Source organism: Nonomuraea sp. NPDC054003, assembly GCF_055585125.1.
The window spans coordinates 110,877-166,206 of the sequence record NZ_JBVJKR010000008.1; the positions used below are offsets into that span (position 1 = coordinate 110,877).

The 55,330-nt window shown below is 69.6% G+C and carries 53 protein-coding genes and 1 pseudogene (1 of these 54 running past the window's edge); 22 read left to right on the forward strand and 32 right to left on the reverse strand.

Features of this window, described 5'->3' with window-relative positions:
• Together ACZ6YG_RS22005 and ACZ6YG_RS22010 are read right to left on the reverse strand one after the other, a co-directional pair.
• Positions 1-571, reverse strand: the 5' portion of a protein-coding gene (locus tag ACZ6YG_RS22005) for a maleylpyruvate isomerase family mycothiol-dependent enzyme (RefSeq protein ID WP_219545631.1). 134 nt of this gene lie to the left of the window's left edge; only the first 571 of its 705 coding nucleotides appear in the window; the start codon lies at positions 569-571; its stop codon lies off the left edge, out of view.
• 93 nt (positions 572-664) lie between these two features.
• On the reverse strand, positions 665-1,405 hold the full coding sequence (locus tag ACZ6YG_RS22010) for a hypothetical protein (RefSeq protein WP_148033990.1): 741 nt from the start codon (positions 1,403-1,405) through the stop codon (positions 665-667).
• A gap of 185 nt (positions 1,406-1,590) precedes the next feature.
• On the opposite strand from ACZ6YG_RS22010, the gene ACZ6YG_RS22015 reads away from it, so the two are divergent.
• On the forward strand, positions 1,591-2,463 hold the full coding sequence (locus ACZ6YG_RS22015) for a sugar kinase (RefSeq protein WP_466019069.1): 873 nt from the start codon (positions 1,591-1,593) through the stop codon (positions 2,461-2,463).
• Here ACZ6YG_RS22015 and ACZ6YG_RS22020 read toward each other — a convergent pair whose 3' ends face one another.
• Positions 2,464-5,406 carry a discoidin domain-containing protein gene (locus tag ACZ6YG_RS22020; protein ID WP_466019070.1) on the reverse strand — a complete coding sequence of 981 codons (2,943 nt, stop codon included), beginning with the start codon at positions 5,404-5,406 and terminating at the stop codon, positions 2,464-2,466.
• A 157-nt stretch (positions 5,407-5,563) separates the two neighbouring features.
• Between ACZ6YG_RS22020 and ACZ6YG_RS22025 the strand changes: the two genes are divergently transcribed.
• From ACZ6YG_RS22025 to ACZ6YG_RS22050, 6 genes are all read left to right on the forward strand, one after another.
• Positions 5,564-6,553: a LacI family DNA-binding transcriptional regulator gene (locus tag ACZ6YG_RS22025; protein ID WP_219545634.1), complete on the forward strand. Its 990-nt coding sequence runs from the start codon at positions 5,564-5,566 to the stop codon at positions 6,551-6,553.
• Between the two features lie 93 nt (positions 6,554-6,646).
• Positions 6,647-7,987: an ABC transporter substrate-binding protein gene (locus ACZ6YG_RS22030; protein ID WP_466019071.1), complete on the forward strand. Its 1,341-nt coding sequence runs from the start codon at positions 6,647-6,649 to the stop codon at positions 7,985-7,987.
• Between the two features lie 3 nt (positions 7,988-7,990).
• Complete coding sequence (locus ACZ6YG_RS22035; RefSeq protein ID WP_219545636.1) at positions 7,991-8,857, forward strand: carbohydrate ABC transporter permease; 867 nt, start codon at positions 7,991-7,993, stop codon at positions 8,855-8,857.
• On the forward strand, positions 8,854-9,786 hold the full coding sequence (locus ACZ6YG_RS22040) for a carbohydrate ABC transporter permease (protein ID WP_364226224.1): 933 nt from the start codon (positions 8,854-8,856) through the stop codon (positions 9,784-9,786). Before ACZ6YG_RS22035 ends, ACZ6YG_RS22040 begins: the two co-directional genes overlap by 4 nt.
• Positions 9,787-9,788: 2 nt before the next feature.
• The gene (locus ACZ6YG_RS22045; protein WP_466019072.1) at positions 9,789-11,300 is read left to right on the forward strand and encodes a glycoside hydrolase family 13 protein; all 1,512 of its coding nucleotides are present in this window, start codon (positions 9,789-9,791) and stop codon (positions 11,298-11,300) included.
• A gap of 24 nt (positions 11,301-11,324) precedes the next feature.
• Positions 11,325-11,852 (forward strand): carboxymuconolactone decarboxylase family protein, encoded by a 528-nt coding sequence (locus ACZ6YG_RS22050; RefSeq protein WP_466019073.1) that lies wholly within the window; start codon positions 11,325-11,327, stop codon positions 11,850-11,852.
• A 6-nt stretch (positions 11,853-11,858) separates the two neighbouring features.
• On the opposite strand, the gene ACZ6YG_RS22055 is transcribed toward ACZ6YG_RS22050, so the two are convergent.
• From ACZ6YG_RS22055 to ACZ6YG_RS22080, 6 genes are all read right to left on the reverse strand, one after another.
• A complete protein-coding gene (locus ACZ6YG_RS22055) occupies positions 11,859-12,287 on the reverse strand; it encodes a hypothetical protein (RefSeq protein ID WP_466019074.1) in 429 nt (142 codons plus the stop codon).
• Entirely contained in the window at positions 12,277-12,528 is a 252-nt protein-coding gene (locus tag ACZ6YG_RS22060) for a hypothetical protein (RefSeq protein WP_466019075.1), read from the reverse strand. Before ACZ6YG_RS22060 ends, ACZ6YG_RS22055 begins: the two co-directional genes overlap by 11 nt.
• Positions 12,529-13,085: 557 nt before the next feature.
• Positions 13,086-13,649, reverse strand: a complete 564-nt coding sequence (locus ACZ6YG_RS22065) for a PIN domain-containing protein (RefSeq protein WP_466019076.1) — start codon at positions 13,647-13,649, stop codon at positions 13,086-13,088.
• Between the two features lie 18 nt (positions 13,650-13,667).
• On the reverse strand, positions 13,668-13,919 hold the full coding sequence (locus tag ACZ6YG_RS22070) for an excisionase family DNA-binding protein (protein ID WP_466019077.1): 252 nt from the start codon (positions 13,917-13,919) through the stop codon (positions 13,668-13,670).
• Positions 13,920-14,365: 446 nt separating this feature from the next.
• Positions 14,366-14,890 (reverse strand): NUDIX hydrolase, encoded by a 525-nt coding sequence (locus tag ACZ6YG_RS22075; RefSeq protein ID WP_364226239.1) that lies wholly within the window; start codon positions 14,888-14,890, stop codon positions 14,366-14,368.
• 87 nt (positions 14,891-14,977) lie between these two features.
• Positions 14,978-15,781 carry a glycerophosphodiester phosphodiesterase family protein gene (locus tag ACZ6YG_RS22080; RefSeq protein WP_466019078.1) on the reverse strand — a complete coding sequence of 268 codons (804 nt, stop codon included), beginning with the start codon at positions 15,779-15,781 and terminating at the stop codon, positions 14,978-14,980.
• A 292-nt stretch (positions 15,782-16,073) separates the two neighbouring features.
• Between ACZ6YG_RS22080 and ACZ6YG_RS22085 the strand changes: the two genes are divergently transcribed.
• A complete protein-coding gene (locus ACZ6YG_RS22085) occupies positions 16,074-17,204 on the forward strand; it encodes an outer membrane protein assembly factor BamB family protein (protein ID WP_466019079.1) in 1,131 nt (376 codons plus the stop codon).
• 26 nt (positions 17,205-17,230) lie between these two features.
• Here ACZ6YG_RS22085 and ACZ6YG_RS22090 read toward each other — a convergent pair whose 3' ends face one another.
• On the reverse strand, positions 17,231-18,439 hold the full coding sequence (locus tag ACZ6YG_RS22090) for a hypothetical protein (RefSeq protein WP_466019080.1): 1,209 nt from the start codon (positions 18,437-18,439) through the stop codon (positions 17,231-17,233).
• Positions 18,440-18,563: 124 nt separating this feature from the next.
• On the opposite strand from ACZ6YG_RS22090, the gene ACZ6YG_RS22095 reads away from it, so the two are divergent.
• Positions 18,564-19,046, forward strand: a complete 483-nt coding sequence (locus ACZ6YG_RS22095) for an FBP domain-containing protein (protein ID WP_148033979.1) — start codon at positions 18,564-18,566, stop codon at positions 19,044-19,046.
• Here the strand turns inward: ACZ6YG_RS22095 and ACZ6YG_RS22100 are convergent, their stop codons facing one another.
• The 9 genes from ACZ6YG_RS22100 to ACZ6YG_RS22140 all read right to left on the reverse strand — a co-directional run bounded on the left by ACZ6YG_RS22100 (position 19,047) and on the right by ACZ6YG_RS22140 (position 28,826).
• Positions 19,047-20,294, reverse strand: a complete 1,248-nt coding sequence (locus ACZ6YG_RS22100; protein ID WP_466019081.1) for a phospholipase D-like domain-containing protein — start codon at positions 20,292-20,294, stop codon at positions 19,047-19,049.
• Between the two features lie 76 nt (positions 20,295-20,370).
• A complete protein-coding gene (locus ACZ6YG_RS22105; protein ID WP_148033977.1) occupies positions 20,371-21,366 on the reverse strand; it encodes a LacI family DNA-binding transcriptional regulator in 996 nt (331 codons plus the stop codon).
• Between the two features lie 33 nt (positions 21,367-21,399).
• Complete coding sequence (locus tag ACZ6YG_RS22110) at positions 21,400-22,770, reverse strand: GH1 family beta-glucosidase (RefSeq protein ID WP_466019082.1); 1,371 nt, start codon at positions 22,768-22,770, stop codon at positions 21,400-21,402.
• Positions 22,767-23,570: a carbohydrate ABC transporter permease gene (locus tag ACZ6YG_RS22115; RefSeq protein WP_148033975.1), complete on the reverse strand. Its 804-nt coding sequence runs from the start codon at positions 23,568-23,570 to the stop codon at positions 22,767-22,769. The genes ACZ6YG_RS22110 and ACZ6YG_RS22115 overlap by 4 nt, the downstream gene beginning before the upstream one ends.
• Entirely contained in the window at positions 23,567-24,523 is a 957-nt protein-coding gene (locus ACZ6YG_RS22120; protein ID WP_148033974.1) for a carbohydrate ABC transporter permease, read from the reverse strand. Before ACZ6YG_RS22120 ends, ACZ6YG_RS22115 begins: the two co-directional genes overlap by 4 nt.
• Entirely contained in the window at positions 24,520-25,824 is a 1,305-nt protein-coding gene (locus ACZ6YG_RS22125; RefSeq protein ID WP_148033973.1) for an ABC transporter substrate-binding protein, read from the reverse strand. The genes ACZ6YG_RS22120 and ACZ6YG_RS22125 overlap by 4 nt, the downstream gene beginning before the upstream one ends.
• A 126-nt stretch (positions 25,825-25,950) precedes the next feature.
• Positions 25,951-26,112, reverse strand: coding sequence for a hypothetical protein (locus tag ACZ6YG_RS22130; protein WP_466019083.1), 162 nt, complete (start codon positions 26,110-26,112; stop codon positions 25,951-25,953).
• 22 nt (positions 26,113-26,134) lie between these two features.
• On the reverse strand, positions 26,135-27,022 hold the full coding sequence (locus ACZ6YG_RS22135; RefSeq protein WP_148033972.1) for a serine/threonine-protein kinase: 888 nt from the start codon (positions 27,020-27,022) through the stop codon (positions 26,135-26,137).
• Between the two features lie 40 nt (positions 27,023-27,062).
• On the reverse strand, positions 27,063-28,826 hold the full coding sequence (locus ACZ6YG_RS22140) for an HsdM family class I SAM-dependent methyltransferase (protein WP_466019084.1): 1,764 nt from the start codon (positions 28,824-28,826) through the stop codon (positions 27,063-27,065).
• Between the two features lie 75 nt (positions 28,827-28,901).
• Between ACZ6YG_RS22140 and ACZ6YG_RS22145 the strand changes: the two genes are divergently transcribed.
• A complete protein-coding gene (locus ACZ6YG_RS22145; RefSeq protein WP_148033970.1) occupies positions 28,902-29,672 on the forward strand; it encodes a PP2C family protein-serine/threonine phosphatase in 771 nt (256 codons plus the stop codon).
• A 159-nt stretch (positions 29,673-29,831) separates the two neighbouring features.
• Entirely contained in the window at positions 29,832-30,626 is a 795-nt protein-coding gene (locus tag ACZ6YG_RS22150) for a CHAP domain-containing protein (protein ID WP_466019198.1), read from the forward strand.
• A 3-nt stretch (positions 30,627-30,629) separates the two neighbouring features.
• Here the strand turns inward: ACZ6YG_RS22150 and ACZ6YG_RS22155 are convergent, their stop codons facing one another.
• The gene (locus ACZ6YG_RS22155) at positions 30,630-31,673 is read right to left on the reverse strand and encodes a glucose 1-dehydrogenase (protein ID WP_271275471.1); all 1,044 of its coding nucleotides are present in this window, start codon (positions 31,671-31,673) and stop codon (positions 30,630-30,632) included.
• An 87-nt stretch (positions 31,674-31,760) separates the two neighbouring features.
• Here ACZ6YG_RS22155 and icmF point away from each other — a divergent pair, with 87 nt between their 5' ends.
• Positions 31,761-34,958, forward strand: coding sequence for a fused isobutyryl-CoA mutase/GTPase IcmF (gene icmF, locus ACZ6YG_RS22160; RefSeq protein ID WP_466019085.1), 3,198 nt, complete (start codon positions 31,761-31,763; stop codon positions 34,956-34,958).
• On the opposite strand, the gene ACZ6YG_RS22165 is transcribed toward icmF, so the two are convergent.
• Positions 34,955-35,728, reverse strand: coding sequence for an SAM-dependent methyltransferase (locus tag ACZ6YG_RS22165; RefSeq protein WP_466019086.1), 774 nt, complete (start codon positions 35,726-35,728; stop codon positions 34,955-34,957). The two genes, icmF and ACZ6YG_RS22165, sit on opposite strands and share 4 nt — an antisense overlap.
• Before the next feature lie 91 nt (positions 35,729-35,819).
• On the opposite strand from ACZ6YG_RS22165, the gene ACZ6YG_RS22170 reads away from it, so the two are divergent.
• A complete protein-coding gene (locus ACZ6YG_RS22170; protein ID WP_466019087.1) occupies positions 35,820-36,599 on the forward strand; it encodes a helical backbone metal receptor in 780 nt (259 codons plus the stop codon).
• Here ACZ6YG_RS22170 and ACZ6YG_RS22175 read toward each other — a convergent pair.
• The 4 genes from ACZ6YG_RS22175 to ACZ6YG_RS22190 are packed head-to-tail and all read right to left on the reverse strand — an operon-like array spanning position 36,592 to position 40,867.
• Positions 36,592-37,749, reverse strand: a complete 1,158-nt coding sequence (locus tag ACZ6YG_RS22175) for an ROK family transcriptional regulator (protein WP_219545670.1) — start codon at positions 37,747-37,749, stop codon at positions 36,592-36,594. The two genes, ACZ6YG_RS22170 and ACZ6YG_RS22175, sit on opposite strands and share 8 nt — an antisense overlap.
• Positions 37,750-37,753: 4 nt before the next feature.
• Positions 37,754-38,599, reverse strand: a complete 846-nt coding sequence (locus ACZ6YG_RS22180; RefSeq protein ID WP_466019088.1) for a carbohydrate ABC transporter permease — start codon at positions 38,597-38,599, stop codon at positions 37,754-37,756.
• Positions 38,586-39,503: a carbohydrate ABC transporter permease gene (locus ACZ6YG_RS22185; protein WP_219545671.1), complete on the reverse strand. Its 918-nt coding sequence runs from the start codon at positions 39,501-39,503 to the stop codon at positions 38,586-38,588. The genes ACZ6YG_RS22180 and ACZ6YG_RS22185 overlap by 14 nt, the downstream gene beginning before the upstream one ends.
• Positions 39,500-40,867 (reverse strand): ABC transporter substrate-binding protein, encoded by a 1,368-nt coding sequence (locus tag ACZ6YG_RS22190; RefSeq protein WP_466019089.1) that lies wholly within the window; start codon positions 40,865-40,867, stop codon positions 39,500-39,502. The genes ACZ6YG_RS22185 and ACZ6YG_RS22190 overlap by 4 nt, the downstream gene beginning before the upstream one ends.
• A 476-nt stretch (positions 40,868-41,343) precedes the next feature.
• On the opposite strand from ACZ6YG_RS22190, the gene ACZ6YG_RS22195 reads away from it, so the two are divergent.
• The 3 genes and pseudogenes from ACZ6YG_RS22195 to ACZ6YG_RS22205 all read left to right on the forward strand — a co-directional run.
• Positions 41,344-42,378: a zinc-dependent alcohol dehydrogenase gene (locus tag ACZ6YG_RS22195; RefSeq protein ID WP_466019090.1), complete on the forward strand. Its 1,035-nt coding sequence runs from the start codon at positions 41,344-41,346 to the stop codon at positions 42,376-42,378.
• Complete coding sequence (locus ACZ6YG_RS22200; protein ID WP_148033961.1) at positions 42,375-43,160, forward strand: sugar phosphate isomerase/epimerase family protein; 786 nt, start codon at positions 42,375-42,377, stop codon at positions 43,158-43,160. The genes ACZ6YG_RS22195 and ACZ6YG_RS22200 overlap by 4 nt, the downstream gene beginning before the upstream one ends.
• Positions 43,157-44,335 (forward strand): annotated as a pseudogene (locus ACZ6YG_RS22205) (MGH1-like glycoside hydrolase domain-containing protein); the annotation flags it as partial. The gene ACZ6YG_RS22200 and the pseudogene ACZ6YG_RS22205, both read left to right, overlap by 4 nt.
• 9 nt (positions 44,336-44,344) lie before the next feature.
• On the opposite strand, the gene ACZ6YG_RS22210 reads toward ACZ6YG_RS22205, so the two are convergent.
• Together ACZ6YG_RS22210 and ACZ6YG_RS22215 are read right to left on the reverse strand one after the other, a co-directional pair.
• Positions 44,345-45,457, reverse strand: a complete 1,113-nt coding sequence (locus ACZ6YG_RS22210; protein WP_148033960.1) for a zinc-binding dehydrogenase — start codon at positions 45,455-45,457, stop codon at positions 44,345-44,347.
• Positions 45,450-46,400 (reverse strand): Gfo/Idh/MocA family protein, encoded by a 951-nt coding sequence (locus ACZ6YG_RS22215; RefSeq protein ID WP_364226285.1) that lies wholly within the window; start codon positions 46,398-46,400, stop codon positions 45,450-45,452. Before ACZ6YG_RS22215 ends, ACZ6YG_RS22210 begins: the two co-directional genes overlap by 8 nt.
• A 105-nt stretch (positions 46,401-46,505) precedes the next feature.
• Between ACZ6YG_RS22215 and ACZ6YG_RS22220 the strand changes: the two genes are divergently transcribed.
• Together ACZ6YG_RS22220 and ACZ6YG_RS22225 are read left to right on the forward strand one after the other, a co-directional pair.
• Positions 46,506-47,480 carry a glucosyl-3-phosphoglycerate synthase gene (locus ACZ6YG_RS22220; RefSeq protein WP_466019091.1) on the forward strand — a complete coding sequence of 325 codons (975 nt, stop codon included), beginning with the start codon at positions 46,506-46,508 and terminating at the stop codon, positions 47,478-47,480.
• Positions 47,477-48,610, forward strand: coding sequence for a glycosyltransferase (locus tag ACZ6YG_RS22225; protein WP_148033957.1), 1,134 nt, complete (start codon positions 47,477-47,479; stop codon positions 48,608-48,610). Before ACZ6YG_RS22220 ends, ACZ6YG_RS22225 begins: the two co-directional genes overlap by 4 nt.
• On the opposite strand, the gene ACZ6YG_RS22230 is transcribed toward ACZ6YG_RS22225, so the two are convergent.
• A complete protein-coding gene (locus ACZ6YG_RS22230; RefSeq protein ID WP_261808810.1) occupies positions 48,582-49,376 on the reverse strand; it encodes a universal stress protein in 795 nt (264 codons plus the stop codon). The two genes, ACZ6YG_RS22225 and ACZ6YG_RS22230, sit on opposite strands and share 29 nt — an antisense overlap.
• A 119-nt stretch (positions 49,377-49,495) precedes the next feature.
• Here ACZ6YG_RS22230 and ACZ6YG_RS22235 point away from each other — a divergent pair, with 119 nt between their 5' ends.
• The 3 genes from ACZ6YG_RS22235 (at position 49,496) to ACZ6YG_RS22245 (ending at position 51,328) form a co-directional block, all read left to right on the forward strand.
• Positions 49,496-49,762, forward strand: coding sequence for a hypothetical protein (locus tag ACZ6YG_RS22235; protein ID WP_466019092.1), 267 nt, complete (start codon positions 49,496-49,498; stop codon positions 49,760-49,762).
• Positions 49,763-49,827: 65 nt separating this feature from the next.
• Positions 49,828-50,394, forward strand: coding sequence for a phosphatase PAP2 family protein (locus ACZ6YG_RS22240; RefSeq protein ID WP_466019093.1), 567 nt, complete (start codon positions 49,828-49,830; stop codon positions 50,392-50,394).
• Positions 50,395-50,398: 4 nt separating this feature from the next.
• A complete protein-coding gene (locus tag ACZ6YG_RS22245) occupies positions 50,399-51,328 on the forward strand; it encodes a threonine ammonia-lyase (RefSeq protein ID WP_466019094.1) in 930 nt (309 codons plus the stop codon).
• Here ACZ6YG_RS22245 and ACZ6YG_RS22250 read toward each other — a convergent pair.
• The 4 genes from ACZ6YG_RS22250 to ACZ6YG_RS22265 form a co-directional block, all read right to left on the reverse strand.
• Entirely contained in the window at positions 51,307-51,885 is a 579-nt protein-coding gene (locus tag ACZ6YG_RS22250) for a hypothetical protein (RefSeq protein WP_466019095.1), read from the reverse strand. The genes ACZ6YG_RS22245 and ACZ6YG_RS22250 overlap by 22 nt on opposite strands.
• 96 nt (positions 51,886-51,981) lie before the next feature.
• A complete protein-coding gene (mscL, locus tag ACZ6YG_RS22255; protein WP_148033954.1) occupies positions 51,982-52,410 on the reverse strand; it encodes a large conductance mechanosensitive channel protein MscL in 429 nt (142 codons plus the stop codon).
• A 47-nt stretch (positions 52,411-52,457) separates the two neighbouring features.
• Complete coding sequence (locus tag ACZ6YG_RS22260) at positions 52,458-52,655, reverse strand: DUF397 domain-containing protein (RefSeq protein ID WP_271275459.1); 198 nt, start codon at positions 52,653-52,655, stop codon at positions 52,458-52,460.
• A 63-nt stretch (positions 52,656-52,718) separates the two neighbouring features.
• Positions 52,719-52,937, reverse strand: coding sequence for a DUF397 domain-containing protein (locus ACZ6YG_RS22265; RefSeq protein ID WP_466019096.1), 219 nt, complete (start codon positions 52,935-52,937; stop codon positions 52,719-52,721).
• A gap of 629 nt (positions 52,938-53,566) precedes the next feature.
• Between ACZ6YG_RS22265 and ACZ6YG_RS22270 the strand changes: the two genes are divergently transcribed.
• Positions 53,567-54,415, forward strand: coding sequence for a helix-turn-helix domain-containing protein (locus ACZ6YG_RS22270; RefSeq protein WP_466019097.1), 849 nt, complete (start codon positions 53,567-53,569; stop codon positions 54,413-54,415).
• Positions 54,416-55,330 lie beyond the last annotated feature (915 nt).

The window sequence follows — 55,330 nt, forward strand, 5'->3', positions numbered from 1 at the left end:
GCTCGGCCGTCTGCTCCACCTGAACGCTCGGGTCCTGCTCGGCCAGCGCGAACCGGCCGACCGCGACCCGCCAGAACGTGCGGTCGTCCGCCTCGTCCGGGCGGACGGGCGCGCCCACGTCGTCGGCGTGCGTGGCGTACTCGGAGTCGTAGTGGAAGGCCTGCTCGCCCACCGGATAGGGCCCGGCCATGGTCTCCAGGAGGGCGTCGCGGCCGAGCGCGCGCATGCGGCGTCGGGTGTCGCCGTTCTTGTCGCGCCACTCCCGCAGCACCTCTTCGACGGGCAGGTCACGCCGCTGACGGACGCACCACTCGTTGAACTCGTTGTAGCCGCCGATGCCCTCCGCCTCCATCAGCAGCCGCAGCTCGCCGAGGGTGCCGTCGAGGCAGGCCTGGTTGTAGAGCTCCTCGCCGGCCAGGTGGCCGAGCACGTCGCGGACGGTCCATCCGGCGGCGCGGGAAGGGCGCCGCCAGCCCTCCTCGTCCAGGCCGGAGAAGAACCAGTCCAGCCGGGACGCCTCGGCGTCGAAGATGTCGAACGGGTCGTACTCGCGCAGCAGATCCTCTGGCATATCCGGTCGCTACCCGCAGGATCCCGGAACTCACCGGGCCCGGGCACGGCGAAGGCCCGGCCGGAGCCCGGCCGGGCCTTCACTCAGTGGTGCTTACCGGCGCCAGCTGTAGACGCGCACGTAGTCGGTGCGGCTGGTGGCGTCGTCGAGCTTCCTGTCGCCCTTGAAGACGGCCTTGTAGCTGCCGCTACGGTAGGCGCGGTCCTTGGCGTAGAACTTGCCGTGACGGTCGGTGCGGTCGGAGGCGACCCACTTCCAGCCACTGGAGCCGTTGGCCTTGTAGTAGACGTGGACCTTCTCGTAGCCCACGGCGCGCCAGTGGTCACCGCGCTCGGCCAGCAGGCGGCCGGAGAAGTAGACCGACTTGCCCTTGCGGACCTTCGACGGCGAGGCGTCGAAGCTCAGCCGGGTGTCGGCCTTGCTCCAGCCCTTGCGGACGTCGACGTAGAAGAACGACGTGTCGTGGGCGACACGCTTGCCCTCCTTGTCGAAGGCGGTGGCGATGGCCTTCCACTTGCCTTCGGGGTCGTGCGAGGTGAACGGCACCGAGAAGAGCCAGTTCTCCAGGGGCTTGACTTCCTTGCCCCGCAGGGTGCGGAACTTGCTGTCGGCCGGCTCGACGCTGAGCTCGACCTTCTCGACGTCGGAGCTGGCGCCCACCTTGAAGCGGGCGACGGTCTCGCTGCCGTGCTTGACGACGACAGGGTTCGGCGAGACATCGAGGATCTCGACCTTAGGCGCCTTGGTGGTGGTGGCGGCGACGGCGCTGCCACCAGACATCAGCATGGTCCCGCCCGCGAGAGCGGCGACCAGGCCTACGGCGATCTTTCGCATGAGGGTGCTTCTCCCCGTAAATCTTGTGGCACCGGCCCGGGATGACCGGTTCCCTTTACTGCTTAGAGCCACACTAAGGGGGAAAGGTTCGCTAAAGTTACGGAAAAATTTTGATCACGGTGGTCACCTGCACTGATGGAAAAAAATCCGTTTTGAGGTCACCTGACCGACTAGGCTCGGAGCCCATGACCGACGTCTACACCCTCGGAGAGGCGCTCGGGGTGGTCTCCAGCGGCCGCGTCCGCCACGAGACCGAGGCCAGGCTGGACATCTGCGGCCCCGAGTTCACCCTGGCCGTGGCCCTGGCGCGGCTCGGTCACCGGTGCGCCTTCGCCGGCAAGGTCGGCTCCGACGAGCTGGGCGCCCGGGTGCTGACGGTGCTGCGCGGCGAGGGCGTCGACGTCACCGACACGCGCGTCACGGAAGGGGTGCCGACCGGGCTGCTGCTGCGCGACGCGCGGGTGGGCCGCGAGCCGCTCGTCGCCCACTACCGCGCCGGCTCGGCGGGCTCGACGCTGTCACCCGGCAACGTGCCGATCGACCGGGTCGGGGCCGCGCGGATGCTGCACGTCACCGGCGTCACCGCGGCTCTGGGCAGGGATCCGCACGACGCCGTGCTGGCCGCCGTGAGCGCGGCCAAGAGCGCGGAGGTGCCGATCTCGTTCGCCGTCGAGTACCGCCCCGAGCTGTGGGCGTCGGTGCGCGAGGCGGAGGAGGTGCTCACCGAGCTGGCCTGCCAGTCGCACCTGCTCTTCGTCCGCCAGGACGAGCTGGACCTCGTCAAGCCCGCGCTCACCCCCGAACGCGAGGTCGTGGTCGCCCGCGGCGCCAAGGGCGCGAGCGTGCGGGCCGACCGGATGCGCTACGACGCCCCCGGCCCGCAGACGCCGGTGGTCGACTACGGCGGGGCCGGGGACGCGTTCGTGGCCGGTTACCTCAGCGCGGCCCTGGACGGGCTGACCCCGCCGGAGCGCCTGGGGCGCGCGACGCAGCTGAGCGCCGCCGCCGCGTCCACCGCCAGCGACTGGCAGGGCCTGCCGGCCAGGGGCGAGCTGTAGCTACTCGATGTTCAGGGTGAACGTCGAGGTGGTGTTCTTGATGTTCTGCGCGTTGTCGGCGAAGCGCAGGCCGCGGAACGTGGCCGAGCCGACGGCCGGGCCCTGGCCCTGCTCCGGCAGCTCGTTGACCCAGATGCCGAAGCCCGACTTGGCGTCGTAGGCGTCGCCGCTCCTGCGCGCCCCGGTGATCGACACGTCCGTGAAGACGGTGTCGGTGACCGGGTTCACCGGCCGCGCGCCGTCGTACATGGTCTGGAACATGATCCCGCTGTACGTGGGATCGACGATGTCCAGATTGCTGACCCGGATGCCCTGGAACGTCTTCGACGCCGAGAACAGCCACATCGCCGGGAAGGTCTGCGCGCCCCAGAAGTGGCCGCCGGCCCGGACGAGCGAGATGTTCTCGAACCGGGTGGGCGGGTTCGCCCCGAAGCCGTGCATCGGGTAGCCGAAGTCGAGCGAGCTGATCGTGACGCCCGAGTAGACCAGCGTGTCGGCCACGTAGATGTCGCGGAAGGTGTTGCCGTACCCGCCGTAGACGGCCACGCCCGCGGCCCGCCAGGTGAGCAGCGAGGTCAGGTTCTCGTAGACGTTGCCGTGCTGCTCGCCCGCGTTGTTGTCGGTGGCGGAGAACAGGGCGAAGCTGTCGTCGCCGGTGGACCGGGTCTCCACGTGGGTGACGTGGTTGCCGGTGCTGCCGTTGGTCATGTTGAGCCCGTCGGCGAACACATTCCTGATCCGCGAGTTCCTGATCGTCATGTCGTCCGTGTTCGAGCCCCAGTACATGCAGACCTGGTGCTCCACCCACAGGTTCTCGATCGTCATGTCCGCCACGTTCGTGAAGTCGAACACCTTGCCCGGCCCGTCGATGCGCGAGGTGTAGTTGCCGAAGTAGGCGAAGCCCGCGAACGTCGAGCCGTTGGCTGTCGCGTCCGCGCGGAAGCCGACGTCGGTGTTCGACTGCCCGGCCGGCGCGTGGAAGCGGGTGTACCAGGGCCCGGCGCCGACGATCCTGACGGCCTTCCCGTACACCTGGAACTTGCCCGTCGTCTGGTAGCTGCCCGGCGGCAGGTAGACGCCGGTGAGCGCGCTGTCCATGCGGGCCCGGTCGAGCGCGTTCTGCACGTCCTGGTGCCCGAACCCGGTCGGTACGGCGTACTTCGCCGGGTCGGGGTTGCCGATGGGGGAGACCTGCTCGAAGTCGACGAAGTCGATCGTGTAGGTGGAGGTGTTGGCCGCGTCCTTCTGCAGCCTGATCTTGCGGCCCGCCGGGACCGTGGTGTCCAGCATCAGGTTGGCCTCGTCGTAGACGTGCCGCGGCGGGCCGGAGCCGGGGTTGTTGTCCGGGCTCGCCTCGGGGCCGTACAGCCAGGCGAAGCGCGAGGTCAGGTTGATCGCCTTGTGGAAGGCGCCGTCGACGTACACGTTCAGCGTCGCGTCGAGGCCGCCGCCGCCCGGCGCGTCCGGGATCGAGAAGCGGGTGACGAGCGTGTTCGTGGCCGCCCTGGTGGTGAACTCGACGTAGGAGCCGGTGGCGGCGAGCGTCACCGCGCGGCGGCCGGACGCCTCCCCGGCCAGGTCGCCGATCGTCCTGTTCGGGCCGATCCGGGTGGCGCCGCCGCCGACGACCGCCTCCTCGGCCTCGTACGTGTCGTACGGCATGTTCGCGCCCCTGCCGATGGACAGCGGGTGCGTGCTGGTGTTGTTGTCCCGCTTGTCAGGCAGTTCCCTGGGGTCGTCGGCGAGCACCACGCGGACCGTGTGCCGGCCGTCGGCCGCGGTCCAGGTGCCGAGCGGGACCGGGGCGGTGGTGGCTCCCGGCGCGATGACGCCGCTGGCGGAGCCGGTCAGCGTGCGGACGGTCGCGCCCGAGCCGTCGAGCACGGCGAGCGTGATGCCGTGCGAGCCGGTGCTGGAGGCGATGGTGCCCTGGTTCCTGATGGCGACGGTGAAGGTGACGGTGTCGCCGGGGTCCGGGTTGCCCGGGGTCCAGCCGACGTCGGCGACCAGGTCGGCGGTGTCGGGGAGCGGGACGGCCGTGCCGAACACCTGGAACTCGGCCACCTGCCCGCCGGGCGCCCCGGAGTTCGCGGTGATCCGCAGCCGCACGTCGGCGGCTCGCGCGGTGACCGGGATCGTCACGCTGTTGCCGGTGGCGGGGTCGAAGACGTACGCGGCGGGCGCCACGAGGCGGGAGAAGTCGGCGGCGCCCCGCGCGCGGCCGAGCACCTCGACGGTCTGGGTGCGCCTGGCCCAGACGGCGTCCGGGTTCAGCTTGAGCACCACCGAGGTGAGGTCGGCGTCGCCGCCGAGCGCGACGGTCAGTGTGTTGGGGTAGGTCTGGCCCTCCCAGTACGTCCTGACGTCACCGTCGTTGGCGTTGCCGGCCACGTACGTGTGGGTGTGCGAGGAGGCGGCGATCCCCTTGCCGGCGGCCAGGTTCGTGCCCGGCTCCGGGTCGGGGCCGGGGCCGCCGCTCTCCCCGTACACCTCGAACTCGGCGAGCTGGGCGGCGGGCCAGCCGGTGTTCGCGGTGAACAGCAGCCGGACGTACCGGGCGCTGCCGCTCAGCGTGATCGTGGCGGACGGCGCGAAGCCGTACGTGGCCGACGGCTTGAGCGTGGCGAAGCCGGAGCCGTCCGCGCTGCCCTGGACGGTGAGCGTCTGGGTGCGGCTCGGCCAGCCGTCCGGCAGCTTGAGTGTGAGTCCGGTGAGCGTGGCGGCGGCGCCCAGGTCCACCTGGACCCACTGCGGGAACTGGCCGTTGGCCGACTCCCAGTAGGTGGCCTGGTCGCCGTCGGTGACGTTGGCGGCCCGGTAGACGTCGGTGAAGCCGCTCGCGGTGGCGGCCTTCCCGGCGGCCAGATTGGTGGCGGCGGCGGCCGGGGGCGGGGCGATGAGGAGTCCTAGGACGAGGGTCAGGGCGGCTAAGAGTGCGCGCATGGGGGGTGGCCCTTCGCAGGAGTACAGTTGGCCGCACCATAGGCTTTCCAGCAGATGTGAGCAATATCTCGACTGGATTGCGCAAGAAATGAATGCTGCTGTGATGCTCACGTAAGTACTTGCAATGGTTTGCGCTGACAGTCGTATAGTTTGCGTCATGACGCGACGACTCGCAGAGGTGGCCAAGAAGGTCGGGGTGAGCGAGGCGACCGTGAGCCGCGTGCTCAACGGCAAGCCGGGGGTGTCCGACGCCACCCGGGAGGCGGTGCTCACCGCCCTCGACGTGCTCGGCTACGAGCGCCCCACCCAGCTGCGCGGCGACCGTGCCCGGCTGGTCGGCCTGGTCCTCCCCGAGCTGCAGAACCCGATCTTCCCCGCGTTCGCCGAGGTCGTCGGCGGCGCGCTGGCCCAGCAGGGGTTCACCTCCGTGCTCTGCACCCGCACGGTCGGCGGCGTCTCCGAGGCCGACTACGTCGATCTGCTGCTCCAGCAGCAGGTCAGCGGCGTGGTGTTCGCCGGCGGCCTGTACGCGCAGGCCGACGCCGCGCACGGTCACTACGAGCTGCTGCACGAGCGCAAGCTGCCCACGGTCCTGGTCAACGCCGCCGTCGGCCACCTGGACTTCCCGCAGGTGTCGTGCGACGACGTGGTGGCGGCCGAGATCGCGCTGGGCCACCTGCGGGCCCTCGGCCACGAGCGGATCGGCATGGTGCTCGGCCCCAGGGACCACGTGCCGTCGCGGCGCAAGCTGGAGGCGTTCCAGGCCGGGGGCGGCGACGCGGACCTGGTCGAGCACACCATGTTCTCCCTGGAGGGCGGGCACGCGGCGGCCGCCCGGCTGGTCAGGCGCGGGGTCACCGCCGTCGTGTGCGCCAGCGACCTGCTCGCGCTCGGCACGATCAGGGCCGCCCGCCGCGCCGGGCTGAGCGTGCCGCGCGAGGTGTCGGTGGTCGGCTTCGACGACTCGGCGCTGATGAACTGCACCGAGCCGCCGCTCACGACGGTCCGCCAGCCGATCGACGCGATGGGCCGGGCCGTCGTCGACCTGCTGGTGGCGCAGATCGACAAGGCCGTCGTGCCCGCGGACGAGCTGCTGTTCGAGCCTGAGCTGGTGGTGCGCGCCTCCACGGCGCGAGTCCGTACGTGATGTAGTCGTTATCTTGCAATCTTCAGTCTGAATATTGCGGAGATAAGTCGCTGATCCTATGGTGTGGGCAATTCGCATCAGAAGGGTCAGATCATGAAGAGATCCGCTGGGCTCTTAGTCGCATCCGCGCTCGGACTCGCCGCCTGCGGCTCCGGGCAGCAGGCTCCCCCGGCGGGCGGGGCCGGCCAGGTCACCATCACCGTCGCCTGCCAGCCCGCCAAGTCCGCGCCCAAGGAGCGCCAGGCGTGGGACGACGACGTGGCCGCGTTCATGAAGGCGAACCCCGGCGTCACCGTCAAGAGCACCGACCAGCAACCCTGCTTCGACCCCAAGACGTTCGGCCCCAAGCTCGCCGGCGGCCAGATGGAGACCGTCTTCGTGGTCCCCGTCACCAACTACGACGACGTGATCAGGCAGGGCCAGGCCCTCGACATCACCGCGTACACCAGCGAGATCAAGAACTGGGACGACCTGCGCCAGGACGTGCGCGACCTGGTGACCAAGGACGGCAAGGTCTACGGCGTGCCCAACGTGCACTACGGCGTCGGCCTGGTCTACAACCGCAAGCTGTTCGCCGAGGCCGGCCTCGACCCCGACACGCCGCCCACGACCTGGGCCGAGATCCGCGAGGCCGCCAAGAAGATCGCCGCGCTCGGCCCCGGCCACGTCGGCTACGGCGAGTACTCCGGCGGCAACACCGGCGGCTGGCACTTCACCCAGGCCATCTACGGCCGCGGCGGCAGCATCCTGACGGACGACGGCAAGAAGGCCGCCTTCAACTCGCCCGAAGGCAGGGCCGTCCTGCAGACGCTGCACGACATGCGCTGGGTCGACGACAGCATGGGCACCAAGCTCCTGGTCGGCTGGGAGTCGCTCATGGTGGCGATGGGCAGCGGCAAGGTCGGCATGATGCTCGGCGCCCCCGACGTGGTCACCGACGTGGTCGGCAAGTTCAAGGGCAGCGTCGCCGACTACGGCATCACCGGCTTCCCCGAGGCCAAGGCGTCGCTGAGCGGCGGCGAAGCGTTCATGATCAACCCCAAGGCCACGCCCGAGGAGGCGAAGGCGGGCATGCGGTGGCTCGACTTCCGCTTCAACACCGTCGGCAAGGGCCGCTTCGACTTCGCCCGCGGCAAGGCCATCGGCAACCCGGTCGGCGTCCCGGACAACGCGGTCTACGGCGACTCGCCCACCGGCCAGGCCATCCAGGCCGACCGGGTGAAGAACGCCTCCCTGCCGGTCGAGAACTACGACCCGTACGTCAAGGCCTCCGCCGCCATCCCGCCCAAGGCCGAGCCGGTCCACGCCCAGGAGATCTACGCGATCCTCGACGTGGCCATGTCCGGCGTGCTGTCCGACGAGGACGCCGACATCGACAAGCTGCTCGCCGACGCCGAGACCAAGGTGAACGCCGTGCTGGCGGCCAAGGGCTGATCCATGGCTGTTCTGAGGCGCAACCTGACGGCCTACGGGTTCCTGTGCGCGGCGCTGTTCTGCTTCGCGGTGTTCGCCTGGTATCCGATGATCAGAGAGTTCATCCTGAGCTTCCAGGAGACGAACCTGATCGATCCGCCCACCTGGGTCGGGCTGGACAACTTCGAGTACGCCGTGGGATACCCGGGCTTCACCGAGGCCTGGATCGCCACCCTGCAGTTCACGTTCCTCGCGCTGGTGTGCGGCTTCGCCGTGCCGTTCGTCGTCGCGCTCGTGCTCAACGAGCTGCGCCACGCCCGGGCCTATCTCAGGTTCGTGGTCTACCTGCCGGTCATGCTGCCGCCGATCGTCGCGGTGCTGCTGTTCAGGTGGTTCTTCGATCCCGGGCCCGGGCTGTTCAACCAGCTGCTCGGGCTGGTCAACCTGCCCGGCCTGGCCTGGCTCGACTCCCCGGCCACCGCGCTGATCTCCCTGGTCATCGTCTCGACCTGGATGAACATGGGCAGCGCGACCCTGATCTACCTGGCGGCGCTGCAGAACATCCCGCCGGAGCTGTACGAGGCGGCCGAGTTGGACGGGGCCGGGATCCTCAAGCGGATCAGGCACGTCACGATCCCGCAGACCAGGCTGATCCTGCTGCTCATGCTGATGCTGCAGATCGTGGCCACCATGCAGGTCTTCATCGAGCCGTACATGCTCACCGGCGGCGGGCCCGCGGGCTCGACCGTCACCGTCGCCTACATGATGTTCCAGTTCGCCTTCACGAACCAGAACTACGGCGTGGCCGGCGCGCTCGGCATGATGCTCATGATCGTGCTGCTCGTCTTCGCCGCGTTCCAGCTCCGGCTCACCCGGGAGGACAAGGCATGATCTCCGTCGGCGCCCGGGCCGCCGCCGGCCGCAGGCGGGCGGCCCGCCGCCCGAAACCCATCCACACCGGGCAGTTCCGTACGATCATCTCCCCGCTCCAGCTCAACAGCCGATGGGGACGGCGCGTCTACTGGGCCGTGCTCGTCACGGTCGTGGTGACCTTCACGCTGGCCTTCGTCTTCCCGCTCTACTGGATGATCACCGGCGCCATGAAGACGGGCGAGGAGATCGCCCAGATGCCGCCGACGCTCTTCCCCGCCGACCCCACCCTCGACGCCTACGCCGAGGCGTGGAACCTGTTCGACCTCGGCACGCTGCTGTGGAACACCGCCTACTACTCGCTGGGCGGCTGGATCTTCTGCATGCTCGTGGACGTGTCGGCGGCGTACGCGCTGTCGAGGCTGCGGCCGATGTTCGGCGGGGTGATCCTGGGCGCGATGCTGGCCACGCTGATGATCCCGGCCATGGTCGTGCTGATCCCGCTCTACGTCACTGTCGTCGACCTCGGATTGTTGAACAATCCCTGGGGGTTGTGGTTCCCCGCGGCCGCCAACGGGTTCAACATCTTCCTGCTCAAACGGTTCTTCGACTCGATCCCGCGCGAGCTGATCGAGGCCGCGCGGATCGACGGCGCCGGCGCCTTCCGGGTGCTCTGGTCGGTGGTGCTGCCCGTGTCGCGGCCGATCCTCGGCGTGGTGTCGATCTTCACCATCGTCACCTCGTTCAAGGACTTCGTCTGGCCGCTGCTCGTCATGACCGACAGCGACAAGATGACGCTCAGCGTCGGCCTGTCGCAGACCGCCGGCATGGTCACGCAGAACGCCGTCATGGGCGGCCTGGTCGTCGCGAGCATCCCGACGATCATCGTCTTCTTCGTCTTCCAACGTCACATCATGGCGGGTCTCACCGCCGGATCTATCAAAGGGTGATCATGTCGAAAACGTGGTGGCGGGGGGCCGCGATCTACCAGGTCTACCTGCGCAGCTTCGCCGACGGCAACGGCGACGGCGTCGGCGACCTGGCCGGGCTCCGGTCCCGTCTGCACTACCTGAAGGACCTCGGGGCCGACGCCATCTGGCTCAACCCGTGGTACCCGTCGCCGATGGCCGACGGCGGCTACGACGTGGCCGACTACCGCGGCATCGAGCCGGTGTTCGGCACACTCGCCGAGGCCGAGGCCCTGATCGCCGAGGCGCACGAGCTGGACCTGAAAATCATCATCGACGTGGTGCCGAACCACAGCTCCACGGCCAGCGAATGGTTCCAGCAGGCCCTGGCCGACCCGGCCGCCCGCGACCGGTTCTGGTTCCGCGACGAGCCGGGCGACTGGCAGTCGATCTTCGGGGGTCCCGCCTGGACGCAGGTGCCTGACGGCCAGTGGTACCTCCACCTGTTCGCCCCGGAACAGCCCGACTTCAACTGGGACAACCCCGAGGTGCACCGGGAGTTCGAGGACGTGCTGCGGTTCTGGTTCGACCGCGGCGTCGACGGCGTCCGCATCGACTCGGCCGCCCTGCTCCACAAGTCCGACACCGCGTGGGAGGACCTCGACCCCGTCCACGACGTCTACCGCCACTGGCGGACCATCGCGGACTCGTACGAGGACCGCGTGCTGATCGGCGAGCTGTGGCTGCCCGACCAGGAACGCTTCGCCCGCTACCTGCGGCCCGACGAGCTGCACACCGCCTTCAACTTCGACTTCCTGTCATGCCCCTGGGACCCGGAGGAGCTGCGCCGCGTCATCGACCTCACCCTCACCACGCACGCCACCGTCGGCGCCCCGCCCACCTGGGTCCTGTCCAACCACGACGTGACCCGCCCCGTCACCCGTTACGGCCGCGCCGACACCAGCTTCGCCCACGGCGGCGCCCTCCACGGCACCCCCTCCGACCCCGAACTGGGCTACCGCCGCGCCCGCGCCGCCGCCCTCCTGGCCATGGCCCTGCCCGGCGGCCTCTACGTCTACCAGGGCGAGGAGCTCGGCCTGCCCGAGGTCGAGGACCTGCCCGACGAGCTGCGCCAGGACCCCATGTACGCCCGATCCGGCGGCACGAACCCCGGCCGCGACGGCTGCCGCGTCCCCCTGCCCTGGTCCGGCGACGAGCCGCCGTTCGGCTTCGGCGGGCCGTCGCCGTGGCTGCCGCAGCCGGAGAGCTGGCGCAAGCTCACGGCCGAGGCCCAGCTCGCCGACCTGGACTCCATGCTCAACCTGTACCGCACGGGGCTGCGCCTGCGCCGGGAGTGCTTCGGGGACGGGACCCTCGCCTGGCTCCCGTACGGGGACCGGGTCCTGGCCTTCACCCGCGACTCGGGGGTCACCTGCGTCGCCAACCTCGGCCCGGACCCCGTCCCGCTGCCGGACGGGGCGGTGCTCCTGGCGAGCGGCCGGCTGGAGGACCGCCTCCTGCCTCCGGACACCACCGCCTGGCTGCGCACCCCATGATCGGGGCGGGCTAGCATCGGTGCGGTGAAGCGCCTTCGCCCGATGCCGCCCGCCCAGCTCGACGCCGACGCCCGCGCCCTCTACGACCGCATCAACGCCGGCCCCCGCGGCGCCTCGATGCTCGACGACCAGGGCGCGCTGGTCGGCCCCTTCAACGCCATGCTCCTCAGCCCCGCCCTGGGGGACCCCCTCCAGGAGCTGGGCGCCGCCATCCGCTACCGCTCGTCCATGACGGACCGGTGCCGCGAGCTGGCCATCCTGATCGTCGCCGCCCACTGGTCCAGCACCTTCGAGCTCCAGGTCCACGAGAAGATCGCCACCGGCCTGGGCTTCACCGAGGCCCAGCTCGCCGCTGTCCGTACGGGAGAGCCGCTTGCTCTGGAGGACCCGGAGGAGGCCGCCGTCCTCCGCGTCACCCGCGCCCTCGTGACGAACGGGGACCTGGGCGACGAGGAGTACACCCTCCTACCGGCGCCGGCCCTCTTCGAGCTGACCACGCTGACCGGCTACTACGCCACGCTGGCCCTCCAACTCCGCGTCTTCCGCGTCTGACCGCCTTTAATCGTCGAGTTGGGAGACCTCGACCACCCGCAGGTGCCCGCCCAGCTCCTTGACTGTGGCGTTCCAGCGTGCGGCGTCCACGGTCAGCACCGGGCAGCCCCGAAGGACTGCCTGAAGCGCCGTCTGCACGTCCCACAGCTCGTCCGGCGCGTCCGCCTCGATCCGCATCCGGGCCAGGTCGGCGGTGTCGTCGAAGGTGGTGAGCCCGGCGAAGTGCGCTGCTTTCAGCCGGCCGACCCCTCGCATGACAGCGAGCTGATCATTCGTAGCGGCTGTCTCCACGGTGGCGCCGGTGATGGCCAGCGCGGGGATGACGATGGTGATGTCGGCGGCGTCGAGCTCCTGGAGCAGGGCGATCACGTCGTTGTCCCCACGGCCGACCTCGGCCAGGAGAGGGGCGTCGAGTACGTAGCCGTCAGCGGGCATCGAGGATTTCCCGCGCCTTCCGCGCCCGTCGCTGGGCCCGCTCGACGGTGGCCGCATCTCGCTGGGCCCGCTCGACGGCGTCCATCCAGGCGATGTCGGCCTGGCGTTCGGTCTCCATGCGGTGCAGGGCGGCCTCGTTGAAGTAGGCGGACACGGACCGGGCGCGTCCAGCCTCGACCTGGCTCTGCACGTAGGCGTGAACGGCCTCGTCGACAGTGATGGTGATCGGCTTGGTGCTCATATGTTCATCATATGATTGGGGCTGTCTCATGTCCTCTTCCAGGCTGCGGTCGGGAATCCAGGCTGGTCGGACGGTCGTCGAGCCTTCGAAGGGTGACTCGCTCAGTCTGCCCGGAGCCGGATATATCCCTTTGAGTAATCAACTCATAGCTTAGCGTGACCATTGCTCTAAGGATCGCGACCGGAGGACGAGTCAGTATGGGGCTTCCTTGGTGTCGATCAGAGATGAGTCGTGCAACGGCGAGGTCCTCGCGGGGGACGCGCTCCGCGCGCGCCTGCTCGGGCTGTGCTCAGCGGGGGGCCCAGCTCCCCGCACCCCTGGCCGGGGCCTTCCGGCCCCGGACCCCGGCATGGGCCGGCTTCTGCGCACATTCGAACTGAGGCACCAGGAGGATTGCATCCCGAGTGGAGCTGTGCCGTCTTTTGGACTCGCTCGTAAAACGCGCGATCGCTGCACCCCGTTCATTCAGCCGTCAGATATCGGGGAATGAGGCGCGCCGGCGTCGGACATCATCGCGGTAGATCACGCGGAGAGTCTGTCTGGCTGCACGATTTCGACTAAATGTCCAACCACGAGCGAACCGCTGCGGCGAAAACGGGAGCTCCGCAGTTCTCCAGCGAGCCCAGTATGTCTTCAACAGCCATCGAACGATGAGGCGGTCTGCCGGTCGCCGCGGCCTGTTCCCGCAATACCTGCAGAATGGCAGCCGGAGCCAGTTCCAGTTCGTACAGCAGGAACGTGTCCGGGTGCTGTACCTCGACGTCCCAGGATTTGCAGGTGGCGCTCGGGAAATCGCGGAGATTGAACGTGACGATCACGTCAGCCTGCCCGCGAACCGCGGCAGCGAGAACATGCCGGTCCTTGACGTGGTTACCCATCGAGTCCTCTAGCGGCTCCCACCCTTCGACCATTGCTTCGGAGAAGGCTGCCCGCACAAAGCCAAAAGTGCGATCAACGCTTGATTCGGGAAGCCCATTTCGTATCAAAGCTCCCCGAACCTCCGCCAGTATCCGTTCGCTCCATAGGGGCTGGTAGACGCCGGCCTCTGCGACTCTCAAAAGCGTGTCACGCAGGGCGTTCGGGTACAGCACGCATGCGTCCAATATGGCGGAGAATGGCACCAGGCCAGGATAAGACTCTCAGAATTCGTTCGCAGGCTTGTCGTACATACCCGTGCCTACGGATTCCGAGGTCAGCTGATCCAGAAGGCGCCGCCGCTCGGTGCGCCTCTTCTCCTTGTAGGCCAGAACATCCTGCAGCTTCACCCTCCGATGAGCGCCAGGGCGATCGGTGGCCCGCTGGTAGGGGATCTCGTCGCTCTCAAGCAGCTTGACGAGAGTAGGCCGGGACACTCCCAGCAGTTCGGCGGCTTCATAGGTGGACATGGTCATGTGCTGCGGTGCGACCGTAACGGCCAGGCCTTGAGATAGAGCCTCTGCCACTTGGAGCAGCGCCTCGTAGACGGGCAATGGCAAGGGCAGCCGGGGTGATCCGTCAGGGCCTGTCAGGACGGCGGGGGAGTCCGCGACCGCTCGCCCTCGCCTGTGCAGCTCCGCGACTAGATCGACTATGGCTGCCTGGGCCTGAGGGTCCTCTTCTGGGAGGAATGTCCGGGCATCCACGGCGGCCAACGATGTCCTGCCCATAAGAGCCCCCCTGTCGCCGCACATCTGGTACCTGGACTGTACCTCAAAACGAAACTAGTGAAAGCTCTCTTGGTTCATGGGCTCAGCACGCCTGCGTAAAGACCTGAAACGTCATCAAAGGAGTGAGTTCGGCGAAGCGCGTGCCTTGCGGCCGTTCCGCCTGGTGGCGTCCGAGGCATAACCATGAGCACCTACACCTCGGTGAGCAGGTAGAGCAGTGCGTTCATGCTTGTCCCGCTCACGATGTCGCGCTTGTCGATCAGCCGCCGGATCTCCGAGAGCGGCACCCACTCGATGCGCTCGGCCTCCCACGGCTCGGTGGGCGGGCCGATGTGCCGGGCGGTGTCGGCACGGAAGATGTGGTGCTCGGAGTCGGAGATGCCGCTCGTCGGCTGGGTGTAGAGCAGCGGGCGCAGCGGGCCGGGACGCCAGCCGGTCTCTTCCTCGACCTCGCGGGCGGCGGCCGCGATCGGCTCCTCGCCCTCGTCGACCTTGCCGATCGGGATCTCCCAGCCCCACGTGTCGGTGATGAACCGGTGCCGCCAGATCAGCAGCACCCGGCCCCGCCCGTCGGTGACGACCGCACCGGCCCCGGGCGCCGTACGGATGAGCCGGTGATCGAGGTGTCTGCCGTCCGGCAACTCCACATCGGCCACCCGGACGTCGATCCAGCGGTCAGAGTAGAGCGGTTCTTCCGAGTGGACCTGCCAGCGCATGCGGCTGCTCCCAGCGTGGACGGCTGCGTCGGCACCACGCTACAAGGAACCCTGGTCACCTCAACGCGTTGATCACCGTAGCTGCCATCAGCCGCACTTGCCGGCGAGCCAGGCGCGGTATTCCCTCGGGTAGTTGGTCATCACGCTCTTCGGGGCCTGGTTCAGCACCTGCTGCCATCGGCTCGCGTTGCCGCTCCACGCGGGCGGCGGCTCCTCCCAGCCCACGCCGTCGGTCCAGCGGGCCTCGGAGCCCTTGAGCAGGCCGGGGTGGCGTCTGGCCAGTTCGGCCTGGATCCAGGAGTCCTGCGAGTAGACGAGGATGCGCTGCGCGGCCTGGCGTTCGGTGATCGGGTCGGAGATCTCCTTCCAGGCCGCCGTCGCGTACGTGGGGTCGGACAGCGCGCCCCGGGCCTCGGGCTTGACTTCCAGCAGCGCTACCAGGCCGCGTGAGCGCACGTGGTCGAGCCACTGCCGCAGCGTGTAGACCTGCTCTCCCTGGTACGGGCCGCGCGCGACGCGCCGGTCGCGCAGGTTGTCGCTGCCGGCCGTCCACCAGAGGGCGGTGATGTTCTTCCTGGTGCCCGTCAGGCCGTTCGTGGTGGTGTTGTGCCACATGACGGCCTTGGTGCCGTGCCTGGTGAGCTGGACGTCGCCTTCCACCCCGTCGGCGCCCCAAGCTTTCTGGTCGTCCAGGGCGCGGACGTTGTTGGGCTGGCGGATCTTGTCCCGGTCCCACGGGTTGGAGCCGGAGGGGTAGCCGCCGTGTCCGAAGACCTGCGGGCAGGCGACCACGCGAGCCGCATCCGTACGGGCGTGCGCCGAGGGCGGGACGGCCGCCCAGGTGATCGCGGCCAGTGATGCGGCGATGGCCGCGTTCGTCCTGATCGTCATAAGGGTCCGACTCCGTACGTGATCGAGGGGGTGATCCGCAGGCGCAGCGTACGTGCCGGGTACCACGTGATCAAGAGGGCGTCGGCACGGCTCCGTCAGGTTGCCTCGCCCACCGATAGACGTGAGAATCACTGACCCATGGCTGTCTTAAGGATCACAGGCACCGTCGCGATACTCTGCCTTGCGCTCTCGTCAGGCTGCGGATTGCTGCCCGGAACACCGAACACGTCCGAAGGCCCGCACCGGGTGCCGGTCGAGTCACCGGCCCGGCCCGGGCGACGACGGCGCCGGTGTGCCGGAGGCCCTCTCGCATCACTGGGTCGGCCTCGACCCGGTCTGGACGGTCGAGCAGATCGACAAGACGCCCCAGCACTACGGCCTGGTCTCCGACGGCGTCCGCTTCGTAGCGATGCGCAAGGAGATCAAGGGCGGTGCGCGCGGCGAGCTGACCGGCTACGACGGCGCGACCGGCAAGCGGCTGTGGCAGCGGGAGCTGGCCTGGAGCGGGTCGAGCGCGCCGGTCGCCGAGGACGAGACGATGGTGGTCGCCCTCGGCGACGAGGTGGACAACAGGATCGAGGTGCCCGCGGAGTTCGTGGCGCTCGACACCACCACCGGCGAGGAGCGGTGGCGTGCCAAGGTGCGGCAGCGCGCGTTCATGACCTCCCACCTCTTCCTGCCTGCGCCCGCGCAGGGCGCCATCCTGGACGGCGTCTTCTACTACGCCGACGGGGCCAAGCTGTACGGGCGTGACCTCGTCACCGGCAAGGTGCGGCACCAGCGCACCAGCAAGACGCACCTCGCCGTGGCGGGGCCCGTGGCCGCCGGGGATCGGCTGGTGATCCTGGTCCGGCCGGACCCGTTCAGGCATCAGGAGAACCTCGACGGCAACGTCCGCAGCGCGGCCGTGCTCAGCAAGACACTCACCCCTGTGCACCAGCTCGACCTCCCGAAGGGAACCGAGGCCACTCAGGTGACCTCCGGCGGCGACATCGCCGTCGTCAGCGAGGGCGGCGGTACAAACCGGCACATGTGGGGCATCGACGCCCATACGGGCAAACTGCTGTGGAACCAGCCGCTCGGGAAATCCCAGTTCGTCGGCCCGCCGGTGGGGAACGTCCTGCCCCTCGTGGACTCCTCGCGCAACCACGAGCAGCAGTTCGTCGGCCACGACCTCCTCACCGGCCGGAAGCTGTGGAAGCTCGCGCCCCGCCAGGCCGAGAACCGCGTGGACAGGAGCCGGGCGATGGGCGTGGCCGACGGCACGCTGTTCGGCCTCGGCCACGGCGTCGAGATCGTCGATCCGTCGACCGGGAAGATCACGTTCGCCGCCCAGTTCACCCCGCGCGGCGGCGGCCTGGTCACCGCCGCAGGGGGGCGCATCGTGATCTACAACCACGACGGGCTCATGGGCTTCGACTGACACTTCCGGGACGATTCGACGGATCGCTAAGGGAATGAACGGCGGCGGCGGAGGAGCAGGCCGCCCGCGCCGGCGGCCAGGACGAGAGCCGACCCGGCCAGGACGAACATCCGCCCGTCGGGGCCCGCGTCTCCGCCGGCCCCGGTGGCGACCCCTTCACGGGGGGTGATCGACCTCCGGGGTTCCTCGGAGTCGTCCTCGGTGGGGGTCACGGTGACGACGGCCGTCTTGGTCGGGGTGGCGGAGGCGGAGGGCGAGGCGGAGCCGTCGCCGATGGTCAGGGTGTAGGTCTTGAGCGAACCAGGGCTGGTCGGCTCGCACTCGATGAGGGGCTCCGTCGGCCGCGGCCCGAAGTTGACGGAGGCGGGTTTCACGGTCGCGGTGCCCGCCCGCCCCGAGGTCGTCTTCATGTCCACCGAGGCCGGCAGCGCGATCGGCTGACCGACGGCGACGCCGCTCAGCTCGCCGACGCCGGTGGCCGAGGTGAGCCCGGTCAGGCCGGAGATCGACGCGTACGCGTACATCTTGAGCCCCGTCGTCGGCAGCCCGTTGGGCGCTTCCAGCTCGGCGCCGCTCTCGTACGTGCCCTTCCAGCCGATCGTGAACTGCTCGCCGACCTTGGGGTTGGCGGCCGGCAGCGTCAGGGCGGTCCTGATGCGGACGGTCTGGGGCGCGCCGGAGGTGGGGGTGCAGGTGTAGTCGACCACGTCACCGGTGCCGCCGCCTCCGTTCTGGCCGACCGTGACGGTCACGCTCTCGGTGCCGGTGGTGGTGCACGTCGTCACGTCGGTGGGGGTGACGGCCAGGGCGAGCTTGAGGCTGCCGGTCTCGGTGGAGGGCTTGATCGTCACCTGGCCGCCGGTGGCGGCGGTGATCTGTACGGTGCTCGTCACCTGGCCGGCGGGCACCGCGGTGGTGCCGGGCGTGACGCTCGCGCCGGTCTTCGACAGGTCGGCGTGGGTGCCGCCGGTGACCGCGAGCTTGCCGTTGACCTGGACCTGGGTGGTGGCGGTCGGCGCGGTGCGCAGGGTCAGCGCGGGGATGGCCCACTTCGCCTCGAACGAGCCGCTCGCGGTGTCCGGCACGGCGATCGGCACGCTCAGCGTGGTGTTGCTGAAGGGGCCTCCGGAGCAGGTGTACGCCACCGTCAAGGTCTTGTCGGCCGCCTGCGCGGGTGCGGCGGCGGACAGGAGCACCAGGCCGATGGCCGATGCCACCACGGCGAGCTTCGGCACGATCCGTCTCCCTGTCGATGGGATGAAAGGACCGCACCACGATGGCATCCTTTGGTCACATCTGTATCGAGATCAGCATCCTTCGGCAAATAATCGCTTGCCTGGGCCTCCTAGCCTGGAATTCATGAGACCTCTCACCGAACCCCAGATTCGCACCTCGTTCGTCAACTGCACCAAGGGTGAGGCGTCCCGTCTGCACGTGCCGCGTGACCTGCCCGGCCAGCCCTGGGACGACCTGGACTTCCTCGGCTGGCGCGACCCGAAGGCCCCCGACCGCGCCTACCTGGTGGCCGAGCGCGACGGCGGCCCGGTCGGCGTCGCGCTCCGCCTCGTCACCGCCCGCCACGGCCACCAGCGCCGCAGCATGTGCTCGCTCTGCCTCACCACCCACACCGGCAGCGGCGTCGCCCTCGTCTCCGCCCGCAGGCGCCGCGGCGAGGCCGACTCGGTGGGCGCCTACGTCTGTGCCGACCTCGCGTGCCCGCTGTACGTGCGAGGCAGGCGCAAGCCGGAGTTCGGCGAGCGCCTGGAGGAGTCGCTGACCCTGGACGAGCAGGTCGACCGCATGACGGCCAACCTGCATGCCTTCCTGGACCGCGTGGCCTGATCAGGTGCGGTTCTTGCAGGTGTCGCGCACCTTGTAGAAGTACGACAGGTACTCGGTGTGCACGTCCCGCCCGGAGATCCTGATCTGGGCGTCGTCCGCGTTCTCCAGGTGGGTGAAGTTGGCGCTGCCGGTGTAGACGCGGGGCGTGATGTCGTCGTCGTAGAAGCCGTCGGTCATCATCAGCTTCAGGTGCGGCACGACCGAGCGGCCGCCGGCGGTGAAGCGGCAGGGGGTCACCTGGATGCGGCGGCCGTTGACGGTCTTGGCCAGCTCGGCGCGGATGGTGGCGTCGGCGTTGCCGGTGCCGTCGGCGCTCTTGTAGTAGACCAGGTCCACCCAGCAGTTCTCGCCCCGCAGCCGGACCAGCTCCTGGGCGATGGCCAGCCGGTGCTGGTTGAAGTGGGTCAGCACGAGCCTGATGTCGGTCTGGCGGTAGACCCCGTCGGTGTCCTGGTAGCGGCACTCGACGAGCTTGAGGATGTTGGCGATGGGGTCGCCGCTCGACCTGGCGCGCGGGAAGAACGTGGCCCGGTACTTCGAGCCGGTCGGGGTGGTCCAGTAGTAGGCGGGGTTGGGTGCCTGTCGGCGGCCCAGCCGCAGGTCGTCGAAGTACTTGTAGTAACCGTTGTAGACGGCGGCGTCGGTCAGGGTGAACGCGTCGTTGTAGGAGTTGTACAGATACCAGTCGGACAGGTTGGACGAGGTCTGGAAGACGACGTTCCCGTGCGTGGTCCCGTTCACCTCGATGCCGGAGAACAGCGCGAACTTGCTGTGCAGGTAGTCGCGGCCGATGCAGCCGCGGTCGACCGCCGACGGGTTGGGATACTCGCAGCCGATCACGTACGAGCCGGCGCTCTCGTTCGCGCCGAGCACGGCCTTGAGGCGGGCGGTGATCTCGTCGTTGGCCCCGTTCTCCATGTCGTCGAGGATGACTTTGACGCGGACGCCGCGCTGGTGCGCCTGGATGAGCGCGTCGGCCACCTCGGTGGAGCGCTGGCCGGGGGAGAACTGGTGGTTGACGAACCTGATCTCGCTGCCCGTCCTGGCGGCCCTGATCAGCCGGATGAGCTGGTCCATCACGGCCGACTGCTGGGCGCTGGGCGTGCCGGGCACGCCGGAGTCGGCGACCGGGTCGTTGAACACGGGCGCGTTCAGCACCGGCGGGCCGGTGACGTCGGCGGACGCGCTGCCGGCGGGTAACAGGGCCGCGGCCAGGCATAAGGCCACGAGCGTGGCGATTTTCTTCATGAAGAGCGCCTTTCTGCGTGACAGTTTTCGCTGCTCGACTGTCATACGCGGAAAGATCGCCTGTCAAGGGCCCTTGTCAGGTGGACTCGCGGATCACCAGCTCCGTCGGGAGGACGACCGGCTCAGCCGGGAGGCCCTCGAACAGGTCCAGCAGCAGCCGCACCATCGCCGCCGTCTGCTCGATGACCGGGTGGCGGATCGTGGTCAGCGGCGGCTCGGTGTACTTGGCCGCCTCGATGTCGTCGAAGCCCACCAGCGCCACGTCGTCGGGCACCCGCCGGCCCGCCTGCCGCAGCGACTGCAGGGCGCCCACCGCCATCAGGTCGTTGGCCACGAACACCGCGTCGAGCTGCGGGTCGTCGCCGAGGAGCTGCCGCATGGCGACCGCGCCGGACTCGCGGGTGAAGTCGCCCACGGCGACGATCGAGCGGCGGTCGGAGTCGCGCAGCACGTTGCGGTAGCCGGTGAGCCTGTCCTGCCCGCCGATCATGTCCTGCGGCCCCGCGATGGTGGCGATGCGCCTGCGCCCCTGCTCCACCAGATGGCGCACCGCGGTCTCGGCCCCGCCCACGTTGTCGTTGTCGGCGTACGGGATGTCGACCGGGACGGCGGGCCGGCCGTACGAGACGACCGGGACGCGCAGCCGGGACAGCGCGCTCGGCAGCGGGTCGGCGCCGTGCATGGAGATGAGCATGACCCCGTCGACGTGCCCGCCCGCGATGTAACGCTCCACCCGGGCGTGGCTCTTGGCCGACGAGGCCAGCATGAGCACGACCTGCTTGTTGACCGTCTCCAGCTCCAGGCTGGCCGAGCGGATCACCGTGGAGAACAGCGGGTCCTCCGAGAACACCCTGGTCGGCGGCTCGGAGACGACCAGGGCGATCGAGTCGGTGCGCTGGGTGACCAGGCTGCGCGCCGCCGAGTTGGGCACGTAGCCGAGCTCGTCGATGGCGCGCAGCACGGCGTCGCGGATCTGCGGGGCCACCGTCGTCTGGCCGTTGACGACACGGGACGCGGTGGCCCGCGAGACGCCCGCGCGGGCCGCGACCGCTTCCAGGGTGGGACGTCTCATGGCAACACCAAAAGGGAGGGCACGGAAGGAAATCTACAGGCGGTTCGCGGCGATCACATCGCGATACCACAGCGCGCTGTCCTTGAGGACCCTGGCCTGCGTCGCGTAGTCCACGTGCACGATGCCGAACCTGCGCCGGTAGCCCTCCGCCCACTCGAAGTTGTCGAGCAGCGACCAGACGAGATAGCCCCGGAGGTCGGCCCCCGCCTCGATGGCCCGGCCCACCTCGCGCAGGTGGCCGCGGAGGAAGGACACCCGGTCCGCGTCGTGAACCCTGCCGTCCTCCACCACGTCGTCGAAGGCCGCGCCGTTCTCGGTGACCATCAGGCCCACGTCCGGATAGTCCTTCGACAGCCGCACCAGCAGCCGCGACAGGCCGTCGGGCACGATCGGCCAGCCCATCGCGGTGACCGGCGCGTCGACGGGGGCGAAGCGGATGTCCTCCGAACCCGGCCAGGCCGCGTCCGCCGGCAGCCCGGGCCCCGCCTCGACCACGCACGGGTTGTAGTAGTTGATCCCGATCAGGTCGATGGGCGCGTTGATCGCCTCCAGGTCGCCGTCCAGGATGTGGCCGGTGCCGCCGTTGCGCCCGGCGGCGGCCAGCACCTCCTCCGGGTAGCGGCCGTGGAGCGCGGGGTCCAGGAACTGCCGGGTCAGCAGCGCGTGGACCCGGTCGACGGCCGCCGCGTCGGCCTCGTCCGGCACCGCCTCGTGGTCGTTCACCTGGGCCGGGGTGAGCACGGGGGAGGAGTTGACGACCAGCATGATGCCGGCCGCGCCCGCCTCCCGCAGCCGGGCCGCCGCCAGGCCATGGCCCAGCAGCAGGTGGTGGGCCGAGCGCATGGCGGAGGCCGGGTCCTTGCGCCCGGGCGCGTGCACGCCGTTGCCGTAGCCGAGGAAGGCCGCCACCCACGGCTCGTTCAGCGTCGCCCAGTTCTGTACGCGGTCGCCCAGCCGGTCGTGCACGACGGCCGCGTACTCGGCGAAGCGGTGGGCGGTGTCGCGGTCCGCCCAGCCGCCCCGGTCCTCCAGCGCCTGGGGGAGGTCCCAGTGGTAGAGCGTGAGGTACGGGGAGATCCCGGCCTCCAGCAGCTCGTCCACGAGCCTGTCGTAGAAGGCCAGCCCGCGCGGGTTCGCCGGCCCGCGCCCGTCGGGCTGGATGCGCGGCCAGGCCACCGAGAACCGGTAGGCGGCCAGGCCCAGCTCGCGCATGAGGGCGACGTCGTCGCGGTATCGGTGGTAGTGGTCGCAGGCGACGTCGCCGGTGTCGCCGTCGGCCACGTTGCCGGGGGCGTGGGAGAAGGTGTCCCAGATCGACTGGCCTCGCCCGTCCTCCTTGACCGCCCCCTCGATCTGATAGGAAGCCGTAGCGGCACCCCAGACGAAGTTTTCCGGGAAAATCATCCCTTGACCGCTCCTTGCATGATTCCGCCGATGATTTGCTTGCCGAACAGGGCGAAGACGATGACGAGCGGCAGGGTCCCCACCGCCGTGCCCGCCAGGCCCAGTACGTAGTCGTTGACGTATCCGCTGGCCAGCGTCGACAGCGCCACCTGGACCGTCGGGTTGTCCGGGGTGAGCACGACGAGCGGCCAGAAGTAGTCGTTCCAGGCCGACATGAACGTCAGCATGCCCAGCACGGCCGCCGCGGGCCGGGCGGCGGGCAGCACGACGTGCCAGAACAGCCCCCAGGTCGTGCAGCCGTCGACCCGCCCCGCCTCCAGCAGCTCCGTCGGCAGCGCCCTGCTCAGGTACTGCGTCATGAAGAACACGCCGAAGGCGTTGACGAGCGCCGGCACGATCAGCGCGTAGTTGGTGCCGGTCCACTCCAGCTTGATCATGAGCATGTAGAGCGGGATGATGCCCAGCTGGGCCGGCACCATCATGGTCGCGACCGTGATCACGAGCATGATGTTCTTGCCCCTGAAGCGCAGCTTGGCGAAGGCGAACCCGGCCAGCGTCGAGAAGAACATCACCGCGATCGAGATCGACCCGGCCACGATGAACGAGTTGAGCAGCGCCAGCCCGAACGGCACCGTGTCGAAGACCCGGGCCACGTTGGCGAAGAAGTTGCCGCCGGGCAGCAGCGGCGGCGGCACCTGGGCCAGCGCCGAGTTGTGCCGGGAGGCCACCACCACGCTGTAGTAGAGCGGGAAAGCGGAGAAGAACGCCACCGCCGTCAGCGTCAGATAGCGCAGCTTCATATCACTCCGCCCTTCACGCGCCTCGTCACCAGGTAGTTGATGCCGGCGACGACCACGACGAACAGGAACATCACCCACGAGGCCGCCGAGGCGTAGCCGAAGTCGAACTTGGTGAACCCGTGCTCGTAGACGTAGAGCGCCAGCGTCTGGAACTGCCGGTCCGGCCCGCCCGTGACGAGGCCGCCCCCGCCGCCGCTGCTGGTGCCGAAGAGCAGCGGCTCGGCGATGACCTGCATGGCGCCGATGGTCGAGACGATGACCACGAAGATGATCGTCGGCCGGATCATCGGCACGGTGATCCTGACCAGCTGCTTGAGGTTGCTCGCCCCGTCCAGGGTCGCGGCCTCGTACAGCTCGCGCGGCACGGCCTGCATGGCGGCCAGGAAGATGAGCGCGTTGTAGCCCGTCCACCGCCACATGATCATCACCGAGAGCGCGAGGTGCGAGGTCGCGGTGCCGGCGGCCCAGTCGATCTGGCCCACGCCGAACCACGACAGCACCCAGTTGATCAGGCCGAAGTCCCGCCCGAACAGCTGGCTGAAGATGACCACCACGGCGACGACGCTGGTGACGTTGGGCACCAGCAGCGAGACCCGGAAGAGGGTCTGGAAGCGCAGCCGCCTGTTCAGCAGGTGCGCCAACCAGATGGCCAGCACGAGCTGCGGCGCGGTCGACAGGATGCCGATCGACAGGGTGTTGAAGGTGGCGTTCCAGAAGTAGTCGTCGGCCAGCAGCGTCCCGTAGTTCCGCATCCCGACGAAGGTCTGCTCCTCGTCCAGGAGCGTCCACTCGTGCAGGCTGACCCAGGCCGTGTAGGCGAGCGGGAACAGGCCGAACGCGGCGAACAGCAGGAAGAAGGGCGCCACGTAGGCGTACGGCGACACCCTCGTGTCGAGGGTGTGCCGCACACTTGTCCTACGCCTCCGCCCTACAGCGAGAGGGAGGGTGCTCATTTGATCTTCTTGACGTCCTCGAGCACCTGCGCCCACGCCTCGTCCGGGGTCTGCTTGCCCTGCTCGACCCGGCCCAGGCCGTTGCCGATGGCGACCCGCACGTCGGCCTCCTTCGGGCCGAGGTGCTGCGGCTTCAGCGCCTTGGCGGCCTCGGAGTAGATCTTGCCGATCGGGGCGTCACCGAAGAACGGCTTGGTGAACGACTGGATCGACGGGTCGTCGTACAGGGCGGGGATGGACGGGAAGGTGCCCTCCTCCTTGAAGACCTTGGCCTGGTTCTCCTTGGAGGTCAGGAAGTCGATCAGCTCGGCGGCCTCCTTCGGGTGCTTGCTCTGCGCGGGCACCATCAGGTGGGAGCCGCCGCTGTTGCCGGAGCCGCCGGGCACGGTGGCGATGTCCCACTTGCCGGAGGCGTCCTGGGCCTGCTCCTGGATGAACCCGGTCATCCAGGCCGGGCAGATGATGGTGGCGAACGAGCCCTTGGCGAAGCCGGTGTTCCACGGCGGCGAGAAGGCCGCGAGCTTGGCGGTCAGGCCCTCGGTGGTGATCTGGTTGGACAGGTCCCAGGCCTTCTTCACGTCCGGGTTGGAGTCCACGATGATCGTGTCCTGCGCGTCGTAGAGCCCGACGGGCGCCTGGTTCACCATGGCGCGGAAGATCTCACCGGGGGAGTCGACGAACTTGGCGCCCTCCACGTTGGCGGCGGCGAACTTCTTGCCAGTGGCGATGTAGTCGTCCCACGTCGGCCAGAGCTGCCCGACCTCCTCCCGGTCCTCGGGCAGCCCGGCCTTCTTGAACAGGTCCTTGCGGTAGCACATGGCCAGGCCGCCGACGTCGGTGCCGAGGCCGAGCAGCTGCCCGCCGTCCTTGCTGAGGCCCTGCTGCCACTTCCAGTCGAGGTACTCCGGCTGCCGCTTGTCGAGCCCGAACTGTTTGAGGTCGGTGAACTTCTGCGGCTGCGCGGTGAAGGTGCTGATGTAGCCCACCTCGACGCCCTCGATGTCGGCGGCGCCGGCGTTCGTGGCCAGCCGCTTGACGAGGTTGTTGTGGTGGTCGTTGAACTGGGTGACGTTCTCGACGATCTCGACGTTCGGGTGGGTCTTCTTGTACTCCTCGTAGAGCGGCTTGAAGCCGAAGTCGCCGAAGAGGTTGACGGTCAGCTTGATCTTCTCCGCGGGCGCGGCGTCGGCGCCCGCGGTGTCGCCGCCGCCACCCCCGCCGCCGCCACCGCACGCGGTGGCGAGGCCGAGCAGGGACGCGGTGATCAAGGGTACGGCGATGCGCCGGAAACGAGGAGCCATGGAGCCCTCCGGGACTGGGAGCCTTGGGGGAAGTTGCGAGAGAGCGCTCTCCGAAAACTTTCGGCCAGATCACCGCGGGCTGTCAACGGCTGTTGGGTAACGATCCCTGTTATGAAGAGAGCGATCTCAGGACGGGAAAGCCTTGCCGTGCGGGTGGTGGCGGATCCTTCCAGCCCTGCTCGGTGCACGGACCTCCTCGAACACCGCGATGCCCGGCGCGCGCCGGAACCGCGGCCCGTACTCGCCCAGGGAGCGCTCTCTCAGCAGGTCGAGGGCGCGCAGGCGCACCGACTCGGCGCGGCCGCGGTCGTCAGCTGAGCACCCGGCCGACCATCCGCGCGTACATCCGCCCCGGGCTGGGAGAGGACGTGAGGAAGCCCGGCAGCATCGGCAGCGCCACCGCGAACGGTTCCAGCAACCGGTAGAGCTCGTCGGCGTCGGCGGGCCGGTCGCCCGGCTGCTTCTCCAGCAGCCGGGCCAGGAGGGCGCCCAGCCCGGCGGGAAGCCCGGGGATGGCCGGTGGCCGCTCCTTCACCTGCTTCTCGAACACCACGTAGTCGGTCGGCCCGGTGAACAGCTGCCTGCCCGTCAGCATCTCGTGCAGGACGCAGCCCAGGGAGTAGAGGTCGCTGCGGGGCTCGGCGACGCCGTGCTGGATCTGCTCCGGGGCCATGTAGGCGGGCGTGCCCAGGATCTGCCCGATCCGGGTGAAGGTGGTCACGTCGGCGTCCCGGAGCATCGCCAGGCCGAAGTCGAGCACCTTGACGCTGCCGTCGGGGCAGAGCATGAGGTTGGTCGGCTTGAGGTCGCGGTGACAGATCGACAGCGCGTGCGCGGCCGTCAGGACGGCGCAGGCCTGCGCGGCGATGGCGGCGGCCCACGGCACCGGCAGCGGCCCGTGCTCGCTCACCACGTCGGCCACCGTGACGCCCTCGATGAACTGCATCACCTGGTAGAGCCGCTGCTCGTGGGTGCCGAAGTCATAGAGGACGGGGGCGCCCGGGTGTTCGAGCCGGGCCAGGATGCGCGCCTCGCGGGTGAAGCGGAGCTCCAGCTCCTGATCGGGGCCGCTGGGCAGGCGCAGCAGCTTGACCGCGACCTTGCGATCGAGGTGGCGGTCGTGGCCCGCGTAGACGGCGCCCATGCCGCCCTGGCCGAGAGGAAGATCGTCGAGCACATAGCGGTCGCCGATGACCATATGCCCCCCTCCCGCGCCCTTCCGGGGAAAAACTACACCGTCAGGACTGTGGGTGCAGGTGGCCGTCGGTGAGCCCGTCGAGACCCAGCCGGATCAGCGTCTGGCCCAGCTCCGACGTCTCCCGCAGCGCGTCTTCGAGCACCGCGAGCTGCCGGAACGCCTCCCCGTACGGGCGCTGCTCCTTGAGCGAGAGCCGCGGCAGGCGGGTGCGTCGCACGTCGAACCTGCTGGAGCCGGTGGACGCGCGGCTGCCGGCCGCGCGCAGGAAGCCCGCCAGGAAGTCGGGGTCGAGCCTGCGGGCGTCGACGCGGTAGAGCGTCAGCTGCGGGCCGAGCACGCCGCCGCCGTCGGAGATCACCCGTACGGAGGAGTAGGAGGCGACCACGTCACCCGGCTGGATCGGGACCAGGCCCCGCTGGCTGATGGTGCGGCCGGACGGGGGAGCCCCGGCGGACAGGTCGTCGGCGGTCAGCACCGGGAGGTCGCCGTCGCCGACGGCCATCCTGGGCGGGGCCTGCGAGACCGCCACCAGGCCCTCCTTGATCAGGTCGCCGACCGTGGTGGCGGGCTGGTCGAGCGGCTGCTCCAGCACCTTGAGGTCGGGCGGCGTGGTCGCGGCCGCCAGGAACCGGTCGCGGGTCTCGGCGAACGCCCGGCCCACGTTCTCCCGCCGCTGGTGGCGGGCCGGGGTCATGTCGACCTCGTCGGCCAGCAGGTCGATGATGCGTACGGTCTGGCCGGAGCCGTCGCGCAGGTAGGCGCGCCAGGCCGGCTCCACGACGGACGGGTCGGCGGCGGCGTCGAGGATCAGCACGTCGGACGGCGGCCGCTCGCCCGCGGCCGGGCGGCGCAGCAGCCACAGGTCGCAGCCGGGCAGGGCCACCACGGCACGCAGCGCACCGGCGCGCAGCAGGTTGGCGCGGATGCGCCGGCCTGCTTTGCGGCTCGCGGCGGCGGGCGGCATGAGGATCGCGACCAGGCCGCCCGGCTTGACGTGGGTCAGGCAGTGTTGCACCCAGGCCAGCTCGGGCTCGCCGCGCGGCGGCAGGCCGTACTCCCACCGGGGGTCGCCGACCAGCTCCTCGTAGCCCCAGGCTCGCTCGTTGAACGGCGGGTCGCAGACGACCGCGTCGGCCTTCTCGCCGGCGAACGCGTCGTGCCGCATGGCGTCGCCGGACGTGATCGTGGCGTCGGCGTCGCGCAGCCGCAGCCGCGAGGCCGCGATCGCGGCGGAGCTCTCGCTCAGCTCCTGCCCGAGCAGCCGCCGCGTCACCGCCCCGCCCCCGCCGGCGGCGTGGAGCAGGAGGGTGCCGACGCCGCAGGCGGGGTCGAGGACGGTGGGGGCGTCGCCGACGAGGGCGACCATCAGGCCGGCGATGTCGTCGCGGGTGACGGAGAGCTGCCGGGAGTGGGCCTCCAGATAGCGCTCGACGAGGAACTCGTAGGCCGTCAGCGCCCCGTGGCGCTCGGCCAGCTCCGACACCGGCTCCGCCTGCTCGGGCCCGAGGTCGCTGTCGCCCGAGGTCAGCAGGGCGCCGGCCTGGGCCACCACCTCGCCGAGTCGCAAATCTCCCGCGGTTTTCAGGCGTTGCCACGCACGGTCCGCCACCGACAACTGGTAGGACTTCCCGTAGCGGCGCAGCCACGCCTCCACTTGCGGCAGCGAGAAGAGGGGTTGATTGGCCGTGCCGCCTATGGGCAAAGGGAAGTCGTCGTGGCGGCGGCGCCAGTTGCTGACGGCGGCACGCCCGACACCGGCGAGCCGGGCGATGTCCCCGGCGTTCAGGGTCGGGTCGTGGCTCATGGGGCCACCATAGTTCAATGGAGTCTTCAGCGCATCTGCTTGTGAAGTCTTTCAACCAGTGATTTACTGCGGGGTATGAAGCACAACATCCGCTATGCCGCCGGATCAGATGTGGGCCGCCGCCGGGAGCAGAATGAGGATTCCGGATACGCGAGTGGCCGGTTGCTCGTGGTGGCTGACGGGATGGGCGGACACGCGGCCGGCGAGCTGGCGAGCGCGGCGGCGATCGCCGTCATGCGCGAGCTCGACGCCACGCTTCCCGAGACGGGGTGCGACCTGGAGTCGGCGCTCGACGGCGCGGTCCGCGAGGCCGGGCGCAGGCTTGTCGAGCTGGCCGAGATCGACCCCGCGCGCAGGGGCATGGGCACGACGGTGACCGCGATGTTGTTCGACGGCTTCCGGTTCTCGCTGGCCCACCTGGGTGATTCTCGCGGATACCTGCTTCGCGACGGCGCTCTTTACCAGATGACCAAGGACCACACGCTCGTCCAGTCGATGGTCGACGAGGGGCGCATCACCGAAGACCAGGCCGCGGTCCACCCGCGCCGCTCGATGGTGCTGCGCGTGCTGGGCAGCGAGGGCAGGGCTGACGCCGACCTGGCGCTGCGTGAGGCCGACCCCGACGATCGCTACCTCCTCTGCTCCGACGGGCTCACGACGGTGCTCGGGCCCGAGGTCCTGCACGAGGTGCTGACCACGGTGGCAGACCCGGCGGCGGCCGTCCAGCGGTTGATCGATCTGGCCAACGAGGGGGGCTCGCCCGACAACGTGACCGTCATCGTGGCCGACGTGGTCGCCCCAGGCGCGGGAGACGACCAGATCTACCGCGTGGGCGCGGGCGCGTAACACCACCGGTCCCACCTGCCTCTGGTCTCACTTGCGCACCACAACCGAAATATCGGCTCATAGCTTGACACTTTCCGGGTGTCACGCGCACATCCGAGGTGCCGCGATTACAGTCCATCGTGATCTGCCACGCCTCTGGGGGGAGTCGAGCTGGACCCGATCGCGGATAAGTTACTCAAAACGGTCCGAAAGGAACTCGGGTACCGGGAGAAGGACGGCCAGCACACCAAGTTCGGCCACTGGTACGCCGAGCGCGTCCAGGACCCCCAGTACAAGGACGCGCCGTGGTGTGACATGTTCATCGCCTGGGCCGCCGACAAGGCCGGCATCGGCGAGTACGTCGGCCAGTTCGCCTGGACACCGTCCCATGCCGTCTGGTTCATCGAGCAGGGCGCCTGGACGAAGAAGCCCGAACCCGGGGCACTGGTCTTCTTCGACTGGCGGGGCGGCAAGAGCTACAAGGGCGTCGACCACGTCGGCATCGTCGAACGGGTCGAAGGCGGCAAGATCCACACCATCGAGGCGAACGTCGACCGCGTGTGGCTCAAGCGCAAGGTCCGCGACACCGACAAGGTCGTGGGCTACGGCCTGCCGCGGGTCGTCCAGGCCAACGCCGAGCGGACGGAGATCCGGGAGACCGAGCACCCGTTCCCCTTACGCGAGCGGGCCGACAAGCCCGGGAGCAACCCGCTCGACCTGATCGGCACGCCGGTGGCCCTGCTGCTCCTCATCGTGGTCACCACCGTGGTGATCGCCTTCCGCCTCGCGGGCCGTCGCCGCGGCCATCATCGTCACGGTCCGTGGAACGAGCCATCGGCCCAGCCGGAGATCGAGCGGATCGGACCCCAGTACGTCATGCGGAGCCCGGTGCCCACCCAGCCCGGGCCGCCGCCGCGGGAGTCGGTGGCCGCGGGCGCGCCGCGCCGCCGCCGTCCCTACGACCCCCAGCCCTGACCCTCAGGACTCCAGGGAGATGACGACCTTGACGTGGTCGCCCTTCTCGAAGGCCGCCTCGTACTCCTTCAGCGGGAGGCGGCGGGTGATGAGGGCGTCCAGCCAGGAACGGTCCGCTTCCTGAAGGGCCTTCGCGGCGTCCCGGTAGTGGCGCAGGTTGGCGTTGACGGTGCCGAAGACGACGTCGTTCTCCAGCACGATGTCGCGGTTGATCTGCCCCGCGTCCGCCCGCAGGTGCCGTCCGCCGCTGGAGACGCCGGTCAGGCAGACGATGCCGGCCGCCGCCGTGTTGAGCATGGACTCGAAGACGAGTGACCCGGAACCGGTCGCCTCGATGATGATGTCGGGCCGGTAGCCGCCGACCGCGTCCAGGCTGCTGCCCGAGTGGTAGGTGGCGCCCAGGCCGGTGACCAGCTCGGGCTTGAGCCCGCTCTCCGCCCGGTCCAGGACGTGCACCTCCAGCCCGCGCTGCTTGCTGAGCAGCGCCGCCAGCAGCCCGATGGGCCCGGCCCCGGTGACGAGCACCCTCTCCGGCTGGAACCAGGCCCGCGAGCCGATCCGCTCGATGTGCTCCCACGCCTTGGCCAGCACGGACGTGGGCTCGACCAGCACGCCGAGCACTCCCAGCGCCGGGTCCACCTTGACCGCGTAACCGGCCTCGACCGTCCACTGCTCGCTGCCGTAGCCGTCGCGTTCCTTGATGCCGCGCTCGGTGTACTCGCCGTTGCGGCACATGTCGAACTCGCCCCTGGCGCAGGCTCCGCAGGGCACCGGGTCGGGCCGGCGCACCACGCCCACCACCAGGTCGCCGGGGGAGAACGCGGACCCCTCCGGCGCCTCCAGCACCCGCCCCAGCGACTCGTGCCCGAGGATCATCGGCTCGTCTCCCGGGAAGCCGTACTCGCCCGAGACGAGCTCTCTGTCGGTCCCGCAGATGCCCAGCGCCAGGCCCTGGACCAGCAGCTCGCCCGGCTTCGGCCGGGGATCGGGAACCTCCGTGACGCCGAGCGTGCCCTGCTTGCCCGGCACCAAAGTCATCGCACGCATGAGGCACCCCTACCCAGGGAAGCCTGGGAAATAGTAGGACGTCCTAGTATCTTCATGACAGGGCCACTGACGAAGGAGTGAGCAGGCGTGCATGTACCCGTGCATCCCGTACGTTTCGTGACGGCGGCGGCGTTGTTCGACGGTCACGACGCGGCGATCAACATCATGCGGCGCATCCTCCAGACCCAGGGGGCCGAGGTCATCCATCTCGGGCACAACCGCTCGGTGGAGGAGATCGTCGACGCCGCGATCCAGGAGGACGTCCAGGGCGTGGCGATCAGCTCCTACCAGGGCGGCCACGTGGAGTTCTTCACCTACCTGGTGGACCTGCTGCGCGAGCGCGGCGCGGACCACATCAGGGTGTACGGGGGCGGCGGCGGGGTGATCGTGCCCGAGGAGATCGAGCTGCTCCACTCCCGGGGCGTCGCGCGGGTCTTCTCGCCCGAGGACGGCCAGCGGCTGGGCCTGCCCGGGATGATCAACAAGTTGGTCGAGGAGTGCGACGTCGAGCTGGAGGGCGTGCCCTCGGTGGAGGCCGTGGTCTCCGGCGACCAGGCGGCGCTGGCCCGCGCGATCACCCTCATCGAGTCGGGACGGGCCCCGGCGGAGCTGGTCGAAGGACTGCGCGCGGCCCGCAGGAACGCCCCGGTGCTGGGCATCACGGGCACCGGCGGGTCGGGCAAGTCCTCGCTCACCGACGAGCTGGTCCGCCGGTTCCGGGTGGACAACGACGACAAGCTGCGCATCGCGGTCATCGCCATCGACCCGACGCGCAGGCGGGGCGGCGGCGCGCTGCTCGGCGACCGGATCAGGATGAACAGCCTGAGCCCGCAGACCTACTTCCGCTCGCTCGCCACCAGGGGCGCGCCCAGCGAGGTGCCGGCCTGCCTGGACGACATGATCACCGCCTGCCGGGCCGCCGGGCACGACCTGGTCGTGGTCGAGACGCCCGGCATCGGGCAGGGCGACGCCGGCATCGTGCCGCACGTGGACGTGCCGATCTACGTGATGACGCCGGAGTTCGGCGCCGCCTCCCAGCTGGAGAAGATCGACATGCTCGACTTCGCCGAGGCCGTGGTGATCAACAAGTTCGAGCGGCGCGGGGCCGAGGACGCGCTGCGCGACGTGCGTCGCCAGATGGTGCGCAACCGGGAGGCGTTCGGCGTCAGGCCCGAGGACATGCCGGTGTTCGGCACGATCGCGGCCCGCTACAACGACGCCGGCGTCACCGCCCTCTACCACCACCTCAAGGACCTGCTGGCGGAGAAGGGCCTGCAGGCGGGCCCCGGCCTGCTGGCGCCCGTCCAGGGCCGTACCTCGCAAGCGTCCGCGGCCATCGTGCCGCCGTCGCGGGTGCGCTACCTGGCCGAGATCGCCGAGAGCGTGCGCGCGTATCACGAGGAGACCCGCGTGCAGGCCGAGGTGGCGCGCCGCCGCCAGCAGTTGGAGGCGGTGCGGGCGCTGCTCGGCGAGGAGGACGAGCGGCTGGCGAGGCTGAGCGAGCAGGCTGAGCGCGAGCTGACCGAGGAGAGCCGGGCGCTGCTGGACGACTGGCCCGAGACCAGGGCCCGCTACAGCGCGGACGAGCTGGTCGTACGGGTGCGCGACCGGGAGATCCACACCCCGCTCTGGCGCGAGACCCTGTCCGGCAACCGCGTCCCCCGGGTCGCGCTGCCCCGCTTCGAGGACCACGGCGAGCTGCTGCGCTGGCTGCGCGCCGAGAACCTGCCGGGCCGGTTCCCGTTCACCGCGGGCGTGTTCCCGTTCAAGCGGGACGACGAGGACCCGACGCGGATGTTCGCCGGCGAGGGCGACCCGTTCCGCACCAACCGGCGCTTCAAGCTGCTGTCGGAGGGCCAGCCGGCGACCCGGCTGTCGACCGCGTTCGACTCGGTGACGCTGTACGGGAACGACCCGGACCTCCGGCCCGACATTTACGGAAAAGTCGGGACGTCGGGGGTGTCGATCGCGACGCTCGACGACATGAAGGTCCTGTACGACGGCTTCGACCTGTCGTCACCCAGCACGTCCGTGTCGATGACCATCAACGGCCCCGCGCCGACGATCCTGGCCTTCTTCCTCAACACCGCCGTCGACCAGGCGCTCGACCGCTTCCGCGAGGAGCACGGCCGCGAGCCGTCGGCGGAGGAGGCGGGCGAGCTCCGCGCCCGCACGCTGGCCACCGTGCGCGGCACCGTGCAGGCCGACATCCTCAAGGAGGACCAGGGCCAGAACACCTGCATCTTCTCCACCGAGTTCAGCCTGCGGATGATGGCCGACATCCAGGAATGGTTCATCCGCAACCGGGTCCGCAACTTCTACTCGGTGTCGATCTCCGGCTACCACATCGCCGAGGCCGGCGCCAACCCGATCAGCCAGCTCGCCTTCACCCTGGCCAACGGCTTCACCTACGTGGAGGCGTACCTGGCGAGGGGCATGGACGTGGACGACTTCGCGCCCAACCTGTCGTTCTTCTTCTCCAACGGCATGGACCCCGAGTACAGCGTGCTCGGCCGGGTGGCCCGGCGCATCTGGGCGGTCGCCATGCGGGAGAGGTACGGCGCGGGGGAGCGGTCGCAGAAGCTCAAGTACCACATCCAGACCTCCGGCCGGTCGCTGCACGCGCAGGAGATGAACTTCAACGACATCCGCACCACCCTGCAGGCCCTGATCGCCGTCTACGACCACTGCAACAGCCTGCACACCAACGCCTTCGACGAGGCCGTCACCACCCCGTCGGCCGACTCGGTGCGCCGGGCGATGGCGATCCAGCTCATCATCAACCGCGAGTGGGGCCTGGCGCGCAACGAGAACCCGCTGCAGGGCTCGTTCGTCATCGACGAGCTGACCGACCTGGTGGAGGAGGCGGTGCTGAGCGAGTTCGAGCGGCTGTCCGACCGGGGCGGCGTGCTCGGCGCGATGGAGACCGGCTACCAGCGCGGCAAGATCCAGGACGAGTCGATGCTGTACGAGACGCGCAAGCACGACGGGTCACTGCCGATCATCGGGGTCAACACGTTCCGCAACGGCGACGACCACGTCCCGCACAAGCTGGAGCTGGCCCGGGGGACCGAGGAGGAGAAGCGCTCGCAGCTGGATCGGCTGACCGCCTTCCAGGAGCGGCACCGCGACGAGGCCCCGGCGGCGCTGGCCCGGCTGCGTGAGGTGGCGATGTCCGACGGCAACGCCTTCGAGGTGCTCATGGACGCGGCCCGCGTGTGCACGCTGGGCCAGATCACCGAGGCGCTCTTCGAGGCGGGCGGGCAGTACCGCCGCAACGTCTAGTTCCTGCGGGCGACGCCGCACAGGCCCAGCGAGGAGGAGGGGTCGTCGACGAAGTCGATGGTGTCCTCCTCGGTGGGCCGCCATTCCGGCAGCCACACGAGCCCGGGTTCCAGCAGTTCGAAACCCTCGAACAGGGCCGCGATGCCGGCGCGGTCGCGCAGCACGAGCGGCGAGGTGGCCCGGCTGTAGACCTCGGTGCCCTCCTCGACGGCGTCAGGCCGGGAGTCGCTGGTGCCGTGGCTCAGGACCAGGTAGCTGCCCGGGGCCATCGCGTCGCGCAGCGTACGGATGATCTCGCGCGGGTTCTCGGACTCCTGGACGAAGTGCATGATCGCGACCAGCAGGACGGCGACGGGCTCACGGAAGTCGATGATCCTCCGTACCTCCGGGTGGTCGAGGATCTCCTTGGGATTGCGCACGTCGCCCTGGACGGCGGCGTTGTCCTGGCCGTCGAGCATCATCCTGGCGTGCACCAGGACCACCGGGTCCAGATCGACGTAGACCACCCTGGAGCCGTCGGCCACCTCGTGCACGGCTCCCTGGCTGGGCAGGCCCGTGCCGATGTCGAGGAACTGCCGGACGCCCAGACCGGTCAGGTGGCGTACGGCCCTGCCGAGGAACGCCCGGTTGGCCCGCGCGGCCAGCTTCGCCTCGGGCACGATGCGGAGGATCTGCTCGGCCGCCTCCCGGTCAGCCGGGAAATGGTCTTTTCCGCCCAGGTAGTAGTCGTACATCCGGGCGACGTTGGGCGTGTTCGGATCGAACTCCATGGACGCTGACTCCAACCGGCTGCCCCCCAGGTCCGGAGATGAGAATATCTTTCCAAGATTCTATGCGCCAGTAATGTGATTTGTGGGGAAGATGTCTGGTTTCAAAAGCGAGAATTCCGCCCTGCGAGACGACACCGGAGTTCCCGTCCAGATACCGGAGACGGTTTCCGGCATCGTCTCCCTCGTGCCGTCGCTGACCGAGTCGGTGGCCGCCACCCTGCCCGGCGCCCTGACCGGCGCCACCGACTGGTGCACGCACCCGGCGGACCTGGACGTGACCAGGGTCGGGGGCACCAAGAACCCGGACCTGGAGGCCATCCGGCGGCTGCGCCCCGACGTCGTGCTGGCCAACGCCGAGGAGAACCGCGCCCCCGACATCGAGGCGCTGCGCGCGGCCGGCGTGCCCGTCTGGGTGACCAGGATCGAGACGCTCGACCAGGCCTTCACCTCGCTGGCCCGCATGTTCACCGGCGCCTGCCGCACAGCCGTCCCCGCCTGGCTGGCCGAGGCCGGGGAGGTCTGGCGCGAGCCGTACCGAGGCCCGCGGCGCACGGCGGTCATCCCGATCTGGCGCCGCCCCTGGATGGTCGTCGGCCGCGACACCTTCACCGGCGACGTGCTGGCCCGGCTCGGGGTGCGCAACCTGTACGCGGACCACCCCGAGCGCTACCCCAAGATCCCGCTCCCCGAGCTCGCCGGCGCCGCCCCCGACCTGGTGGTGCTGCCGGACGAGCCGTACGCCTTCAGCGACACCGACGGCCCCGAGTCGTTCCCCGGCCTGCGCTGCGTGCCGGTCAGCGGCCGGCTGCTCACCTGGTACGGGCCCTCGCTCACGGAGGCCAGGGCGGAGCTGGAGCGGGCGCTCAGGTGACGGCGCCGGACCGCGCGGCCAGCGCGGCGTCCACGGCCCGCGGCGACAGCACGTGCTCCATGACGATCACCGCGGTGCCCACGATGCCCGCCCGGTCGCCCAGCGAGCTGGTGACGATGTCCAGGTTGCGGGTCGTGTACGGCAGGCTCCTGCGGTAGACGCTCTCTCTGATGCCTGTCAGGTAGTGTTCGCCGGTCTCGGCCATGTCGCCGGCCAGCACCAGCACGCCGGGGTTCAGCAGGCTGACCGCGGTGGCCAGCACGACGCCCAGCGTCCGCCCGCCCTCCTGGACGCGCGCGATGGCCGCAGGGTCGCCGCTGTGGACCAGCCGCACCACGTCACGGCTGGTGTCGCGGCCCAGGTCGGTGGCGATGGCGTGGCCGCTGGCCAGCGAGGCCACGCAGCCGCGCGAGCCGCACGTGCACACCCGGTCGTCGGACTCCGACAGCCGGACGTGGCCCAGGTTGCCGGCCGCCTCCTCGACGCCCCGGTAGACCCGGCCGTCCAGCACGATGCCGGTGCCGATCCCGGTCGACACCTTGACCAGGACGAGCGACGCGCAGCCGCGCCAGGACGACCACCACTCGCCCAGCGCCATCGCGTTGGCGTCGTTCTCCACCAGGACAGGCACCTCGAACTCCGCCCGCAGCGCCTCGCTGATCGGATGGTCGTCCCAGCCGGGCATCAGGAACGACCTGATCATCCGCCCCGAGGCGTGGTCGACCGAGCCGGGCAGGTTGAGCCCGATGCCGCAGACCTGGCCGGCGGGGCGGCCGGTGCGGTCGAGCAGCCGCCGGAACGCCTGCCGCACCCACGTGAGCACCGCCTCCGGACCCCGCGCGATGCGCATCTCGATGTGCTCCTCGGCCATCGGCCGGGCCGCGAGGTCGGTCAGCGCGACCCGGGCGTGACTGGCGCCGAGGTCGGCCACCAGCGCCAGCCGGCTGGTGGCGTCGATGTCGAGCACCGAGGGCGGCCGCCCGCCCCCGGAGGTCGCGACGCCGGACTCGTGGATGTATCCGGCCTCGATCAGCCGGTCGACCCGGTCGGTGACGGTCGACCGGGACAGGCCGGTGACCTCGATCAGTTCCTTGCGGGTGCGGCAGGTGCGGTCGCGGATGAGCTGGAGGACCTGCCCCGCCGTCAGCATGGGTCTATCCTTTCTCCGCTCCCGCCGTGAGCCCTTCCGTGAGGAGCCTCTCACTGGCGAAGAAAATGATCACGATGGGCAGTGTCAGAACCACCGATCCTGCCATGAGCACCGTCGTCGGGATCTCGATACTGCCCGCAAGCTGTGAGAGCCCGAGCGAGACGGTCCAGCTGTCCCGCTTCTCCACCAGGAGGAGCAGGGCGAACAGGAACTCGTTCCAGGCGATCATGAACACGTAGAGGCCGGTCGCCATGAGCGCGGGCTTGGACAGCGGCAGCACCACCCGCCAGATGGTCGACAGGCGGCCGCAGCCGTCGATCGCGGCCGCCTCCTCCACGCTCTGCGGCACGGTCTCGAAGTAGTTGCGCAGCATGTATACCGTGACGGGCACGGTCTGCGCGATATAAACCAGGATCAGGCCGACGAGCGACCCCCGCAGCCCGAGCATGGTGAACAGCACGAACAGCGGAATGGCCAGCACGATCGCCGGGAAAAGATAGACCGCCAGAAACAGGAAATGCACCTGGCGGCGCCCGAAGAACTCCAGCCGGGCCACCGCGTACGCGCCGGGAATTGAGATCAGCAGGGTCACCGCCACCGACGCGACGGCGACGATCGCGCTGTTGCGCATGAAGGTCAGGAACCCCTGCCGGTCCAGGACGTCCGCGTACGTGTCGGAGGTGAAGCTCCGCGGCCAGAGCGAGCCGGGCTCCAGGATCAGCTCCTGGATGTCCCGGAACGACAGCATGACCATGTAGTAGAAGGGGAACGCGGTGGCCAGGAAGAGCACCGCGATCACCACCGGCCGCAGCACCCTGAACAACGCCCGCTCGAACCTATCCCTGCTCACCGCGTTCACCTCCGCCGAAGAACCTGAGATAGACGACGAGGAACACGACCAGCACGACCGCGAGCACGATCGCCTGGGCGGCCGAGGCGCCGATGTCGTCGCGGGCGGTCAGGAAGTTGTAGACCCGCACGCTGACCACCTCGGTGCCGGCGCCGCCCCCGGTCAGCAGGTAGACGTCGTCGAACTTGGTGAACGTGAACACGAACCGCAGCACCGACAGCAGCGCGATGATCCGCCACAGCTGCGGCAGGATCACGTAGCGGAAGCGCTGGGTCGGCGTGGCCCCGTCGACCACCGCCGCCTCCTCCAGCTCCGACGGCAGCGCCTGGATCCTGGCCAGGATGAACAGGAAGGCGAACGGGAAGTAGCGCCACGCCTCGAAGGCGATCACCGTGAGCAGCGCCACCGGCACCTCGACGCCCAGGAAGGTGCCCCGGGCCTGGGTGAGGAAGGCGATCGGCTCCTCCAGCCAGGTGTTGACGATCCCGTACTGCGGGTTGAGCATCGTCTCCCACAGGAACGCCACCGCCACGACCGGCGCCACGTACGGGATCAGGATCGAGGCCCGCACCACCGTGCGGCCCCTGAACCGGCCGCGCAGCGCCAGCGCCGCGACCAGCCCGATCACGATCGACAGCGCCGTGCCCGCCACCGTGTAGACGAGCGTGTTGACCAGGGCCGACCAGAACCCCGGCTCGGCGAGCACGTACGCGAAGTTGTCCAGCGTGTAGTCGCCGAAGAGCCCGGACTGGCGGATGTTGATCAGCCGGACGTCCTGGAACGCCAGCATGATCGCCCACAGCAGCGGCACGACCACCACGACCAGCGTGATGACCAGGGTGGGCGAGATGAGCGCCAGCCCGGCCCTGCCCTCCTGCTCCGGCAGGGTGCGCCCGCGCCTCACTCGCGGATCCCGCGCTTGATGGTCTCGACCTCCCGCGTGGCCTGGGCGGCGGCCTGCTGAGGAGTGATCGATCCGGCCACGACCGCGCTCAGCGCGGTGGGCACGGGCAGCTCGCCCATCACGGCGCCGACCAGCTTGCCCTGGCCCTGCGGGATGCCCCACCGGTCGAACGTCTCGGGGCTGGTGCGCAGCGCTTCGAGCACCTCGGGTGGGTAGATGTCGCCCAGCGGCTTCTTGGTGTCGACGCCGGCCTCCAGCGCCTCCCACTTCTCCGCGTAGCCCTGACGGGTGGGGAACTTGCCCTCCGGCGCCATCCCGAGCCACCGCTCGTAGCCCTCGTTCATCATGTACGAGACGAACCTGCTCGACGGGTCCGTCTTGGCGTCACGCATGATCGCCCACGAGACGATCTCGCCGTACTGCGCGGGCGCGCTCCCGCCGGGCCCCTTCAGCGCGGTCACGACGCCGGTGTTCTCGGCCAGCCACTCGGGGTTCTCCCGGCACTGCTCGCAGCTCGGCAGCGCGTCCTTGCGCAGCCCCGCCAGTTCGTCGAGGATGAACGACGACCAGATGGTCATGGCCGCCTTGCCGGAGAAGTAGGTGGCCCTGGTGGAGTCGACGTCCTGGGTGCCCTTGACCGAGTAGTTCTTCGCCAGGTTCGTGTAGAACTCGAAGGCCTTCACGCACTGCGGCGAGTCGAGCGTGACCTTCCCCGCGTCGTCCACCAGCTCGCAGCCGTTGGCCAGTGCCACGTGCTCGAAGCTCTGCGCGGTGAAGGAGTCCTTCGGCGCCACGGCGAGCGTGATGCCCGCGACGCCGCCGGTGTTCAGCTTGGCCGCGGCCGCCTCCAGCGCCTCGTAGGTGTCGGGCGGTCGCAGGCCGGCCTTCTCGAACAGGTCCTTGCGGTAGAGGATGAGCTGGGCCCAGCCGTCGCTGGGCACCGCGAGCAGCTTGCCGTCGCCGGTGTCGAGCTCCAGCGCGCGGGCCGAGAACGTGTCGCGGCCGAGCTGGTCGACGATCTTGCCAGGGGTCTCGGTGTCCAGGAGGTCGTTGGCCTCCAGCTCGCGGACGGACGCCAGCGGCAGCGCCCCGATCACGTCGGGCAGGTCGCCCGCCGCCGCGGCCGAGGTGACGACCTGGCTGAACTGGTCCTCGGCGATGCCCACGAGCTCGACCTGGATGCCGGTCCGCTGGGTGAACTCCTTGACGATCTGCTGTTGCACGGCCATCCGGTCCTCGAGGTTCTCCTCGGTCCAGACCGTGATCCGGTTGCCGGCTTCCTGTTCGTTGCCGCCGCCGCAGGCCGCCAGGCAGGTCGCCGACAGCAACGCGACGGAGAGGACGGCGGTTACCTTCTTCGGCATGACGCGCTCCTCCGGATGGGGATATGCGGCCACTTACCCTCTGATCAGGTCGCGCAACGCAGCGGAGGCGTTTCCGCACCTCCCGCCGCACCGGGCACTGACCACGACCGTCCCTTCCGCCGCCCGCGGTTGGTACTCACGGCCCGGCGAACCGTAAAGGGAGGGTCTGCGCAGGGCGAAATTCTCGTATCCGTCAGACGCGGCAGACGACGCCGAAAGGATCAATCTGATCGGATTTCGGTCATCGAGGCGAAGTGGTTCCGGCTGGTACCAGCGGCCGGGACCCTCTCTGGAGCTGCTCTGCCGCAAATAGCGGGTAAGGTCGCTTTCCAGAACTCGATGTCTGAAACCCCTTTTTGCTGAAGTTTCTCGTACGGAAGTCGTAGACTTTAGAGTGATCCGCCCCCGACTACGGTGTGCGGAGCAGTACTAATCCCGTGACTTTTGATTGATCAATAAGCGTAAGTTGTTGGGGAATGCGCGTCATCACCTTCGAAGAACCGGGCCAGGTCTCCGTCAGCCTGGAACCGCCCGCCGAGCTCGTCCCGGGCAGCGTGCGCGTCCGTACGATGTACTCAGGTGTCTCCGCGGGCACCGAGCTCACCGCCTACCGCGGCACCAACCCCTATCTCAACCGCAGGTGGGATGTCGAGCGACGCCTCTTCCTCGATGGGCGGACGCACGCCTACCCGCTGACCGGCTGGGGCTACCAGGAGGTCGGCGAGGTGGTGGAGGCGGCGCCCGACGTCGCGGAGCCCGCCGTCGGCAGCGTCGTCTGGGGCATCTGGGGCCACCGCGCCGAGGCCGTCGTGCCGGCCGCCCGGCTGGCCGGCCACGTCCTGCCGCCCGGCGCGACCCCGCTGCACGCGGTCTTCGCCCGGGTCGGCGCGATCGCGCTCAACGCCGTGCACGCCGCCGACATCCACCTCGGTGACCAGGTCGCCGTCTTCGGACAGGGTGTCATCGGCCTGCTCGCCACCCGGCTGGCCGTGCTCAGCGGGGCCCGCGTGGTGGCGGCCGACGCCATCCCGTCCCGCCTGGAGCTGGCCAGGCAGTACGGCGCGGCCGAGACCTTCGACGTGAACGCCGGCTCGGTCGCCGAGTTCATCCGCAAGCGGATCGAGGGCGCCGACACCGCGATCGAGCTCAGCGGCAGCCACCTCGGCCTCCAGGAGGCCATCCGCACCGTGCGCCGGGGCGGCCGGGTCGTCGCCGCCGGCTTCTACCAGGGCGACGGGCTCGGGCTCCGGCTGGGCGAGGAGTTCCACCACAACCAGGTGCAGCTGATCTCCTCCCAGATCGGCGGCGTCGCCTCCTGGCTGTCCCACCGCTGGGACGTCGAAAGGCTCCAGCGGACGTTCATGGAGGTCGTGCACCGGGGCGAGCTCGACGTCAGCGGCCTGGTCACCCATCTGGTGCCCGTGGACGAGGCGCCCGCGGCCTTCGACCTGATCGACAAGCACCAGTCCGAGGTGCTCCAGCTCGTCTTCACCTTCGAGGAGTCACAGTGAAGCTCGCCGCCCAGGAGCAGCTCCTGCCGGGCCGGTCCCTGCAGGAGAAGTTCGCGTTCGCCGTCGAATCCGGGTTCGACGCCATCGAGCTCCGGGGCAAGGGCGACTTCCACTTCGCGGGCCGGCTCACCGAGCTGAAGCGCGCGCTCGCCGACGGCGTGGTCATGCCGACCGTGTGCGTCGACATGCCGCACTTCATCGGCGACTTCGACCCGGCCAAGCGCAAGGACGCCATCCAGCAGCTGCGCTCCCAGCTGACGGTCATCGGCGAGCTGGGCGGGGTCGGCGTCATGACCCCCGCCTCCTGGGGCCAGTTCTCGCTCCGGCTGCCCCCGTTCACGCCCCCGCGCAGCGCGGCCGACGACCGCGAGGTGCTCGCCGAGGCGCTGGGCATCCTGGGCGAGCACGCCCAGCGCAACGGTGTGCTGATCATGCTGGAGCCCCTCAACCGGTACGAGAACCACATGGTCAACACCCTGGCCGAGGCCGTCTCGTACTGCGCCATGGACTCGATCAGGGTCGTCGGCGACACGTACCACATGAACATCGAGGAGGACGACCCCTGCCGCTCCCTGGTGGAGGCCGCCCCCTACCTCGCGCACATGCAGATCAGCGAGTCCAACCGCAACCAGCCGGGCACCGGTCACCTCGACTGGGGCGCCCAGCTGGCCGCCCTCGACGCTGTCGGCTACGACGGCTACCTCGCGCTCGAATGCCGCCTGCGCGGCGAGCCCGAGATCGTCCTCCCCCAGACAGCGGCCTTCATCAGGAAGTTCCTATGATCCTCCGCGACGCGCTGCGCGTCCTGATCGACAACTGGGACGGCAGCCACACCGTCCCCTCCCGCACGCTCTACCCCCACCAGTGGAGCTGGGACTCCGCCTTCATCGCCATCGGCCACGCCCGGTGGTCGCCCCGGCGGGCCAGGACTGAGCTGCTCAGCCTGTTCGGCGCCCAGTGGCACGACGGCAGGGTGCCGCACATCGTGTTCAACCCGGCGGTGCCCGAAGGCGCCTACTTCCCCGGTCCCGGGTTCTGGGAGGCGCGCTCCCCGTCCGGCTGGACCACCTCCGGCATCGTGCAGCCGCCCGTGCACGCGCTGGCCGCCTGGCGGGTCCACCTGGCCGAGCCCGACCCCGCCTTCCTCGCCAGGATCTACCCCAGGCTGGTGGCGCAGCAGGAGTTCCTGCGCGCGCAGCGGCGCGGGCCCGACGGGCTCGTCTCGATCGTGCACCCCTGGGAGTCGGGCATGGACAACAGCCCGTCCTGGGACCTGCCGCTGACCGCGGTGGAGCCGGTGCCCGACGGCGTGGCCCGCCGCGACCTGTGCCACATCGACCCGGCCGAGCGGCCCACGGACCGCGACTACGAGCGCTACATCGCGCTCGCCCGCGCCTACCGCGACACCGGCTACAGCCGCGCCTGCGCCTTCCAGGTCGAGGACCCGCTGTTCAACGCCGCGTACGGGATCGCCGAGTCGACCCTGGCCGAGATCGCGCGGGTGATCGGCCGTGATCCCGCGCCGCACCATGCCGAGGCCGAGGCGGTCACCGCCGCCATGGTCGAGCACCTCTACCAGGACGGCCTGTTCCACTCCCGTGACGCCATCACCGGCTGCCTGATCCGCTCCGGCAGCGCCGCCGGTCTGGTGCCGCTCATCTTGCCGGGCCTGCCCCGCGACATCGCGAACGCGCTGATCGGCACCGGCCTGGACCTGTTCGGTCTCAAGGACGGCGTGCTGCCGAGCTACTCCCCGGCCGCCCCCGGGTTCGACCCGGTGCGCTACTGGCGCGGCCCGAGCTGGATCAACGTGTCGTGGCTGGTCTGGCAGGGGCTCAAGGCCCGCCGCCCCGACCTGGCCGGCGCGCTGGCCGACGGCATGATCGGCGCGGTGGGCCGGTCCGGCTTCCGCGAGTACTTCCACCCCTTCACGCTGGAGGGGCACGGGTCCGGCGACTTCAGCTGGTCAGCCGCGCTGATCGTCGACGTGATCGCTGAGCACGGCCTGGAGGGCGTGCCGCTCACGGCTCGCGAGCTGGGCCATCAGGCGGGGTCCCTCGTCGAAGCCGACCACGTCGGTGATCAGGTGCCGGCGTAGCAGCTCGCCGCGGCCCGCGAGCAGGACGACGCTCTCGTACGAGAGCCGCTCCCGGTCCCAGGCGTGCGCCAGGCCGCGCGGCACCCGCCCGATCTGCGCGCAGCGCAGCGACAACCCGTTGTGGTGGAACTCCTCGCCGAGCCGCACCTCCTGGGCGCCGTCGGTGTAGAAGGCCAGGTCGACGGCCACCCCCTGGGGCCGCAGCAGCTTCAGCGCCAGGGCCAGCGCCCTGGCCCGGCCGCGGCACTGGAAGACCACGTCGGCGCCCCGGTCGTCGGGGCCGTGGCGCCAGCGCCGCTTCAGCTCGACCGCCGGATCGGCGTCGGCGGCCAGCGTGTCGGCGCCCAGCGCGGCGGCGACCGCCAGCCGGTCAGGCGTCTCGTCCACGACCACCACCTCCGCGGCCCCGTACGAGATCGCGAACGACGCGGTCAGCAGCCCGACCACGCCCGCGCCCACCACCGCGACCCGCCGCCCGCGCACCCCGTCGCCGAGATGGTGGACGTCCTGGCCGTACAGGTCGGCGGCGGCGTGCAGCAGCCCGTTGGCGCAGATGGGGCCCATGTGGGCGACGTAGATGCCGAGCATCGGGTCGAGCTCGCCGGGCAGCGGCACGAACCGGTCGCGCATCGGGTCGGCGACGTAAGCGCTGCGGTGCCCGTACGCCATGGCCACCAGCGCGCCCTCGGCCACCGCCCGGGTGCGGGTCTCGACCACCCGGCCGACCTGCATGTAGCCGATGCCGCGCACCGGGTAGGCGATCGACGGCGTGCCCTCCAGGAACAGGCCGAGGCCGCGGTCCCAGGTCGAGGTCAGGTAGGGGTTGTCGCCCTTGACGTAGGTGAGCTCGGTGCCGGCCGACACGCCGCTGTGGACGGTCTCCACCAGGAACCCGCCGTCGGGCACGTCGCCGAGTTTCTCCTCGACCAGCGTCACTTCGCCGGGCGCCTCGATGCTGAGGACGGTCGCGACGTCATGCATCGAGCATCACCGGCTTCCGTTCGCGTGCGGACCGCGCCAGCGCCAGAGCCAGCCGGTGGGTCTTGAGCGCCTCCCGGTACGGGACGCGCACGTCGGCCTCCTTACCCTGGACGGCGTCGACGAACGCGCGATCCACCGCCACTTTGGCCTCGCCGCCGTCCCGCAGCCGCTGCTCGCCGTCGACGACCAGCTCGGTCTCGCTCAGCTCCAGCGCGATGCCCTCGGCGTGCACCTCCAGGCCGGCCCGGTGCTTGCGGTCCAGCAGGCAGCAGGTGGCCAGCAGCCCCGTGGCGCCGGCGGCGAAGCTCATGACGGCGGCGGTGGCCCGGTCCACCTCGCCGTCTGCGGCGTTCCCGGCGGGCACCGCGTGCACCATCGTCACCTCGCCCACGAGCAGCCGCGCCAGGTCCAGCACGTGGACGGCCTGCTCGACGGTCTGACCGCCGGACCTGCCCGGATCGAGCCACCAGGCGACCGGCGGCACCTTGTCCAGCCAGTGGCCCAGCGCGAGCCGTACCGGCCGGTCGGCCAGCAGGTCCCGGGCGCGGTCGAGGATGTCCAGGTAGCGCCAGTGGTGGCCGACGGCGGAGGGCAGTCCGCGCCGGTCGATCTCGTCCGCGATCGACTCCGCGGTGGCCAGGTCGAGCGAGAGCGGCTTCTCCACGAAGATCGGGAGATCGCAGGCCAGGATGTCACGCTCGGGGTCACCGTGCGCGAAGGGAGGCACGCACACGTACACGGCATCCAGCCCGCCCGCGCTCAGCAGGTCCGCATGGTCGCCATAGGCGGGGGAGCCGTGCTTGGAGGCCAGCGCCTCGGCTCTGCGAGGATCGGTATCGGCGATCCCGGCGATCGTCACGTCGGGGAAACCTGATAGGACGTCGGCATGACGGGCGGCGACATTGCCGGCCCCTACGATGCCCACACGGATGGCGGGAGACATAACCCGGCATATCCCACGCCCTCCAGAAAACAAACAAATACGTTCGAAGAGTCATCAAGGGGGCAGTTGTCGCCGACCTGACCTCCAAAGATCGGGGTTGACTGCATGAAATCAGATCTGGAGGCCTTGACGAGGGTCCGGGAATGGTACGGACTCCACTCCAGCACGGCCGCCGACTGGCCGGTCGACTCTCTCCTGCTGGCCAAGGGAGCCACCACGGTGAGCGTGGTGCTGCCGGCCCACAACGAGGAGTCGACGGTGGGCGACATCGTCACCGCGATCCGCCGCGACCTGGTGGAACGGGCTCCGCTCGTGGACGAGATCGTCGTGGTCGACTCCCTGTCCACCGACGCGACCGCCTCCAGGGCGGCCGCGGCGGGCGCCCGGGTCGTCGCCCAGGAAGCGGTGCTCTCCCACCTTCCGCCGCTGACCGGGAAGGGCGAGGCGCTGTGGAAGGGGCTGGCCGCCACGACCGGGGACATCGTCGTGTTCGTGGACGCGGACCTGCGCGACTTCGGCTCGCACTTCGTCTCCGGCCTGCTCGGGCCGCTGCTGCTGGACCGTGACATCCAGTTCGTCAAGGGCTCGTACGAACGCCCGTACACGGGCGCGGACGGGGTGGCCCACCGCGGCGGCGGCGGGCGCGTGACCGAACTCGTGGCCCGCCCGCTGCTCAACATGTTCTGGCCGGAGCTGTCCGGCTTCGCCCAGCCGCTCGGCGGCGAGTACGCGGCCCGCCGCGAGGTGCTGGAGCAGGTCCCCTTCGTCACCGAGTACGGCGTCGAGTTCGGGCTGCTGGTGGACCTCCTGCAGCTCGTCGGCCTGGACGCGATGGCCCAGGTGGACCTGGGCGTGCGCGTCCACACCCACCAGTCGGTGGCCGCGCTCGGCCGCATGTCCGGGCAGATCATGCTGACCGCCTGGTCCCGTCTGGAACGCCAGGGCCGCCTCGTCTCCCCGGAGTCGCCCGCCCACACGCTGTTGCAGTTCGGCCTGGATGGGCAGTCGGACCTGGTGGACGTGGGCGTGGCCGAGCGGCCGCCCCTGGCCACTCTCGTCTTAGAGGAGGACGTGGCTTGAACATCCTGCTGAACGCCGGGCCCTGGCTCCCCGTACCGCCTCCTGGATACGGCGGCATCGAGAACGTCGTCGCCACCCTGATCCCCGAGCTGCGCGCTCGGGGGGTGCGGGTGGTGCTGGCCTCGGTGGGGACGAGCGCCATCGAGGTGGACGAGCTGATCAGCGTCTACGCCGACGGCCAGTTCCCCCACCTGCAGAAGCCGTACAACCAGGTCATGGGCATCGCCCACGCCCACCAGGCGCGCGTGGCCGAGGAACTGCGCCGCCGCGACGACATCGACCTCGTCCACGACCACCTCGAAGTGGTCGGCCCCGGCGTGCTGGCGGCGCTGGACGGCCCGCCCGTCCTGCACACCCTGCACTGGGACCTGCACAAGCACGCCGCCTTCTACGACTCCTTCCCTCACAAGATCGCCGTCAACGGCGTCTCCCACTCCCAGCTCGCCCGCGCCCCCGAGGCGCTGCGCCGGGCCGCGCTGGGGGCCGTGCACCTGGCCACCCCGCTCGCGGGCACCGGCCTGCGGGTCGAGCGGGGCGAGCACCTGGTGGTCATGGGCCGCGTGTGCGGGCTCAAGGGCCAGCACGTGGCCGCCCGCATCTGCCAGAAGCTCGACCTGCCGCTGACGCTGGCCGGACCGGTGAGCGGCCTCGACACGCCCGCCGAGCTGGAGGCCGTCGCCCAGGACCCGTCCCACCCGCTCTACGGCCACCCCGACGTGCGCTACCTCGTCGACCACGTCTCCACCTACCTCGACGGCGACCGCGCCACCTGGATCGGCTCGGTCGGCGGCGAGGACCGCGACCGGCTCTACGCCTCCGCCCGCGCCTCGCTGTTCCCCATCCAGTGGGACGAACCGGGCGGCACCGCCGTCGTCGAGGCGCTGGCCCTGGGCGTGCCGCCGGTCGGCCTGCGCCGCGGCTGCCTGCCGGAGATCATCGACCACGGCCGCACCGGCTTCCTCGCCGACACCGAGGAGGAGCTCGCGGAGTGGATACTCCGGGTGGACGAGATCGACCCGGAGGAGTGCCGCCGCGAGGCCGCCCGCCGCTTCTCGCCGGCCGTCATGGCGGAGCGCTACCTGGAGCTGTACGAGCGGGCGATCAGGAGAAGCCCCGTGGCAGCACGGTGACCGGGACCGGGGCGGCGCGCAGCATCTTCATCGCCAGCTCGCCCAGGAACACCCGGTGCGGCTGGGCGTCCTCGCTCGCCGCGCAGATCAGCAGCTCGCCCGGGAGCCACGTGGCGGTCTCCATCGCGGCCGCCACGTCGTGGCCCTCGGCGACGTCGGCCTCCGCCTCGATCCCCGCGGTCTCCCAGGCCAGGCGCACGGCCAGCGCCAGGTCGTCGCGGATGCGCTCAGGATCGTCGGTGCGCAGGTCGAAGGTGATCAGCCGCAGCGGCACGCCCAGCCGCAGCGCCGCCTGAGACATCCGCGCCACCGCCTCGTCACACTGCGGCCGGTGCACGTACGCGAGCGTGAGCCTGGACAGTTCGCCGGTCGGCGCGAAGCCGGACGGCGCCACCATCACCGCCTCCGGCGACAGGTGGAGCAGGTGGTCGCCGGTGCTGCCGAGGGCGATGCGGCCGTGCTGCCCGCCGGCCGCCGACCCGACCACGATCAGGTCGGCCTTGATCCGGCTGGCCAGCACCCCCAGCCCGCGGCCGGCGCCCCGGCTCTCGAACGCCATGTACTCCGACGGGACGTCCTCCAGCGCCACGCCCGCCTCCGCCAGGTTGGCCTGGGCCTCCACCGCCCGCCCCGGGCTGCCGGGCGGATAGATCGAGGCCACCGTGAGCTCGCCGCCGGTGACCCGCGTGATGGCCGCGCCGAGGGCCAGCGCCTCCCGCCCGCCCGCGTCGTGGGTGTAGCCGACGATCACGTGCTCTCCGATCACGAAAGCGTCTTTACCCGCTTCGAGCAGGGAATACGCCGTCATTGCAAAGCGTTGCACAACAACGGAGGCGAAAGGAATTGAAGATCACTCTTGATACCAAGTTCATGGGTTCGTCCGGCATGATCACCCTGCGTGACGCCGTCGGGCAGCTGAGGGCCCAGGACCTCGCCTGTACGGTCGCGGGCGACAAGGTAGGGGCGAAGGCACGGATGTTCGCCGAATGCGTCGAGCGCGGTTTCACGCCGCTCCGCAGCGAGATCATGGCCGCCTGCTACATGGCCGAGCGCGACGCCGTCACCGAGTCCTTCGAGCGCGGCCTCATCACCCGGGGCGAGTTGGAGCAGACCCAGCTGGCGCTGTCGAGGCGCTTCCTCGGCGCCACCTGATCTTCCTCCTTTCTGACGCACATCGCGGTGCCATCTCCTCGTAAAGTCGTGTCCATCACCTGTTAATGGATTGGACACGTGTGTACCGCGACATCGTCGACTTCGCACTCACCACGCCGGCCTGGCTGCACACCCTGGCCGAGGTCGGCACCGACGCCGGCCTGTTCATCTTCGCCGCGCTGTTCCTCGTGTGCTGGTGGCGCGCCCGCCACGCTCCCGCGCGGGACCTGGCGATCGCCATCGCCGGACCGGCCGGGATCGTGGGCGCGTACGTGATCAGCGAGGTGCTGAAGCTCCTCGTCAGGGAGGACCGGCCGTGCCGGGGCGGCGTCGTGACGATCGCCGCCTGCCCTCCGGTGGCGGACTGGTCGTTCCCCAGCAACCACTCGGTGATCGCCGCCGGGGCCGCCGGAACCCTCATGCTGGCCTGGCGCGCGCTCGGCTGGGTGGTGGTGCCCCTGGCCGTCGTGATGGCGTTCTCCCGGGTGTTCGTCGGCGTGCACTACCCGCACGACGTGATCGCCGGGTTCGTGCTCGGCCTGGCCCTCGCGCCGCTGCTGGCCCTGCTGATGGTCGGCGCCGTCACCCCGGTGGTCCGCCTGGCCCGGGCACGCCTGTCCGCCGTAGGTTGAGCGCATGGAACTGGTGACGGTCGAGGACATCCGGGCGGCCGCCGGGCGGATCGAGCCGGTCGTCGTCCGCACCCCGCTGGTGCCGGTCGGAGACCTCCTGGTCAAGCCCGAGAGCCTGCAACGGGTCGGCTCGTTCAAGATCCGCGGCGCCTACAACGCGGTGGCCCGGCTGCGCCCCGCCGGGGTCGTCACCCACTCATCGGGCAACCACGGCCAGGCCCTCGCCTACGCGGCGGCGAGCTTCGGCGTGCCCTGCGTGGTCGTGGTGCCCGAGGGCACGCCCCGGGTCAAGACCGACGCCATCCGCCGCCACGGCGCCGAGCTGGTCGTGGTGCCGCCCGACCGGCGCCTGGCCGCCGCCGCCGAGGTGGCCGCCGGGCGCGGCCTCACGCTGGTGCCGCCGTACGACCATCCGGATGTGATCGCCGGGCAGGGCACGATCGGGCTGGAGATCCTGGCCGGCCTGCCCGACGTCGAGGTGGTCGCGGTGCCGGTCAGCGGGGGAGGGCTCGTCTCCGGCATCGCCGCCGCCGTCAAGGCGCTGCGCCCCCGCGCCGCCGTGATCGGCGTCGAGCCCGAACTGGCCGCCGACGCCGCCGAGAGCCTGGCCGCCGGCCGGCTCATCACCTGGGAGCCCGCCCGGACGTTCCGCACCAGCGCCGACGGCCTGCGCGCCGAGCTGTCGGTGCTGACCTTCGCCCACCTGCGCGCGCACGTCGACGCCGTCGTCACCGTCACCGAGGACGAGATCCGCGCCGCCATGCGCCACCTGGCCACCGCCGGACGCCTGGTGGCCGAGCCGAGCGGCGCCGTCGCCACGGCCGCCCGCCTGTCGGGCAAGCTGCCGCGCGGGCTGACGGTGGCGGTGCTGTCGGGCGGCAACGTCGACCCCGCCCTGCTGCGCGAGGTGCTTCAGACCGCAGACCAGGAGTGACGGCTGAGGAACCCCCGCTCGCCCGTCGCGTACTCGTGGAAGGCGCGCCGCACCTCCTCCAGCTCCGCCACCTCGGCGCGCACCATCGCGCCCTCCTTGTACTCCAGCTCGTAGCCGGGGGAGACCTGGATGAAGTGGTGGCCGAAGGTCACCAGCGCCACGAACGGGTTCTGTGGCGACATGGTGCCGAGCACGTCGTGCACCAGCCCCAGATCGGGATCGTGCACGATGAGCCCGTCGCCGGTGTGGAGCTGCATGCCCTGGTAGACCCCGAGCGGCGCCACGTTGTGCACGAGGTCGCGCTGCGGGTCGTAACACACCAGCCCGTACGCGCGCGCGACCTCGAACACCTGGGCCGACATCTCGTCCATGGTCTCCAGGTCCATCGTCACCAGCACGTGGTCCCCGTAGACGGTGACGGTGCCCGGCAGCTCCTTGGCGACCTCCGGCAGCTCCCTCTGAACGGGCTCGCCCTTGCGGACCTCCAGATAGGCGGCCCGTGCCTGGTCCCTGGAGACGGGCACGGGCTCGTCCCACACCATCAACTCAACGCTCACCCGTCCATCTTGTCGGACCAAGGCCGCACTTGATGGGGTACCAGCTGGAACCGAGCCGAAACCGCGCCCTGACGCAGCCCGCCCGGCGTGGCGTCGCTACGTGGTGGCGGCCGGCTTCTCCGTCTCGGGCACCAGCTGGATCGTGCAGTGCATGCACCGGCGCGCCTCGATCGGGATCTCGCCCAGGCACTCCGGGCACTCCTTCGTGGTGGCCGCCTTGTCGCGGTCGAACAGGGTGACGAGCCGCGTCATCGGCAGCACGACCAGCCAGTAGACCACCGCCGCGATGATCAGGAAGGTGATCAGGTGGTTGAGGAAGTCGCCGTACTTGAACTCGCTGCCGTTGACGGTGAACGAGTACTGCGCGAAGTCCGGCTGGCGCCCCCCGGTGACGGCGCCGATCAGCGGCGTGATCAGGTCGCGGACGAGGGCCTGCACGAGCCCGCTGAAGGTCGCGCCGACGATGACGGCCACCGCCAGCTCGACGATGTTGCCGCGCAGCAGGAATTTTCTGAAACCAGCCATAGCAGGCAACCGTATGTAGGCGGCCAAGCACAGGTCAACACAGGGTTTCAGACGGCGTCGAAGCGTCCGGCTTTGACCGCGTCCCGGAACTCTTCCCACTCCTCGCGATCGAACGAGAGCGTCGCGCCTTCAGCATCCTTGCTGTCGCGAATGAGGATTTTGTCATCGTATTGCGCCACTTGTACGCAATTTCCGTTGTTGCATGAGAGCCAATGCGGCTTATGGGGAGCCTGCGGAGAGCTCATGCGGAACCTCTCAGAGTGTCTCTATGGCTGTGAAAGAGCCATCGTAGTCTCATCAGCAAGCTATCAAGCTGATGTTACGCCAGGGGTGGATGGGCCACTCTTCTTGAGCTTCTCGATGAAAGCCTCCCAAGCCTCGGCGGAGAAGTTCAGCACGGGGCCGTCGCGATGTTTGGTGTCGCGGACGGCGATGCGGCCGTCGGGCAACATCGCCACGGCGATGCAGCTACCGTTGTTGCAGGAGGGAGTCTTCCAGCAGAGTTCCGGTTGGGGATTCGACATCATGTGCCCCTCCTGACTTGCTGACGGTAGGCGTCTACGATGAGTTGCCTCGCGCGCGTGCCGATGCTGGAGGTGGAGTTCCCCGATCCAGCTTCAGATACGTTCGGATGCAATCACCATCGGCAATTGCATCAGCTCTTGCCTTAATACTCAAGCGGCGCGTTTCGGGATCCTGGTTGTCAATCGGGGAGCTGGAAAGGTTGCTGTATCAGCTCCACGTGATCGGCGATGGCTGAGGCAGCCAGCAGTTCAGTTTGATCTACGCGCCCGAACCGAGGGCCGACGCTGAATGATGGCCTGTATGAGCCCGATAGACGCGATTCGATCAAGGTGATCGGCTCGAGGCGCGGATGAAATGTCAGGGCCGGATCACGGTCACCGGTTCACCGCACCTGGTCGCGCTGACGACGAATTCCTGCTGCACCGTCCCGTTGGCGGCTATATATGCTTCGACCGTGCTTCCCGGCTAAGGAGTTCGAGACTGAGGCCATCCCGAGGGCCACTTCTTCTTCGGACCAGCACAAGCAGTTTCATCGCTTCCGCGAGATAATCGACTACCTGACCTCGATGGCCCAGCCTGTGGAGGGTGGCACCGACATGATCGTAAGCCGGGTGGCGACGATGGACCGGGCATGATGACCGGCGCCAACCCCACACTCCGCCAGCGCCAGCTCGCCAACCGGCTGCGCGATCTGCGGCACGACTCGAACATGAGCATCGCCGAGGTCGCCGAGGCGCTCCTCTGCTCCGCCGCCAAGATCAGCCGTATCGAGACCGCGCAGCGCCGGGCGAGCCTCCGCGACGTCCGGGACCTGTGCAAGCTGTACGGGATCGAGGATTCCTCCGAACTGATGGCTCTGGCCAAGGACGCCCGCGAGCTGGGCTGGTGGCAGGACGGCGAGGACGTGGACTTCCGGCCCGTCCCCGGGCTGGAGAACGACGCGATCGCGATCTCCGAGTTTGAGACCACCACGATCCCCGGCCTGCTCCAGACCGAAGACTACGCGCGGGCGGTGATCCAGGGGTTCCTCCCCCAGATCGATCCGTCTGTGCGGGAGGATCGGGTCGCCTACCGGATGAAGCGCCAGAACGTGCTGCGTAAGACGAAGCCGCCACGCTACTGGGTCCTGCTGGACGAGTCCGCGCTGCACCGCCACATCGGTGGCGAGCAGACGATGGCCGACCAACTGGACCAGGTCGCCGAGATGGCCGCGGCGCCGCACATCACCGTGCAGGTGGTGCCGTACACGGTGGGCGCGCACATGGCGCTCGACAGCGCATTCATGTTGCTGGAGTTCGACCCGAGCGCGGGTGTGGCCGACACCGTCTACATGGACACGCTGGCCGGTCAGATCTTCCAGGAAAAGCCGGCCCAGCTCGCGCGCTTTCGTGAAGTGCTCAATCAACTCCGTGCGGCGGCCCTCAGCCCGAAGGACTCGATCGCCCTCGTGCGTCAGCGGAGTGCTGCCTTCAAAGGTTGATCAGCAGGCAAGGTCTTATAGAGCCGCTTCCAAAACCCGGTTGCATGCCAGTACTGCCGGGCGCATTCGTTAGGGTGAGGGTTTCGTTACTCGTAAGGCTAAGGCGCTGAAACGGGGAATCTCTACCTTGCTCCCTTCGGGGTCGTTCTCCCACTTGTGTTCGCTCTTCGGCTGTACCTAGGTCCGCCGAGGACCGTTCACTCGGGGAGGAGGTGACCTTGATGCCGTCGCAGGGTGGCGACCGAGGTGGCGCGGACGAGCCGTTATGGCCCGTTCTCGTTATCGCGGTTGCGGAAACGATGAAGGCTCTAGCCGATATCGTGCAGGCGCTGGGGAGCATGCACAGCGGCCGACCTTGATGGTCTCGTACCAAAGATGACCACCGAGGCCGACCGAAAGAGGGGCTTCGCGTCTGTCACTTGGCCGAGGGCTGACGCGGAGCCTCTCGCTGTTGGGCCTAGTCAACGCTTTGGTGGAGCGCCTCCGAATGCCTTCGCCTTGTAGATGGTACCCCGTTCTGATGCGGGAAACCCTGGCAATTGCCTTTGGCAGCACGCGATCGCGCTTCAATCCCTGGTCATAGGCTAGGCGTAGGAATGGAAATTGCCAAGAGGTCGCCTTGGGGACATTGATCGATCTTTCATGCTCGGAAAGCGAGCTCGTGCGGTGAACGACAGCCCGGATCCGGCTTCAGCACGCTGGGAATTCGCGGGCTGCCTCTGAGGGCCTGCTGTGTGCAGGGCTTCTAGAGGGTGATCGGGGTCCAGTCGTAGCGGGTTTCCGTCCCAGATGCTCAGTGCGGTGGCCGTCTTACGTCCCGGCCTCGACCAGATCGAGATCTCGAAGTGCGGCTGGAGCACTACGAGGTGATCGGAGCGGAACGAGGGGAAGGTACTGGTCGCGTCAGCGGGAAAC

Coding starts and splice junctions, on each gene's coding strand:
- ACZ6YG_RS22045 (WP_466019072.1), top strand. CDS start 9,789: ATGTCGAAAACGTGGTGGCGGGGGGCCGCGATCTACCAGGTCTACCTG.
- ACZ6YG_RS22120 (WP_148033974.1), bottom strand. CDS start 24,523: ATGAGCACCCTCCCTCTCGCTGTAGGGCGGAGGCGTAGGACAAGTGTG.
- ACZ6YG_RS22015 (WP_466019069.1), top strand. CDS start 1,591: ATGACCGACGTCTACACCCTCGGAGAGGCGCTCGGGGTGGTCTCCAGC.
- ACZ6YG_RS22145 (WP_148033970.1), top strand. CDS start 28,902: ATGAAGCACAACATCCGCTATGCCGCCGGATCAGATGTGGGCCGCCGC.
- ACZ6YG_RS22100 (WP_466019081.1), bottom strand. CDS start 20,294: ATGAAGAAAATCGCCACGCTCGTGGCCTTATGCCTGGCCGCGGCCCTG.
- ACZ6YG_RS22235 (WP_466019092.1), top strand. CDS start 49,496: ATGATCACCCTGCGTGACGCCGTCGGGCAGCTGAGGGCCCAGGACCTC.
- mscL (WP_148033954.1), bottom strand. CDS start 52,410: ATGGCTGGTTTCAGAAAATTCCTGCTGCGCGGCAACATCGTCGAGCTG.
- ACZ6YG_RS22070 (WP_466019077.1), bottom strand. CDS start 13,919: ATGACCATGTCCACCTATGAAGCCGCCGAACTGCTGGGAGTGTCCCGG.
- ACZ6YG_RS22215 (WP_364226285.1), bottom strand. CDS start 46,400: ATGTCTCCCGCCATCCGTGTGGGCATCGTAGGGGCCGGCAATGTCGCC.
- ACZ6YG_RS22030 (WP_466019071.1), top strand. CDS start 6,647: ATGAAGAGATCCGCTGGGCTCTTAGTCGCATCCGCGCTCGGACTCGCC.
- ACZ6YG_RS22265 (WP_466019096.1), bottom strand. CDS start 52,937: ATGATGTCGAATCCCCAACCGGAACTCTGCTGGAAGACTCCCTCCTGC.
- ACZ6YG_RS22095 (WP_148033979.1), top strand. CDS start 18,564: ATGAGACCTCTCACCGAACCCCAGATTCGCACCTCGTTCGTCAACTGC.
- ACZ6YG_RS22210 (WP_148033960.1), bottom strand. CDS start 45,457: ATGCATGACGTCGCGACCGTCCTCAGCATCGAGGCGCCCGGCGAAGTG.
- ACZ6YG_RS22010 (WP_148033990.1), bottom strand. CDS start 1,405: ATGCGAAAGATCGCCGTAGGCCTGGTCGCCGCTCTCGCGGGCGGGACC.
- ACZ6YG_RS22110 (WP_466019082.1), bottom strand. CDS start 22,770: ATGATTTTCCCGGAAAACTTCGTCTGGGGTGCCGCTACGGCTTCCTAT.
- ACZ6YG_RS22080 (WP_466019078.1), bottom strand. CDS start 15,781: ATGACGATCAGGACGAACGCGGCCATCGCCGCATCACTGGCCGCGATC.
- ACZ6YG_RS22135 (WP_148033972.1), bottom strand. CDS start 27,022: ATGGTCATCGGCGACCGCTATGTGCTCGACGATCTTCCTCTCGGCCAG.
- ACZ6YG_RS22075 (WP_364226239.1), bottom strand. CDS start 14,890: ATGCGCTGGCAGGTCCACTCGGAAGAACCGCTCTACTCTGACCGCTGG.
- ACZ6YG_RS22105 (WP_148033977.1), bottom strand. CDS start 21,366: ATGAGACGTCCCACCCTGGAAGCGGTCGCGGCCCGCGCGGGCGTCTCG.
- ACZ6YG_RS22245 (WP_466019094.1), top strand. CDS start 50,399: ATGGAACTGGTGACGGTCGAGGACATCCGGGCGGCCGCCGGGCGGATC.
- ACZ6YG_RS22035 (WP_219545636.1), top strand. CDS start 7,991: ATGGCTGTTCTGAGGCGCAACCTGACGGCCTACGGGTTCCTGTGCGCG.
- ACZ6YG_RS22170 (WP_466019087.1), top strand. CDS start 35,820: ATGTCTGGTTTCAAAAGCGAGAATTCCGCCCTGCGAGACGACACCGGA.
- ACZ6YG_RS22125 (WP_148033973.1), bottom strand. CDS start 25,824: ATGGCTCCTCGTTTCCGGCGCATCGCCGTACCCTTGATCACCGCGTCC.
- ACZ6YG_RS22040 (WP_364226224.1), top strand. CDS start 8,854: ATGATCTCCGTCGGCGCCCGGGCCGCCGCCGGCCGCAGGCGGGCGGCC.
- ACZ6YG_RS22140 (WP_466019084.1), bottom strand. CDS start 28,826: ATGAGCCACGACCCGACCCTGAACGCCGGGGACATCGCCCGGCTCGCC.
- ACZ6YG_RS22175 (WP_219545670.1), bottom strand. CDS start 37,749: ATGCTGACGGCGGGGCAGGTCCTCCAGCTCATCCGCGACCGCACCTGC.
- ACZ6YG_RS22195 (WP_466019090.1), top strand. CDS start 41,344: ATGCGCGTCATCACCTTCGAAGAACCGGGCCAGGTCTCCGTCAGCCTG.
- ACZ6YG_RS22270 (WP_466019097.1), top strand. CDS start 53,567: ATGATGACCGGCGCCAACCCCACACTCCGCCAGCGCCAGCTCGCCAAC.
- ACZ6YG_RS22055 (WP_466019074.1), bottom strand. CDS start 12,287: ATGCCCGCTGACGGCTACGTACTCGACGCCCCTCTCCTGGCCGAGGTC.
- ACZ6YG_RS22190 (WP_466019089.1), bottom strand. CDS start 40,867: ATGCCGAAGAAGGTAACCGCCGTCCTCTCCGTCGCGTTGCTGTCGGCG.
- ACZ6YG_RS22155 (WP_271275471.1), bottom strand. CDS start 31,673: ATGCGTGCGATGACTTTGGTGCCGGGCAAGCAGGGCACGCTCGGCGTC.
- ACZ6YG_RS22060 (WP_466019075.1), bottom strand. CDS start 12,528: ATGAGCACCAAGCCGATCACCATCACTGTCGACGAGGCCGTTCACGCC.
- ACZ6YG_RS22165 (WP_466019086.1), bottom strand. CDS start 35,728: ATGGAGTTCGATCCGAACACGCCCAACGTCGCCCGGATGTACGACTAC.
- ACZ6YG_RS22025 (WP_219545634.1), top strand. CDS start 5,564: ATGACGCGACGACTCGCAGAGGTGGCCAAGAAGGTCGGGGTGAGCGAG.
- ACZ6YG_RS22240 (WP_466019093.1), top strand. CDS start 49,828: ATGGATTGGACACGTGTGTACCGCGACATCGTCGACTTCGCACTCACC.
- ACZ6YG_RS22220 (WP_466019091.1), top strand. CDS start 46,506: ATGAAATCAGATCTGGAGGCCTTGACGAGGGTCCGGGAATGGTACGGA.
- ACZ6YG_RS22260 (WP_271275459.1), bottom strand. CDS start 52,655: ATGAGCTCTCCGCAGGCTCCCCATAAGCCGCATTGGCTCTCATGCAAC.
- ACZ6YG_RS22115 (WP_148033975.1), bottom strand. CDS start 23,570: ATGAAGCTGCGCTATCTGACGCTGACGGCGGTGGCGTTCTTCTCCGCT.
- ACZ6YG_RS22020 (WP_466019070.1), bottom strand. CDS start 5,406: ATGCGCGCACTCTTAGCCGCCCTGACCCTCGTCCTAGGACTCCTCATC.